This window comes from Klebsiella pneumoniae, assembly GCF_000742135.1.
Taxonomy (GTDB): Bacteria; Pseudomonadota; Gammaproteobacteria; order Enterobacterales; family Enterobacteriaceae; genus Klebsiella; species Klebsiella pneumoniae.
Map to the genome: position 1 here is coordinate 3,275,024 of NZ_KN046818.1, position 55,683 is coordinate 3,330,706.

56 protein-coding genes and 1 tRNA gene (2 of these 57 only partly in view) are annotated in these 55,683 nt (G+C 59.9%); 22 read left to right on the forward strand and 35 right to left on the reverse strand.

What is annotated here, in order from left to right; translation table 11 throughout:
• A protein-coding gene (locus DR88_RS10120; RefSeq protein ID WP_004144843.1) for a M48 metallopeptidase family protein crosses the window boundary here: on the reverse strand, positions 1–306 show its 5' portion. It extends 195 nt beyond the left edge of the window; 306 of the gene's 501 nt are visible here — the first part of the coding sequence; the start codon lies at positions 304–306; its stop codon lies beyond the left edge, outside the window.
• Between the two features lie 19 nt (positions 307–325).
• Complete coding sequence (locus tag DR88_RS10115; RefSeq protein WP_004210533.1) at positions 326–928, reverse strand: helix-turn-helix domain-containing protein; 603 nt, start codon at positions 926–928, stop codon at positions 326–328.
• Between the two features lie 43 nt (positions 929–971).
• Between DR88_RS10115 and DR88_RS10110 the strand changes: the two genes are divergently transcribed.
• The gene (locus tag DR88_RS10110) at positions 972–1,679 is read left to right on the forward strand and encodes a B3/B4 domain-containing protein (RefSeq protein WP_002917889.1); all 708 of its coding nucleotides are present in this window, start codon (positions 972–974) and stop codon (positions 1,677–1,679) included.
• Between the two features lie 85 nt (positions 1,680–1,764).
• On the forward strand, positions 1,765–2,895 hold the full coding sequence (rlmG, locus tag DR88_RS10105) for a 23S rRNA (guanine(1835)-N(2))-methyltransferase RlmG (RefSeq protein ID WP_002917887.1): 1,131 nt from the start codon (positions 1,765–1,767) through the stop codon (positions 2,893–2,895).
• A 108-nt stretch (positions 2,896–3,003) separates the two neighbouring features.
• Here the strand turns inward: rlmG and DR88_RS10100 are convergent, their stop codons facing one another.
• The 3 genes from DR88_RS10100 to lsrR all read right to left on the reverse strand — a co-directional run bounded on the left by DR88_RS10100 (position 3,004) and on the right by lsrR (position 7,816).
• Entirely contained in the window at positions 3,004–5,025 is a 2,022-nt protein-coding gene (locus tag DR88_RS10100) for an NADPH-dependent 2,4-dienoyl-CoA reductase (protein ID WP_004149901.1), read from the reverse strand.
• Positions 5,026–5,208: 183 nt separating this feature from the next.
• Positions 5,209–6,807, reverse strand: coding sequence for an autoinducer-2 kinase (gene lsrK, locus DR88_RS10095; protein WP_004149900.1), 1,599 nt, complete (start codon positions 6,805–6,807; stop codon positions 5,209–5,211).
• Between the two features lie 37 nt (positions 6,808–6,844).
• Positions 6,845–7,816, reverse strand: a complete 972-nt coding sequence (gene lsrR / locus DR88_RS10090) for a transcriptional regulator LsrR (RefSeq protein ID WP_004144837.1) — start codon at positions 7,814–7,816, stop codon at positions 6,845–6,847.
• Positions 7,817–8,034: 218 nt separating this feature from the next.
• Here lsrR and lsrA point away from each other — a divergent pair, with 218 nt between their 5' ends.
• From lsrA to lsrG, 6 genes are read left to right on the forward strand one after another with little or no spacing between them, the layout of a single operon-like run.
• Positions 8,035–9,522, forward strand: a complete 1,488-nt coding sequence (gene lsrA, locus DR88_RS10085) for an autoinducer 2 ABC transporter ATP-binding protein LsrA (RefSeq protein ID WP_004149899.1) — start codon at positions 8,035–8,037, stop codon at positions 9,520–9,522.
• The gene (lsrC, locus tag DR88_RS10080) at positions 9,519–10,553 is read left to right on the forward strand and encodes an autoinducer 2 ABC transporter permease LsrC (RefSeq protein WP_004149898.1); all 1,035 of its coding nucleotides are present in this window, start codon (positions 9,519–9,521) and stop codon (positions 10,551–10,553) included. The genes lsrA and lsrC overlap by 4 nt, the downstream gene beginning before the upstream one ends.
• Complete coding sequence (gene lsrD, locus DR88_RS10075) at positions 10,554–11,552, forward strand: autoinducer 2 ABC transporter permease LsrD (RefSeq protein ID WP_004149897.1); 999 nt, start codon at positions 10,554–10,556, stop codon at positions 11,550–11,552.
• 1 nt (position 11,553) lies between these two features.
• A complete protein-coding gene (gene lsrB, locus DR88_RS10070) occupies positions 11,554–12,555 on the forward strand; it encodes an autoinducer 2 ABC transporter substrate-binding protein LsrB (protein WP_004149896.1) in 1,002 nt (333 codons plus the stop codon).
• 11 nt (positions 12,556–12,566) lie between these two features.
• Positions 12,567–13,454 (forward strand): 3-hydroxy-5-phosphonooxypentane-2,4-dione thiolase, encoded by an 888-nt coding sequence (gene lsrF, locus DR88_RS10065; protein ID WP_004149895.1) that lies wholly within the window; start codon positions 12,567–12,569, stop codon positions 13,452–13,454.
• A complete protein-coding gene (lsrG, locus tag DR88_RS10060) occupies positions 13,451–13,747 on the forward strand; it encodes a (4S)-4-hydroxy-5-phosphonooxypentane-2,3-dione isomerase (protein ID WP_004181386.1) in 297 nt (98 codons plus the stop codon). The genes lsrF and lsrG overlap by 4 nt, the downstream gene beginning before the upstream one ends.
• A gap of 46 nt (positions 13,748–13,793) precedes the next feature.
• Here the strand turns inward: lsrG and ygjG are convergent, their stop codons facing one another.
• Positions 13,794–15,173: a putrescine aminotransferase gene (gene ygjG, locus DR88_RS10055; protein WP_023316052.1), complete on the reverse strand. Its 1,380-nt coding sequence runs from the start codon at positions 15,171–15,173 to the stop codon at positions 13,794–13,796.
• A 257-nt stretch (positions 15,174–15,430) separates the two neighbouring features.
• The gene (locus DR88_RS10050; protein ID WP_032443941.1) at positions 15,431–15,985 is read right to left on the reverse strand and encodes a PadR family transcriptional regulator; all 555 of its coding nucleotides are present in this window, start codon (positions 15,983–15,985) and stop codon (positions 15,431–15,433) included.
• A gap of 237 nt (positions 15,986–16,222) precedes the next feature.
• Here DR88_RS10050 and DR88_RS10045 point away from each other — a divergent pair, with 237 nt between their 5' ends.
• A complete protein-coding gene (locus DR88_RS10045) occupies positions 16,223–16,999 on the forward strand; it encodes a siderophore-interacting protein (RefSeq protein WP_025861554.1) in 777 nt (258 codons plus the stop codon).
• 155 nt (positions 17,000–17,154) lie between these two features.
• On the opposite strand, the gene DR88_RS10040 is transcribed toward DR88_RS10045, so the two are convergent.
• The 5 genes from DR88_RS10040 to DR88_RS0126235 form a co-directional block, all read right to left on the reverse strand.
• Entirely contained in the window at positions 17,155–18,804 is a 1,650-nt protein-coding gene (locus tag DR88_RS10040) for a glycerone kinase (protein ID WP_004149888.1), read from the reverse strand.
• 75 nt (positions 18,805–18,879) lie between these two features.
• Positions 18,880–20,301, reverse strand: a complete 1,422-nt coding sequence (gene dhaM / locus DR88_RS10035; protein ID WP_023317298.1) for a dihydroxyacetone kinase phosphoryl donor subunit DhaM — start codon at positions 20,299–20,301, stop codon at positions 18,880–18,882.
• A 10-nt stretch (positions 20,302–20,311) separates the two neighbouring features.
• On the reverse strand, positions 20,312–20,944 hold the full coding sequence (dhaL, locus tag DR88_RS10030; protein WP_025861724.1) for a dihydroxyacetone kinase subunit DhaL: 633 nt from the start codon (positions 20,942–20,944) through the stop codon (positions 20,312–20,314).
• Positions 20,945–20,954: 10 nt separating this feature from the next.
• On the reverse strand, positions 20,955–22,025 hold the full coding sequence (gene dhaK / locus DR88_RS10025; protein ID WP_004149886.1) for a dihydroxyacetone kinase subunit DhaK: 1,071 nt from the start codon (positions 22,023–22,025) through the stop codon (positions 20,955–20,957).
• A 155-nt stretch (positions 22,026–22,180) separates the two neighbouring features.
• On the reverse strand, positions 22,181–22,366 hold the full coding sequence (locus tag DR88_RS0126235; RefSeq protein ID WP_020324489.1) for a hypothetical protein: 186 nt from the start codon (positions 22,364–22,366) through the stop codon (positions 22,181–22,183).
• A 269-nt stretch (positions 22,367–22,635) separates the two neighbouring features.
• Between DR88_RS0126235 and DR88_RS10020 the strand changes: the two genes are divergently transcribed.
• Both DR88_RS10020 and dhaR read left to right on the forward strand, forming a co-directional pair.
• Complete coding sequence (locus DR88_RS10020; protein ID WP_002917681.1) at positions 22,636–23,733, forward strand: glycerol dehydrogenase; 1,098 nt, start codon at positions 22,636–22,638, stop codon at positions 23,731–23,733.
• A 101-nt stretch (positions 23,734–23,834) separates the two neighbouring features.
• Positions 23,835–25,760: a dihydroxyacetone kinase operon transcriptional regulator DhaR gene (gene dhaR / locus DR88_RS10015; RefSeq protein WP_002917680.1), complete on the forward strand. Its 1,926-nt coding sequence runs from the start codon at positions 23,835–23,837 to the stop codon at positions 25,758–25,760.
• Here the strand turns inward: dhaR and DR88_RS10010 are convergent.
• From DR88_RS10010 to DR88_RS09995, 4 genes are read right to left on the reverse strand one after another with little or no spacing between them, the layout of a single operon-like run.
• Complete coding sequence (locus DR88_RS10010) at positions 25,738–26,268, reverse strand: cob(I)yrinic acid a,c-diamide adenosyltransferase (RefSeq protein WP_002917679.1); 531 nt, start codon at positions 26,266–26,268, stop codon at positions 25,738–25,740. The two genes, dhaR and DR88_RS10010, sit on opposite strands and share 23 nt — an antisense overlap.
• On the reverse strand, positions 26,269–26,622 hold the full coding sequence (locus tag DR88_RS10005; RefSeq protein WP_002917678.1) for a glycerol dehydratase reactivase beta/small subunit family protein: 354 nt from the start codon (positions 26,620–26,622) through the stop codon (positions 26,269–26,271).
• Positions 26,623–26,642: 20 nt separating this feature from the next.
• Positions 26,643–27,806 (reverse strand): 1,3-propanediol dehydrogenase, encoded by a 1,164-nt coding sequence (gene dhaT, locus DR88_RS10000; protein ID WP_004150927.1) that lies wholly within the window; start codon positions 27,804–27,806, stop codon positions 26,643–26,645.
• A gap of 21 nt (positions 27,807–27,827) precedes the next feature.
• The gene (locus DR88_RS09995; protein ID WP_022631433.1) at positions 27,828–28,256 is read right to left on the reverse strand and encodes a GlcG/HbpS family heme-binding protein; all 429 of its coding nucleotides are present in this window, start codon (positions 28,254–28,256) and stop codon (positions 27,828–27,830) included.
• 413 nt (positions 28,257–28,669) lie between these two features.
• Between DR88_RS09995 and DR88_RS09990 the strand changes: the two genes are divergently transcribed.
• Genes DR88_RS09990 through DR88_RS09970 form a run of 5 tightly spaced genes read left to right on the forward strand, consistent with a single transcriptional unit; the run spans position 28,670 to position 34,055 of the window.
• Complete coding sequence (locus DR88_RS09990) at positions 28,670–30,337, forward strand: propanediol/glycerol family dehydratase large subunit (protein ID WP_002917676.1); 1,668 nt, start codon at positions 28,670–28,672, stop codon at positions 30,335–30,337.
• 12 nt (positions 30,338–30,349) lie between these two features.
• Positions 30,350–30,934, forward strand: a complete 585-nt coding sequence (locus DR88_RS09985; RefSeq protein ID WP_002917672.1) for a propanediol/glycerol family dehydratase medium subunit — start codon at positions 30,350–30,352, stop codon at positions 30,932–30,934.
• A gap of 2 nt (positions 30,935–30,936) precedes the next feature.
• On the forward strand, positions 30,937–31,362 hold the full coding sequence (locus tag DR88_RS09980) for a glycerol dehydratase small subunit DhaB3 (protein ID WP_002917670.1): 426 nt from the start codon (positions 30,937–30,939) through the stop codon (positions 31,360–31,362).
• A gap of 12 nt (positions 31,363–31,374) precedes the next feature.
• The gene (locus DR88_RS09975) at positions 31,375–33,198 is read left to right on the forward strand and encodes a diol dehydratase reactivase subunit alpha (RefSeq protein WP_002917661.1); all 1,824 of its coding nucleotides are present in this window, start codon (positions 31,375–31,377) and stop codon (positions 33,196–33,198) included.
• A 53-nt stretch (positions 33,199–33,251) separates the two neighbouring features.
• Complete coding sequence (locus DR88_RS09970; protein WP_002917658.1) at positions 33,252–34,055, forward strand: MIP/aquaporin family protein; 804 nt, start codon at positions 33,252–33,254, stop codon at positions 34,053–34,055.
• Between the two features lie 54 nt (positions 34,056–34,109).
• Here the strand turns inward: DR88_RS09970 and hdeB are convergent, their stop codons facing one another.
• Positions 34,110–34,415 (reverse strand): acid-activated periplasmic chaperone HdeB, encoded by a 306-nt coding sequence (gene hdeB, locus DR88_RS09965; RefSeq protein WP_002917655.1) that lies wholly within the window; start codon positions 34,413–34,415, stop codon positions 34,110–34,112.
• A gap of 26 nt (positions 34,416–34,441) precedes the next feature.
• The gene (locus DR88_RS09960; protein ID WP_002917651.1) at positions 34,442–35,017 is read right to left on the reverse strand and encodes an HdeD family acid-resistance protein; all 576 of its coding nucleotides are present in this window, start codon (positions 35,015–35,017) and stop codon (positions 34,442–34,444) included.
• A 240-nt stretch (positions 35,018–35,257) separates the two neighbouring features.
• Here DR88_RS09960 and DR88_RS09955 point away from each other — a divergent pair, with 240 nt between their 5' ends.
• Positions 35,258–35,920: a YfdX family protein gene (locus DR88_RS09955; RefSeq protein ID WP_004144810.1), complete on the forward strand. Its 663-nt coding sequence runs from the start codon at positions 35,258–35,260 to the stop codon at positions 35,918–35,920.
• A gap of 90 nt (positions 35,921–36,010) precedes the next feature.
• On the opposite strand, the gene DR88_RS09950 is transcribed toward DR88_RS09955, so the two are convergent.
• The gene (locus DR88_RS09950; protein ID WP_004149871.1) at positions 36,011–39,253 is read right to left on the reverse strand and encodes an ATP-binding protein; all 3,243 of its coding nucleotides are present in this window, start codon (positions 39,251–39,253) and stop codon (positions 36,011–36,013) included.
• A 4-nt stretch (positions 39,254–39,257) separates the two neighbouring features.
• Positions 39,258–39,872: an acid-sensing system DNA-binding response regulator EvgA gene (gene evgA, locus DR88_RS09945; protein ID WP_004185745.1), complete on the reverse strand. Its 615-nt coding sequence runs from the start codon at positions 39,870–39,872 to the stop codon at positions 39,258–39,260.
• Positions 39,873–40,173: 301 nt separating this feature from the next.
• Here evgA and DR88_RS09940 point away from each other — a divergent pair, with 301 nt between their 5' ends.
• Entirely contained in the window at positions 40,174–40,539 is a 366-nt protein-coding gene (locus DR88_RS09940) for an HdeA/HdeB family chaperone (protein WP_072198168.1), read from the forward strand.
• 68 nt (positions 40,540–40,607) lie between these two features.
• On the opposite strand, the gene DR88_RS0126240 is transcribed toward DR88_RS09940, so the two are convergent.
• Positions 40,608–40,835, reverse strand: coding sequence for a hypothetical protein (locus tag DR88_RS0126240; protein WP_009484811.1), 228 nt, complete (start codon positions 40,833–40,835; stop codon positions 40,608–40,610).
• A 585-nt stretch (positions 40,836–41,420) separates the two neighbouring features.
• Positions 41,421–41,496, reverse strand: a tRNA-Ile gene (locus DR88_RS09935).
• A 124-nt stretch (positions 41,497–41,620) separates the two neighbouring features.
• Between DR88_RS09935 and mug the strand changes: the two genes are divergently transcribed.
• Positions 41,621–42,127: a G/U mismatch-specific DNA glycosylase gene (gene mug, locus DR88_RS09930; RefSeq protein ID WP_002917636.1), complete on the forward strand. Its 507-nt coding sequence runs from the start codon at positions 41,621–41,623 to the stop codon at positions 42,125–42,127.
• Positions 42,128–42,226: 99 nt separating this feature from the next.
• On the opposite strand, the gene rpoD is transcribed toward mug, so the two are convergent.
• The 3 genes from rpoD to rpsU form a co-directional block, all read right to left on the reverse strand.
• Positions 42,227–44,068 (reverse strand): RNA polymerase sigma factor RpoD, encoded by a 1,842-nt coding sequence (gene rpoD, locus DR88_RS09925; protein WP_004174339.1) that lies wholly within the window; start codon positions 44,066–44,068, stop codon positions 42,227–42,229.
• A 218-nt stretch (positions 44,069–44,286) separates the two neighbouring features.
• Complete coding sequence (dnaG, locus tag DR88_RS09920) at positions 44,287–46,032, reverse strand: DNA primase (RefSeq protein ID WP_004149864.1); 1,746 nt, start codon at positions 46,030–46,032, stop codon at positions 44,287–44,289.
• A 111-nt stretch (positions 46,033–46,143) separates the two neighbouring features.
• Positions 46,144–46,359, reverse strand: coding sequence for a 30S ribosomal protein S21 (gene rpsU / locus DR88_RS09915; protein ID WP_001144069.1), 216 nt, complete (start codon positions 46,357–46,359; stop codon positions 46,144–46,146).
• 237 nt (positions 46,360–46,596) lie between these two features.
• Here rpsU and tsaD point away from each other — a divergent pair, with 237 nt between their 5' ends.
• Positions 46,597–47,610, forward strand: coding sequence for a tRNA (adenosine(37)-N6)-threonylcarbamoyltransferase complex transferase subunit TsaD (gene tsaD / locus DR88_RS09910; protein WP_002916879.1), 1,014 nt, complete (start codon positions 46,597–46,599; stop codon positions 47,608–47,610).
• Positions 47,611–47,654: 44 nt separating this feature from the next.
• Here tsaD and DR88_RS09905 read toward each other — a convergent pair whose 3' ends face one another.
• The 8 genes from DR88_RS09905 to DR88_RS09870 all read right to left on the reverse strand — a co-directional run bounded on the left by DR88_RS09905 (position 47,655) and on the right by DR88_RS09870 (position 54,366).
• Positions 47,655–49,262, reverse strand: coding sequence for a purine-cytosine permease family protein (locus DR88_RS09905; RefSeq protein WP_025861734.1), 1,608 nt, complete (start codon positions 49,260–49,262; stop codon positions 47,655–47,657).
• A gap of 153 nt (positions 49,263–49,415) precedes the next feature.
• Positions 49,416–50,033: an urease accessory protein UreG gene (gene ureG, locus DR88_RS09900; protein ID WP_002916877.1), complete on the reverse strand. Its 618-nt coding sequence runs from the start codon at positions 50,031–50,033 to the stop codon at positions 49,416–49,418.
• A gap of 8 nt (positions 50,034–50,041) precedes the next feature.
• Positions 50,042–50,716 carry an urease accessory protein UreF gene (locus DR88_RS09895; RefSeq protein WP_016532672.1) on the reverse strand — a complete coding sequence of 225 codons (675 nt, stop codon included), beginning with the start codon at positions 50,714–50,716 and terminating at the stop codon, positions 50,042–50,044.
• 1 nt (position 50,717) lies between these two features.
• Positions 50,718–51,194, reverse strand: coding sequence for an urease accessory protein UreE (gene ureE, locus DR88_RS09890; RefSeq protein ID WP_002916875.1), 477 nt, complete (start codon positions 51,192–51,194; stop codon positions 50,718–50,720).
• A gap of 9 nt (positions 51,195–51,203) precedes the next feature.
• A complete protein-coding gene (ureC, locus tag DR88_RS09885; protein WP_002916874.1) occupies positions 51,204–52,907 on the reverse strand; it encodes an urease subunit alpha in 1,704 nt (567 codons plus the stop codon).
• Positions 52,900–53,220, reverse strand: a complete 321-nt coding sequence (locus DR88_RS09880; RefSeq protein WP_002916872.1) for an urease subunit beta — start codon at positions 53,218–53,220, stop codon at positions 52,900–52,902. The genes ureC and DR88_RS09880 overlap by 8 nt, the downstream gene beginning before the upstream one ends.
• A gap of 9 nt (positions 53,221–53,229) precedes the next feature.
• The gene (locus DR88_RS09875; protein WP_002916871.1) at positions 53,230–53,532 is read right to left on the reverse strand and encodes an urease subunit gamma; all 303 of its coding nucleotides are present in this window, start codon (positions 53,530–53,532) and stop codon (positions 53,230–53,232) included.
• A gap of 9 nt (positions 53,533–53,541) precedes the next feature.
• Positions 53,542–54,366 (reverse strand): urease accessory protein UreD, encoded by an 825-nt coding sequence (locus DR88_RS09870; RefSeq protein WP_004174349.1) that lies wholly within the window; start codon positions 54,364–54,366, stop codon positions 53,542–53,544.
• Here DR88_RS09870 and DR88_RS0126245 point away from each other — a divergent pair.
• Positions 54,356–54,502, forward strand: coding sequence for a short-chain dehydrogenase (locus DR88_RS0126245; protein WP_004144529.1), 147 nt, complete (start codon positions 54,356–54,358; stop codon positions 54,500–54,502). The genes DR88_RS09870 and DR88_RS0126245 overlap by 11 nt on opposite strands.
• A gap of 10 nt (positions 54,503–54,512) precedes the next feature.
• On the opposite strand, the gene DR88_RS30925 is transcribed toward DR88_RS0126245, so the two are convergent.
• Together DR88_RS30925 and plsY are read right to left on the reverse strand one after the other, a co-directional pair.
• Positions 54,513–54,632: a hypothetical protein gene (locus DR88_RS30925; protein WP_020324810.1), complete on the reverse strand. Its 120-nt coding sequence runs from the start codon at positions 54,630–54,632 to the stop codon at positions 54,513–54,515.
• A 131-nt stretch (positions 54,633–54,763) separates the two neighbouring features.
• Positions 54,764–55,381: a glycerol-3-phosphate 1-O-acyltransferase PlsY gene (gene plsY, locus DR88_RS09865; protein WP_004144530.1), complete on the reverse strand. Its 618-nt coding sequence runs from the start codon at positions 55,379–55,381 to the stop codon at positions 54,764–54,766.
• A 107-nt stretch (positions 55,382–55,488) separates the two neighbouring features.
• Here plsY and folB point away from each other — a divergent pair, with 107 nt between their 5' ends.
• Positions 55,489–55,683: the 5' portion of a bifunctional dihydroneopterin aldolase/7,8-dihydroneopterin epimerase gene (folB, locus tag DR88_RS09860; protein WP_032428415.1), read on the forward strand. Its footprint extends 189 nt past the window's final position; only the first 195 of its 384 coding nucleotides appear in the window; its start codon is at positions 55,489–55,491; its stop codon lies off the right edge, out of view.

A 55,683-nucleotide genomic window follows, 5' to 3' on the forward strand; every position in this document is an offset into this window, starting at 1 on the left:
GCGAATTTCCGCTTTAGCTTTCAGCTTACCGCCCTGCACGCGGGAAATGGCGGTATGCAGGCCGAGCGCATTGTTCAGCACGTGGATCTTACTGTCATACATCACTTTGTTGATCGGCGCCGCGCCGCGCAGAAAGCGGTTTTTCAAGTCCTGGGTGTACTGATACAGCGCTTTATCGCTGTTAACGTCGTGCCCTTGCGGATAGCGCTTTTGCAGCACCTCGCCGAGGCGGCCTTGCTCGATTAACGTGGTCACCTGCGCCAGCAGCGATTCAGGATAGCCCTGTAAATAAATGAGTTTTGTCATCGTCTTATCATTATGTCTGTCAGGAGGGCAGTTCAGCCACGGTCATGGTAAAGACCAGCGGCGCGGTACCCTCATTGCGGTAACCGTGCTCTATTTCGGTGCGGGCCACCGCCGATTCCCCGGCCGCCACCGTGCGGCAGGTCTCGCCAAGCGTCAGCGTCAGCGCGCCAGCTTCCACGTGCAGCAGCTCGAAGGTTGTTGCCGGGTGGCCGGGCGAGGTAAAGGCTTCGCCGGGCTGCATCTCCCAGCGCCACAGCTCAATCATATTCGGCCCGGCGGTGCCGGCGAGGAGCCTGGCGCTGCCCCCCAGCGGGCCTTGCCAGAGGGTGGGGATCTGCTCGGCGGGAATAATATGCAACGCGGGTTCGCTTGCCACATTGACAATATCCGCTACCGATACGCCCAGCGCGGCGGCGAGTTTGCAGAGGATCGCAATGCTGGGATTGGCGGCCTCTTTTTCCATCTCGACCAGCATACCTTTGCTGATGCTGGCCCGGCGCGACAGCTCGTCCAGCGACATTTTTTTCGCTTTACGGTAGGCCTTCAGCCGCGTGGCGACGGCGCGACTTACCTGGTCGACATCAGATCCTGAATCGGTCGTTATATTGACTTTTACGTTCATTGGTCACTATGATGAAACAAATTGGTCATTACAGGATTATCGAATGCGTAGCGTAACGCCGTCAATCGAATCTGCGGTCAGCCGCCTGGCGCCGGGCTTTCGGGCATTAAGTATTGTGGTGGAGAGCGCGCCGGTGGCCGATCCCGCCGTCGCGGAGCAGGCGCTGGCCGAGGCCTGCCTGGCGGTGCAGCAGGATGATGTGCCCTGGGCGCAAGCGCACCTGGCGGCATGGGATGAAGCGTTCAGCGCCTTCGGCGCGAAGGCGAAACGTACCCCCTGTTCGGCGCAGGCGCTGCGCAAGCGGGTGCTGAAAGAGGGGAGCCTGCCGGCCATCGATCCGGTGGTGGATATCTACAACGCGATCAGCATTCGCTATGCCGTCCCGGTCGGTGGGGAAAATCTGGCCGCCTACCGTGGCGAACCGCGGCTGGCCATTGCCCGCGGCGATGAGCCATTCGATACGCTAAAATCGGCAGAGCCGGTAGTGGAATATCCGGAGCCGGGCGAAGTCATCTGGCGGGATGATATAGGCGTAACCTGCCGACGCTGGAACTGGCGACAGGGCGTGCGCACCCGGCTGGACAGCGGCGCGCAGACGATGTGGTTTATTCTCGAAAGCCTGCCGGCGATGCCGTTGTCGGCCCTGCATGAGGCGGGAGAGCGGCTGGTAGGTTATCTGCAGCAGCTGATGCCCGGCGCTCGCGCGTCGATAACGCTGCTGCGAGCCGATGACGAGGGCGATCTACGCTGAGCGGCGATGATCAGCGATCTCTCTTCAACTGGACAGGATTTGCGTATAAACTCGCGGGTTTTACTATTCCGGAGGCGGAGAGGCGATGAGCCAGGCAGAGTTAAACGGTGAGTTATTCACATTAGAGCGGTTCCCACCTAACGCTGAAGAAGAAGCGCTTCAGGCATGGGAAGCGGCGGATGAATATCTGCTGCAACAGGTGAATGACGTCGACGGCCTGACGCTCATCTTCAACGACGGCTTCGGCGCGCTCGCCTGCGCGCTGGCGGAGCGCAACCCGGTCAGCATCAACGACTCCTTTATTTCCGAGCTGGCGACCCGCCACAACCTGCGGATGAACGGTATCGATGAAGAGAGCGTGCGCTTTCAGGATAGCCTGAGCCCGCTACCGGCCGCGCCGGCGCTGGTGCTGATTAAGGTGCCAAAACAGCTGGCGCTGCTGGAACAGCAGCTGCGCGCCCTGCGCGAAGTAGTTACGCCGGAAACCCGCATCATCGCCGCGGCGAAAGCCCGTGATGTGCACAACTCGACGCTGGCGCTGTTTGAAAAAATCCTCGGCACCACCACCACCTCGCTGGCGTGGAAAAAAGCGCGTCTGATCCACTGCGTTTTCACCGCTCCTGAGCTTGCCGATGCGCCGCAAACCTACAGCTGGAAGCTGGACGGCACGCCGTGGACCATCCATAACCACGCCAACGTTTTTGCCCGCAGCGGGCTGGATATCGGCGCGCGTTTCTTCCTGCAGCATTTACCGTCTGATCTAGAAGGCGAGATCGCCGATCTCGGCTGCGGCAATGGGGTGATTGGCCTGCAGGCGCTGGCGCAGAACCCGAACGCGCGGGTCATGTTTACCGATGAGTCGCACATGGCGGTGGCTTCCAGCCGGTTGAACGTCGAGCGCAATCTGCCGGACGATATCGCACGCTGTGAATTCATGGTCAACAACTCGCTCTCCGGCATTGAGCCCGACCGCTTTACGGCGATCCTGTGTAATCCGCCGTTCCATCAGCAGCACGCCATTACCGACCATATCGCCTGGCAGATGTTTAACGATGCCCGCCGCAGCCTGAAATACGGCGGCGAGCTGTACGTCGTCGGCAACCGCCACCTCGATTACTTCCGTAAGCTGAAGCGCGCGTTTGGTAATTGCACGACGATTGCGACGAACAATAAGTTTGTCATTTTGAAAGCAACCAAGGTGCGTAAGCAGCGCTGATTCTTGTCGCGGTTTCCCCCGGCTCGCGGCTGTCGCCTTAGCCGGGCTAGCGTGCGGGATTATCGTGGTAGCCCGGGGAAGGCGCATCGCGCCGCCCCCGGGACAGGGCTAAATCGCCAGCGCCAGTTTAGTGCCCTGGGCAATCGCCCGACGCGCATCCAGCTCCGCCGCCACGTCGCAACCGCCGATGAGATGCACCGTTTTCCCCGCCGCGCGCAGCGGATCCGCCAGCTCGCGGCGCGGCTCCTGACCGGCGCAGATCACCACCTGATCGACCGCCAGCAGTTGGCGCTCGCCGCCGATAGTGACATGTAACCCTTCATCATCGATCTTTTCATAGCTGACCGCCGGGATCATTTTCACCCCGCGCGCCAGCAGCGTCGCGCGGTGGATCCAGCCGGTGGTTTTGCCGAGCCCTTCGCCCGGTTTGCTGGCTTTGCGCTGCAGCATCACAATCTGTCGCGGGCTTTTACTCAGTTGCGGGCCTTCAGCACTCAGCCCTCCCGCCGTTTGCAGGCTGGTATCGATACCCCATTCGCGGCAGAACTCGCCGATATCCTGGCTGGTGGCCACGCCCGACTGGCTTAAAAACATCGCGGTGTCGAAGCCGATGCCGCCGCAGCCGATAATCGCCACCTTCGCGCCAACCGGCGCTTTATCGCGCAAGACATCAAGGTAGCTCAGCACTTTTGGATGATCGATCCCGTCGATCGCCGGCAGGCGCGGGGCGATACCGGTGGCGAGGATCGTCTCATCGAACGCCAGCAGATCGTCTGTCGTGACGTGGGTGTTCAGGCGTAGATCGACACCATGGAGATCGAGCATGGTGCGGTAGTAACGCAGCGTCTCGTGAAACTCCTCTTTGCCGGGGATCTGTTTGGCGATATTAAACTGACCGCCGATCTCCGGGAGCGCATCAAACAACGTGACGTGATGACCGCGGGCGGCAGCGTTTACGGCGAAGGCCAGACCGGCAGGCCCGGCGCCGACCACCGCCAGCCGTTTAGGCGCGTTGGCCGGCAGGACCGGCATCAGGGTTTCATGACACGCGCGCGGGTTGACCAGACAGGAGGTGACTTTGCCGACGAAGATCCGATCGAGACACGCCTGATTGCAGCCGATGCAGGTGTTGATCTGATCGGCGCGATCGTCCTGCGCTTTTGATATAAATTCGGCGTCGGCAAGGAACGGGCGGGCCATCGATACCATATCGGCATCGCCGCGGGCGAGAATATCCTCCGCGACCTGCGGATCGTTAATGCGGTTGGTGGTGATCAACGGGATCGACACCGCGCCCTTCAGCTTGCGGGTGACCCAGCTGAAAGCTCCGCGCGGTACCGGCGTGGCGATGGTCGGAATGCGCGCTTCGTGCCAGCCAATCCCGGTGTTGATGATGGTCGCTCCCGCCGCTTCAATCGCTTTGGCCAGTTCAGTGACTTCCGCCAGCGTGCTGCCGTCGTTGACCAGATCGAGCATCGACAGACGGTAAATGATAATGAAATCGTGGCCGGCGCGCTGGCGCACCGCCTTAACCACCTCTACGGCGAAACGCATGCGCCTGGCATAATCGCCGCCCCATTGGTCGTCGCGCTGGTTGGTGCGCGCGGCGAGAAATTCGTTAATCAGATAGCCCTCAGAGCCCATCACCTCGACGCCGTCATAGCCCGCTTCGCGCGCCAGCTGGGCGCAGTGGGCAAAATCATCGATCAGCGTCAGGATCTCATCGTGGCTCAGTTCATGGGGGGTAAAACGGTTGATCGGCGCCTGTAGCGCCGAGGGGGCCACCAGCGCGGGCTGGTAGCTGTAACGGCCGGTGTGCAGGATCTGCAGAGCGATTTTGCCGCCTTCCTGATGTACCGCGTCGGTAATATGGCGATGGTGCGCCAGATGGCTGGCATCGTTGAGTACCGCGCCGCCGGCCATGGTGACGCCAGAGGGCGCCGGAGCGATGCCGCCGGTGACGATCAGCGCCACGCCGTGACGGGCGCGCTCGGCGTAAAAGGCCGCCAGCCGCTGCGCGCCGTCCGGCAGCTCTTCCAGCCCGGTGTGCATTGAGCCCATCAACACGCGGTTTTTGAGCGTTGTGAAGCCCAGCTTAAGCGGGGCGAAAAGCGACGGATAGCGGCTCATAGTGGCTTCCAATGTAAAATTATTGTTATGTGGTCGGATGAGTTACTAATTTAGCCGTCGCGGAGAAAAAGGGAAAAGGGGAGTGCGGTGATTGTGATGGGATTCAAAGAACGGCGAAGCGTTGCCCCACACCCCGGCCCTCTCCCAAAGGGAGAGGGGGGAAAGGCGGATCGGTACCGGTGGTTAGGGTGACGGGGAGGACGCTACGCGCTGGCGGCGCTCCAGGCCCGGCGCCTGCCACATCGACGTTGTCAGTCCGCTATCGACAAGGCCAAGCTGATCGGCGTACACCGTCTGCCACTTGCTCATCATCTCCTGATACAGCTCGCGATGCTGCGGATTTGGGGTGAACTCGCGGTGCCAGCTCACTAACCGCTCTCCGGTGCTGGCCATATCGTCATACAGCCCGGCGCCGGTTCCGGCGGCGATGGCGCAGCCCAGCGCGGTGGCTTCGCGGACCACCGGCACCCGCACCGGCAGGCCGGTGACGTCGCTGAGGATCTGGCTCCACAGCGCGCCTTTAGAGCCGCCGCCGGCAAACACCAGGCTGTCGAATGTCACTCCGGAGAACTGCGAGATCTGCGCGAGGTTGCAGGCGGAGACAATCGCCGCGTTCTCTTCCAGCGCGCGGAACAGGGTCGCTTTATTGCACTTCTCCGGATCGATGGAGAGGTTAATAAACGACGGCGCGGCGTGGTACCACTGCTTAAAGTGCATAGCGTCGGAAAAAATAGGCATCACGCCGTGGGAACCGGCGGGGACGCGGCTGGCCATCTCCTCCAGCAGCGAATAGGCATCGACGCCGAGCCGCTCGGCAATTAGTTTTTCTTCAGCGCAGAAGGCGTCGCGAAACCAGCGCATGGTCAGGCCGGTAAAGAAGCTGATCGATTCCGCCTGCGCCATGCCGGGAATGACATGAGGATTAACACGAATATTCATCTGCGGATCGGTGCGCACCTGCGGCAGGTTGACCACCTGCTGCCAGAAAGTGCCGCCGAGTACCGCGGTTTGCCCGGCGCGCACCACCCCAAGGCCCAGGCAGCCGAGCTGGACGTCGCCGCCGCCCATCACCACCGGCGTCCCGGCGCGCAGGCCGCTCTGCTGCGCCGCCGCTTCGGTGACGGCGCCCAGCAGGGTACCGGTCTCTTTGACCGGCGACAGCATATCGGCGCGCAGCCCGGCCATATCCAGCAGCGCCGGACGCCAGTCGCGGCTGAACAGATCGAGCATGCCGGTGGTGCCGGCGTTTGACGGGTCGACCGCCAGCTCGCCGGAAAGCTTCGCCGCCAGCCAGTCGCTGATCATGGTGATGGTTGCCGCTTTGCGGTAGATATCGGGGCGGTGGTGCGCCAGCCACAGCAGGCGCGGCATGGCGCTGAGCGCCAGGGTTTGTCCCGAGACCTCGTATACCTCGGATTCGAAGCGATAGTCGTGGATCTCCTTAAGCTCCGCCACTTCGCGGCTGGCGCGGGCATCGACGTTGGCGCAGGCCCAGATGGCCTCGCCGTTGCGGTCATAGAGAACGATGCCTTCGCGCATCGAACAGCAGGCGACGGACTGAATATCGGCGGCAGAGAGCCGGGCGGCGTCGAGCGCCTGGCGAATGCACTGGCAGGCCAGCTGCCAGTTGGTGGTAAGGTCGAACTCCATCGAGCCGGGGACGTTATCAACGCTCAGGTGTTTCCATTCGGCCTGGCCTACCGCCAGCTGGCGGCCATTAAGATCGAAAATAACCGCCCGAATGCTGCCGGTCCCGGCATCTAACGCTAACAGGTAACTCATGACATGCGCCTCGCTGTTGTCGCGCGGCGCCAGGCCGTCAGGAGGCCAGGGTAAGCACCGCGCGTGCTGTTGTCTCTTCCGTTACCAGGCCATTAATGCGCTTGCCAATCAGAGCGGCATAAATCGCCTGCGCTTTTTCTTCTCCCCCGGCGACGCCAACGATGGTCGGCAGCTGCGCTAGCTCATCAAGGGTCACGCCGAGCAGTTCCCGATGGATCTCCAGTCCTTCTACCGGCCTGCCGTCGGCCTGCAGGAAATAACCTAAAATGTCGCCGACCGCGCCTTTGCGGGCGTACATCAGCTGTTCGCCCTCGCTGATATAGCCGGAGCGTAAAATGGTGGCGTCGCGCCGCTGATCGATGGCGCCGATGCCAACCACCGCCGCGTCCGCCGCCGTCGCCGCGAGGATCACGTCGCGCACGCTCGACTCACGGCGCAGGATCTCGGCGACCTCCGCCGAAGAAACCCGCAGCGGCGCCGGGATAATGCTGACGCTGCAGGCGGCATCCAGCTGGCCGATACCGGTCATATACGGGCCGACGCCGCCGGAGAGGGTCACCAGCCGCACCTGCTGCGAGCCGATAAAGCCGCTGAGATGCTGCAGGCAGCTCATGGTGGCTTCGCCGAAGCCGACCGCCAGCAGCTGTCCCGGCTGCAGAATGCCCATCAGCGACTGCGCCGCGCCGATACCCAGCCGGGTATTCATCGGCGGGGTGTTGAGCGCCGGCAGTACGCGGGCAATCTTGAGGCCAAAGCGCTGCTGGAGTTCACTTTCCAGCGCCAGACAGCCCTCATAGCGCGAGTTGATCTGCACGCGGATCACCCCGGACTGACGGCCTTTCTCCAGCAGGCGGGAAATCTTCAGCCGCGGCAGCCCCAAACGCTCGCCGATGTCATTTTGCGTCAGGCCGTCGTGGTAGTAGCACCACGCCACCCGCGCCACCAGCTCTTCCTCGGCTAACGCCAGCCCGGCGTAGCGGTTCTCTTCCGTAATGCGTTTTTCGCTCATAAATTGAACTCTTATAAAAATTTAGATCATATGTTCGCTATTGCGCGGCCGGAAAGTGTGAGCCGACTGGCAAAACGGATCTTTCATCGCTGGCCCATTTTTTCCTGAGGATCTAAAGCGCCAAACTGTGATCTTCGCACGGTTGTAAATATAGTTCACCGTCTACGCTTTTGAACATTATTAAATTTAAAAATCATTTGTTCAAACGAGGCGCGACGATGAAGCCACTGCTTGAAGCTCGCCAGATCCGCAAACAGTTCTCCGGCGTTGCCGTGCTGAAGGGCATCGACTTTACGCTATGCGCGGGCCAGGTGCATGCCCTGATGGGAGGCAATGGCGCGGGTAAATCGACGCTGATGAAGATCATCGCCGGCGTCGAAACCCCGGATAGCGGTGAACTGACGATCGGCGACCGCGCGGTTGCGCTCCTCAGCCCGGCGCTGGCCCACCAGCTGGGCATCTATCTGGTGCCGCAGGAGCCGATGCTGTTTCCCAACCTCAGCGTGCGCGAGAACATTCTCTTTCGTTTGCCGAAGCGGGCGGATACCACCGCGCGACTGCAGGAAAAACTGCAGCAGCTGAACTGCCAGATCAACCTCGATGCCAGCGCCAGCACGCTCGAGGTAGCCGATCAACAGATGGTCGAGATCCTGCGCGGCCTGATGCGCGAAGCGCGGATCCTGATCCTTGATGAACCCACCGCCTCTTTAACCCCGGGGGTAACGGAGAGGTTGTTTAGCCAGATCCGCGCGTTACAGGCGCTGGACGTGGGGATCGTGTTTATCTCGCACAAACTGCCCGAAATCCGCCAGCTTGCCAGCCATATTTCGGTGATGCGCGACGGGGCGGTAGTGCTGAGCGGCGAGACCGCAACTTACCGCGATGAGCAACTGATTAGCGCTATGACGCCGGCCAGCCGCGACCATACGCTGAGCGACACGCAAAAGCTGTGGCTGGCGCTGCCGGGCAACCGCCGCACCCAGGCGCAGGATTTTCCCGTGCTGCGGGTGGAGGATCTTACCGGAGAAGGCTTTATCGATCTCAATCTGGAGATCCGCGCCGGGGAGATCGTCGGCCTCGCCGGGCTGGTGGGATCCGGGCGCACCGAATTTGCTGAAACCTTATACGGCCTGCGTCCACCACGCGCCGGGCGGATCTGGCTGGAGAATCGCGAGATTAGTAATGACAGCACCCGAGCCCGGCTGGCCAGCGGGCTGGTCTATCTGCCGGAAGACCGCCAGGTCTCGGGGCTGTTTCTTGATGCGCCGGTGCGCTGGAACACGGTGATGTTCAATCAGCCGTCGTGGTGGCAGCAGGGGAAACGGGAGGCGGCGGTGGTTGAGCGCTATCACCGGGCGCTGGGGATCAAGCTGGCCGATGGCGATCAGCCGGTGCGCACTCTCTCTGGCGGTAACCAGCAGAAGGTGCTGCTGGCGCGCTGTCTGGAGGCCAACCCGCTGCTGCTAATTGTCGATGAGCCGACGCGCGGCGTGGATGTCTCCGCCCGCGCCGATATCTATCAGCTGCTGAAAAGCGTCGCCGCGCAAAATGTGGCAGTGCTGATGATCTCCTCCGATCTGGATGAGTTCATCGGCCTGGCCGACCGGGTGCTGGTGATGCATCAGGGCCGCTACAGCGGCGAGCTGGCGCGGCAGGCGGTCACCGTCGATCGCATGATGACCCTGGCCTTTGGAGGGCAGGCATGAAAACGTTACTCAAGAATCGCGAACTGAGCGCCTTCTTTGCCATCGTGGCGCTCTTTGTTGTGCTGGTGGCGCTCAATCCGGCCTATTTCAGCCTGCAGACCCTGGCGATGATTTTCGCCAGCTCGCAAATCCTCTGCCTGCTGGCATTGGGCGCGACCCTGGTGATGCTGACCCGCAATATTGACGTGTCGGTAGGCTCCACCGTTGGGCTATGCGCCATCGCCGTCGGCGTGGCGCTGAACAACGGCTACGGGTTGGCGACGGCCATCGCCTTCGCGCTGGCTATTGGCGCGCTGGCCGGGGCGTTTAACGGCCTGCTGGTGGTGGGGCTGCGCATTCCGGCGATCGTCGCGACGCTCGGCACGCTGGGGTTGTATCGCGGGGTGATGTTGCTGTGGACCGGCGGGAAATGGATCGAAGGCTTGCCCGACAGCCTGAAATCGCTCTCGGAGCCTGCGTTTATCGGCGTGTCGCCGCTGGGCTGGCTGGTGCTGGCGCTGCTGCTGGCGGGCGGCTGGCTGCTGTCGCGCACCGCCTTTGGTCGTGATTTTTACGCCGTTGGCGATAACCTCGCCGCCGCGCGCCAGCTGGGCGTGGCGGTCAACCGCACGCGGATGCTGGCCTTTACCCTCAACGGTATGCTGGCGGCCTGCGCCGGGATCGTCTTCGCCGCGCAGATTGGCTTTGTGCCTAATCAGACCGGCAGCGGCCTGGAGATGAAAGCCATCGCCGCCTGCGTACTGGGCGGGATCTCGCTGCTTGGCGGTACCGGTACGCAGCTCGGCGCGTTTCTCGGCGCCTTTTTCCTTACCCAAATCGACACCGTACTGGTGCTGTTCCGCCTTCCCGCCTGGTGGAATGACTTTATCGCCGGTCTGGTGCTGCTCGGCGTGCTGGTGCTCGATGGCCGCCTGCGCCAGGCGCTGGCCCGCCATCAGCGGGCGCTACAGTACAGCCGTTTCCAGCCCGGTAACAAAGGGGGGAAACAGGTTGCCCGCTTTCCCGAACGCAAAAGCAAAGAGGTGGCTTAAATGAAGCTGAAGCTTAACTGGGAAAGCGCGCTGCTGGCGTTGCTGATCGTGGAGATCCTGCTGTTCGGCGCGCTGAATACGCGCATGCTGGATCTCAATATGCTGCTCTTTAGCACCAGCGACTTTATCTGCATCGGCATCGTCGCGCTGCCGCTGACGCTGGTGATCATCAGCGGCGGGATCGATATTTCGCTGGGCTCGACCATCGGCCTGTGCGCCATCGCCCTCGGGGTGATGACCCAGGCGGGCTGGCCGCTGTGGCTCGCGGTATCGCTGACGTTGCTCTTGGGACTGCTGTGCGGGTTATTCAACGCCGCGCTGATCCACTACACCGGCATCAGCCCGCTGGTGATCACGCTTGGTACGCTGTATCTGTACGGCGGCGGCGCGCTGCTGCTTTCCGGGATGGCCGGCGCGACCGGTTACGAGGGGATTGGCGGTTTTCCCGATAGCTTCACCGCCTTCGCCAATTTAACCCTCGCCGGACTGCCGCTGCCGCTGGTGCTGTTCGCGATTATCACCTTTTTCTTCTGGCTGCTGACCCATCGCGGGCGCTTTGGCCGCCACCTCTTTTTACTCGGGCAAAACCCGCGCGCCGCGCGCTATGCCGCGCTGTCGGTGAACGGCATCCCGTACGTGCTGTATGGCCTGGTGGGCGTCGCCTCGGCGGTCGCGGCGCTGGTGATGGTCTCCTATTTCGGCTCGGCACGTTCGGATTTAGGCCGCGACCTGCTGATGCCGGCGCTGACCGCGGCGGTGCTCGGCGGGGCCAATATTTACGGCGGCTCGGGATCGATACTGGGTACCGCGCTGGCGGCATTGCTGGTGGGGTATCTGCAACAGGGTTTACAGATGGTCGGCATCCCCAACCAGGTGTCGAGCGCGCTGTCAGGGGCGCTGTTGGTTGTGGTGGTGATGGGGCGTTCGCTGAGCCTGCACCGTGAATGGGTGCGCGCGACCTGGCGGCGTCTTTTCTCGCATAAAACAATCGGAGCATAAAATGAAATTAAAACTGATCGTGCTGGCGCTGGCGATGAGCGTAGTCATCGCGCAGGCGGCGGACCGCATCGCCTTTATTCCTAAGCTGGTCGGCGTCGGCTTCTTTACCAGCGGCGGCAACGGCGCGAAAGAGGCGGGGAAAGCGCTGGGCGTGGATGTCACCTATGACGGCCCAACCGAGCCCAGCGTCTCCGGCCAGGTGCAGCTTATCAACAACTTCGTCAACCAGGGCTACAACGCGATTATCGTTTCCGCTGTCTCGCCGGACGGCCTGTGTCCGGCGTTGAAGCGGGCGATGCAGCGCGGGGTGAAAGTCCTGACCTGGGATTCCGATACCAGGCCGGAGTGCCGCAGCATCTATATCAATCAGGGCACGCCGCAGCAGCTTGGCGGCCTGCTGGTCGAGATGGCGGAAAAGCAGGTGACGAAGCCTACTGCCAAGGTAGCGTTTTTCTACTCCAGCCCGACGGTGACCGACCAGAACCAATGGGTGAAGGAAGCCAAAGCCAAAATCGAAAAAGAGCATCCGCAGTGGCAAATCGTCACCACTCAGTTCGGCTATAACGATGCCACCAAATCGCTACAAACCGCCGAGGGGATCTTAAAAGCCTATCCGGATCTCGACGCCATTATCGCGCCGGATGCCAATGCGCTGCCGGCGGCGGCGCAGGCGGCGGAGAACCTCAAGCGTCAGGGCGTGGCGATTGTCGGCTTTAGTACGCCGAACGTGATGCGTCCGTACGTTGAGCGCGGCACGGTGAAAGCCTTTGGCCTGTGGGATGTGGTTCAGCAGGGCAAAATTGCGGTTAACGTCGCCGATCGATTGCTGAAAAAGGGCGATCTTAACGTGGGCGACAGCGTTGAGGTGAAAGATATCGGCTCGCTGAAGGTCGAACCGAACAGCGTGCAGGGCTACCAGTATGAGGCGAAGGGCAACGGTATCGTGCTGCTGCCGGAGCGCGTGGTGTTCAGCAAAGAGAACATCAACAACTACGACTTCTGACGGAGGATGAGATGGCAGATTTAGACGATATCAAAGAGGGGAAGGACTTCGGTATTGACCGCCCGCAGCAGAATACGCTGTATACCCTGAAAGGCTGCGGCTCGCTGGACTGGGGCATGCAGTCGCGGCTGGCGCGCATTTTTAATCCGCACAGCAACCGCACGGTGATGCTGGCCTTCGATCACGGTTACTTCCAGGGGCCAACCACCGGGCTGGAGCGTATCGACCTGTCGATTGCGCCGCTGTTTGCCGACACCGACGTGCTGATGTGTACCCGCGGCGTACTGCGCAGCCAGGTACCGGCGGCCACCAATAAGCCGGTGGTGCTCCGCGCCTCCGGCGGCAATTCGATTTTGAGCGAACTCTCTAACGAATGCGTGGCGGTGGCGATGGAAGACGCGCTGCGGCTCAACGTATGCGCGGTGGCGGCGCAGGTCTATATCGGCAGCGAATACGAACATCAGTCGATCAATAACATCATCAAACTGGTGGACGCCGGCAATCGCTACGGTATGCCGGTCCTGGCGGTTACCGGCGTCGGCAAAGAGATGACCCGCGATGCGCGCTACTTCTCGCTGGCCAGCCGGATTGCCGCCGAAATGGGGGCGCAGTTTGTGAAGACCTATTTCGTTGAGGAAGGCTTTGAAAAAGTGACCGCCAGCTGTCCGGTGCCGATCGTTATCGCCGGCGGTAAAAAACTGCCGGAGCATGAGGCGCTGGAGATGTGCTGGCGGGCGATCGACCAGGGGGCTTCCGGGGTGGATGTGGGGCGCAATATCTTCCAGTCCAGCGCCCCGCGCGCGATGCTGAAGGCGGTGAAAAAGGTGGTGCATGAGAATCTGAACGCGCGCGAAGCGTATCAGTTCTGGCAGGAAGAAAAACAGGGAGAGCTGAAATGAACGTCACGCTGGTGGAGATCAATATTAAACCCGAGCGGGTGGATGAGTTTCTCGAGGTGTTTCGCGCCAACCACGAGGGCGCGCTGCGGGAGCCAGGCAACCTGCGCTTTGATGTCCTGCAGGATCCCGAGGTGAAAACCCGCTTTTTTATCTACGAAGCCTATAAAGACGATGAGGCGGTGCTGGCGCATAAGAAGACGCCGCACTATTTAGCCTGCGTCGAAAAGCTGGAGGAGATGATGTCGCAGCCGCGGCAGAAGCGCAGCTTTATCGGCCTGTTACCGCAGGTGTGAGGGTTATCCTTCCCCCTCTCAGAGGGAGAGGGTGAAGGACACTTTATTACGCTTCTTCGACCGAAACGCGCAGGGCCGCCAGCGCCTTGCGCGCCGCCTTCAGCACCTGTTCGCACTGCTCAAGGGTGAGGGTCAGCGGCGGTTCAATGCGGATCGTCTTGGCGTTGTTTAACGTCCCGGCGACCAGCACCCGCTGTCTGAACATCTCGCTGGCAAAGTCGTAGCCAATCTCGTTATCAACAAACTCGATAGCCATCAGCATGCCTTTCCCGCGCACTTCATTCACCAGGTCCGGATACTCCTGCGCCAGCAGGCGGAAACCGTCCAGCAGCATATCGCCTTTCTGCGCCGCCTGCGCCGGCAGGTTTTGCGTCAGCAGCACGTTGATCGTCGCCAGCGCCGCCGCACAGGCCAACGGGTTGCCGCCGAAGGTGGTGGTGTGCAGGAACGGGTTATCGAAGAGCACCGAGAAGACCTCTTCCGTCGCCACCGTCGCGCCGATCGGCATCACACCGCCGCCGAGCGCTTTCGCCAGACACAGAATGTCCGGCTGGACGTTCTCATGCTCACAGGCGAACATCTTGCCGGTGCGGCCCATGCCGGTCTGCACTTCGTCGAGGATCAGCAATGCGCCAAACTCGTCGCACAGTTGACGCACCGCCGGCAAATACCCCGTTGGCGGGAGGATCACGCCCCCTTCGCCCTGAATCGGCTCGAGGATCACCGCCGCGACGTCGTCGCCGGTTTTCTTGCACTCGCTCAGCATGGTGCGCATGGCGTTGATATCGCCGAACGGCACGTGGCGGAAGCCCGGCAGCAGCGGCATAAACGGCTTGCGGAAGGTCGACTTGGCGGTGGCCGACAGCGCGCCCAGCGATTTACCGTGGAAGGCGCCGCTGGTGGCGATGAAAGTAAATTTACCGCGCGGCGACTGATAGGCTTTCGCCAGCTTGATGGCCGCCTCTACCGATTCGGTACCGCTGTTGCAGAAGAAACTGTACTTTAGTTTCCCGGGCGTTAAGGCTGCCAGGGTTTTCGCCAGCATCGCGCGTAGCGGGTCCAGCAGCTCCTGACTGTGAAGCGGTTGTTTCGCGAGTTGATTCTCGACGGCGGATACCACAACTGGATTACGGTGCCCTACATTGAAGATGCCAAACCCACCAAGGCAGTCGATAAACTCCTGTCCCTGGGTGTCGACAAGCGTATTTAACCCTCCCGCTTGCCACTCTACGGCTCCGTAATCCCCGCCGGCTGTGACCGATTTTCGATACTCTAAAAACCCCGGATTCACATGCTCTTTAAAGTATTCCCTGACCTCCTGGTTAAGTGCTTTCATTTCCTCATGATCAAGCGTGCGCTTTTCAATGAGATTCAGTGCGTGTGCGCTGCAGGCCAGAGCCGATGCGCTGGAAGGTAACCTGTTCAAAATGTGCTCCTGGGGCGGACGTATCACACGATACTGGATTAAGTATTGCAGGGATTACGCCAGTTCGGCAGAAGCGGTGAAAATCGGGATAAATGCAAAGCAAAAGACGAATTGTGTAAAATTTAATCTCATTGCGCCACTATTGGCACGTTTTATTCCTGAGCTAACGAGATTTTCTGCCTGGCGGCAATAGACGGGGCGATCCGCCGTGGTGCGGGCTGCCCCAGAGCGGGGCAGCCGGTGGTGAAAAAAGAGGCTTAGTCGAGCTGAGAGATCTCCATCGCCGCCCGGTCAATAATGCCGATGATCTGCTTGAGCTGGGCGGCACTGCTGGCCTGCTGGTTCACTTTCAGGTCGAGGACCGCTTTGAAGTTTTCCAGCGCGCGCTTCATCTGCGGATCGCGGCGCAGCTCGCAGCCGACCATCCGCGCCTGCAGGCGCTCCTGGATATGGGCCAGGTGCTCCTGGTTTTCGGCGTGCAGCTGTTTTCCTTCCTCGCTGATAAGGATTTTCTTGCGTCCGTTGTCGTATTCCACGCTGATAAGGCCCTGGTCCTGGAGCAGATCCAGCGTCGGATAGATCACCCCCGGGCTGGGGCTGTAGTTCCCCTGGGTAAGCGTTTCGATCTCTTTGATCAGCTCATAGCCATGGCTGGCGCTGCGGCTGAGGATATCCAGAATGATCAGCCGCAGTTCGCCGTGGCCAAAGAAACGCTGGCGACGTCCGCCGCCGCGGCGGCCATGGTCGCCGTGTTCGCTGGGATCACCGTGGCGCCCGCGTGGCCCACGCCCTTCTTCATGATGATGTCGCATGGTTACCTCCTGCTGTTTTTGATATATCTAATTTATATCTAAAAAATGAATGTTCGCAATGCTGGTTGCTATTTATTTTTTAAGATATTGATATATATGTGATTGTTTTCTGGATGTGGATTTTGATGCGGTTTGTTTTGACTATATCAAAAAAAGACTTGCATTCTTTTTAGTTGGCAATCATTATCATTTGCATCAATTTTAGATATATCTATTTACCGTTCACGAAGGCAATCGATGATGACAAAAACCAAAGCAGACAAGTACCCGCAGCGTGTCCGCAATGAGCTGCGTTTCCGTGAGCTGACGGTGCTGCGCGTGGAGCGCGCAGGCGCGGCGTTCCAGCGTATCGTGCTGGGAGGCGAGGCGCTGGAAGGCTTCGCCTCTCACGGCTTTGACGACCATACCAAGCTTTTTTTCCCCGAGCCGGGCGCGGCATTTACCCCGCCGCAGGTGACCGAGGAGGGGATTGACTGGGGGGAAGGCGTGCGGCCTGCCACCCGCGACTATACGCCGCTGTACGATGCCGAACGTCACGAGCTGGCTTACGATTTCTATATCCACGATGGCGGTATCGCCAGCCGTTGGGCGCTGGAAGCAAAAGTGGGCGATAAGCTGGTGATCGGCGGCCCGCGTGGCTCGCTGGTGGTGCCGGAAGATTATGCCTGGCAGCTGTATGTTTGCGATGAGTCCGGCATGCCGGCGCTGCGCCGTCGTCTGCTGGGATTACGCCAGCTGCCGGCGAGGCCGCAGGTGGCGGCCATCGTTACTATCGCCGATGCGTCGTATAAAGATTATCTGGCGGATCTCGACGGCTTTAACATCGAGTGGGTGGTGGGCCACAATCCGGCCTTCGTCGCCGAGCGTCTGGCGCAGGTGAAGGTACCGGCGGAGGATTATTTTATCTGGCTGACCGGCGAAGGCGCGGTGGTGAAATCGCTGCTGGCGCGCTTTGAAGACGAGAGCATCGATCAGCAGCTGGTGCGTTCCCAGGCGTACTGGCACAGCAAGTAAAAAGCCATCGTGGTAAAACCCGGATAGCGGCGCGTCGCGCCTTATCCGGGCTACCGGCGGTGCCGTTTTTTGTCGGGTGGCGGCTTACGCCTTACCCGACCTGCTATTCGGCGGTGTTACGTCGCCCCGGTAAGCGTAGCGCCACCGGGGAAGGCTTAGCGTTCCGCCAGCGCCTTAAACACCATCGCCACCGCGTGGGCGCCGGGGTCCATGTTGCCGAGCAGGCTATCGCTGTTGAGATAGGACGCGCGTCCGGCGCCGGCTTTGCTTGACTGGCAGGTGCGATCCGCCCCGGCCTGCGCCGCGGCGAAAGCGGCCTGCAGATTCTCCGGTTCGGCCAGCAGCGCCGCCAGGGCCGGCTGCAGAGCGTCGATCATCGTCCTGTCTCCCTCATCGGCGCCGCCGTAAAACTTCATCTGTTCCAGACCGGCGTTCAGCGCCTCGGCCACGCTGGCGCCTTGCCCCAGCTTCTGCCCGGCAGCGGTGAAGAAGATAGACATCAATACCCCGCTGGAGCCGCCCATCACCACCGTCAGGCGTTCGCCGATCAGCGCGAAGAGCGTTGGCAGATCGTTCAGCGGCAGCTGCTGACGCTCGAGCCGCTCGGCAATCTCGCGCGCCCCGGCGGCGAAGGTGGAGCCGGTATCGCCGTCGCCTACTTTGGCATCCAGCGCGTTGAGATGTTCTTCAAGATCGATGAGGGCGCCGGTCACCTGCGCCACGTAATCGCCCACCTGTGGGTTGGCCGAGGGCGTAAAATCCACCCGGGCGCTGTCGAGGGTGGACGGCACGACGTTGATAGTCCGCGGCTGCACCGGCTTCTGCCAGCTGGCGGTTTCCACATCCGAAAGCAGCGCTTTCTCAATACTCTCCTCCAGCACGATGGCGGTCAGCGAGAAGCCTTTCATATCCAGCGCCGTCACCAGCGAGGCCGGGCCTATTAACCAGTCAATGCGCGCCTGCAGCGGGGTGTTGGCCAGCTCGCGGGTCAGAATCGCCATCTCAGCCACCGACACGCCGCCGAGGTTATTGAGCATCACCGCCAGGCGGCCGGTTTCCGGTAGGGCGGCGGTCAGTTTTTCCACCATCAGGTTAACGATTTCCGCACTGTTTTGCGTGGCGATCGTCGAGGCGCCCGGCTCTCCGTGGATGCCCATTCCCAGCTCGGCGTGACCGGCCTGATGGCGCGGCGCGCTGTCGGCTTCCTGCGGCAGGTGGCAGCTGGCCAGCGCCACCCCGATGCTGGCGGTATGGCTGGCGGCGTATTGCGCTTCACGCAGGACGGTGGCGAGGTTGAAGCCGCGCTCGGCGAAATAGCCAGCCACTTTATGCACCAGAATGGTCCCGGCGATGCCGCGCGGCTGTTTGTTATCCGGCAGCGAAATATCGTCGCCGACGATCAGCATCTCCACGTTGTAGCCGAGTCGGCGCGCTTTCTCCGCCGCCAGACCGAAGTTAAGCCGATCGCCGGTGTAGTTTTTGACGATCAGCAGGCAGCCCGCCTCGCCGGTCACTGCCTGAATGGTGGTGAGCACCGCGTCGACGCTCGGCGAGGCGAACAGATCGCCGCAGACCGCGGCGGTCAGCATGCCTTTACCAATAAAGCCGACGTGCGCCGGTTCATGGCCGGCGCCGCCGCCGGAGATCACCGCCACGTTGTTTTTATTCAGATCGCGACGGACCACCACCCGGATCGCCGGGTCGCTCTCCAGACGGGCGAGGTTATTCCACGGGCTGGCGATAATGGTACCCTCAATCACATCGTTGACGAGGCTGGCGCGCTGGTTAAAAAAGAATTGAGACATAGTGGTTCCTGAAGAGTAAGCGAAAACTCACCCTCCGGAGGCAGGCCCCCGGAGCGGTAACGGTCAACGTGAATTTTAGTCACGGATAAGGCGCTGGTGGCGCATATCGAGCACGATAGTCTCGCCGGGCTGCACGCTGTTCAGCGCCTCGCCCTGCTGGCTCAGCCAGGCGATCCCCGCCGCGCGGGCGATAATCGCGCCGTGAGCCTGTTCGCTGCCATCGCGCAGGCACAGGCCTTTAACGAAGCTGGCATCCAGCTGTAAGACGGTTGAGGGATAAATGTTGTCGGCAATAATAATTGTTGGCTCGCCGGGCGTCGGCACTCTCTCCTGAACGCCCTGCAGATGGCGCAGGGTGCGCTGCAAAATATCTTCGATATCGATATAGCGCGCCTGCAGGTAGGGGTCATCCAGCTGGCGATACTGCTGGCTGAGCTCCATCAACACCTGATGCCATGCCCATTCCGCCGTGCATTGTTCGGTGAGCAGACGATCGTTGGCGGCATCAAACAGATCGTCATCGTCGAGCAGGGTGTGGTGCCCGGCGAAGATCGCCGCGATATCGGCGTTAAATTTATTTTCCGCCAGCTCGGTCAGGGCGATAAGATCCGCCAGCGTCTGGTCAATGGCCTGGCGCAGGCGCTGCTGCTCGCGGGCGGCATCGGCGGCAGCCGGGCGGAGCGGCTGGATCAGGGCCAGCGGATAGCGCAGGGCAGCGCCTTCGACGCGCTCGGGCGTTGCCGGAGCCGCTGCCGGTTGCGCCGCAGGCGATTCACCGAAGTTATCGGCGGCCAGCGCCTGAAACGCCTCCAGCGCCGCGTCGGCATCCGGACCGCGGGCCAGCAGGCGCAGCTTATCGTTGCGGCGGACCTGCAATAGCGCGATTTGGTTGAGGCTGTCCGGTTTGACGCACTTCCCGTTTTTCTCCAGCAGCAGATCGGCGTTAAAGCCCGCCAGCGCGGCGACCAGCTTCGACGCCGGACGCACGTGCAGGCCGTTATGATTGTTAATAATGACTGACACCGATTTTGTGTCGCCGTCGTCGGCAAGCATCGGCGCCGGCGCGGCGTCAGAAGTTGGCGAAGGTAAACCCAGCTGAACCCGCTTGGCCTCCAGGGCGCTCATGGCGTCGGCGATCACCTTGTCGATCCCGGCGCCGGAGGCAGCGCTGACGGTGGCCGCCAGCGTCCCTTCCACCAGCGGCGCGGCGCACAGTCGCACCTTCGCGGCAATCGCCGGATCGAGCAGATCGAGGGCGGTTTCGGCGCTGAGCAACGCGCTGCCGATATCCATCATCACCAGCACGTGATCGGTATCGGCCACGGATTCGATCGCCTCCATGACTTTAAGCGGATCGGTGCCGATCGGGCTGTCGGGATCGTCGATCCCGGCGGCGATCGCCAGTTTGCAGCCATCGTTGATTAACATCTGCCGGGCCAGTTCTCCGACACCTTCGCCCAGCCGGGCGCTATGAGAAACAATAACCAGGTTTACCATCGCAATTTCCTTACTCTTTGGCGGCGGCGGCCAGCATCTGAACCATAAACAGCACCGAGGTCGCGCCGGGATCCTGATGTCCGATGCTGCGCTCGCCGAGATAGCTGGCGCGGCCTTTACGCGCCTGCATAGTGATGGTGGCGTGGGCCGCACGCTCGGCCACTTCGCAGGCGGTATCCAGCGCGGCGGCGATCGACAGGTGCTGCTCGCTGGACTGGCGCAGGGAGTCCACCACCGGCAGCCAGACGTCGCACATGGTTTTATCCCCTGGCTCCGCTTTGCCGCGGTTGACGACACCGTCCGCACCTTCGCGGATCATCAGGTACAGCTCGTCGAGCGTCAGGCTCTGGTGGGCCTGGGTCACCTGCGCGGCGCGAATGAAGAAGGTGCCGAACAGCGGGCCGCTGGCGCCGCCGACGTTGGAGAGCAGCGTCATGCCGGTGTTTTTGAGGATAAAGCCAATATCTTTATCGGCAATCGACGGCAGCTTTTCGACCACTTTACTGAAACCGCGGTGCATATTGAGACCGTGGTCGGCGTCGCCAATCTCTTTATCGAGGCCGGTGAGAAAATCGCTCTCTTTGGTGAAAATATCGCCGCAGCGGTACAGCCAGTCGACGATTTGCGTTCTGTTCAGTGACATGTCGTGCTCCTTAGTTTCCCCAGTTCAGCGCCGGGGTGTGAACCGGGGCGTCCCATAGCGTCAGCGTCTCGTCATCCACTTTCAGCAGAGTGATGGAGAAGCCCGCCATATCCAGCGAAGTACAGTAGCTGCCGATGAGGTTGCGTTCGATGATGATGCCGGACGCTTCGCAGCGCTGGGCGAGGCGGTTATACACGCCATACAGTTCGGAAAGCGGAGTGGCGCCGAGGTTATTAACCAGCGCGATAACCCGGTCGCCGTTTTGCAGCGCGGTTTTGCTCTGCTGCACTTCCTGCCACGTGCCCTTGACGGTATCCCACTGGCGCAGCGTGCGGCTGTAAGCGCCGTTTTCCAGCAGGGTATCGAACATCTCATCGACGGTTTGGTCCAGCGAGCTGAAGCGGCGGCGGTCGATGCCCGGCTCGCCGTGAATGCCGACGCCGAACTCCATCTCGTCATCTTTCAGCGTAAAGGATGGCTGCCCGGCAGCCGGTACGGTGCAGGCGCCGAGGGCGATACCAATCGAGTGGCCGAGATTGTTCAGGCGGCGGCCCAGTTCAGCGCAGGCTTCCAGCGAGTCGCCGCGCTCGGCGGCGGCGCCGACCAGTTTTTCGATCAGTACGGTGTTGGCAACGCCGCGACGACCGGCGGTATAGAGGCTGTCTTTCACCGCCACGTCGTCGTCGACCACCACGGTGGTGACTTTAATGCCGCTCTCATGCAGCAGCTCGGTGGCGGTCTCAAAATTCAGGATGTCGCCGGTATAGTTTTTGATAATTAGCAAGACGCCTTCGCCGCCGTCAATTTGCATCGCGCATTCAAACATTTTGTCCGGCGTCGGCGAGGTGAAGATTTCCCCCGGACAGGCGCCGGAGAGCATGCCCTGGCCGATATAGCCGCAGTGCATCGGTTCATGTCCGCTGCCGCCGCCGGAGAGCAGGGCCACCTTGCCAGCCACCGGCGCGTCGGTGCGGGTCACATACAGCGGGTCCTGATGCAGGGTCAGCTGCGGATGGGCTTTAGCCAGCCCCTGTAATTGTTCATTCAGTACATCTTCAACACGGTTAATCAGCTTTTTCATTATTCAGTGCTCCGTTGGAGAAGGTTCGATGCCGCCTCTCTGCTGGCGGAGGCGGTCATCGCGTAGGGGTATCGTCTGACGGTGGAGCGTGCCTGGCGATATGATGATTCTGGCTGAGCGGACGAAAAAAAGAATGCCCCGACGATCGGGTTTCATTACGAAACATTGCTTCCTGATTTTGTTTCTTTATGGAACGTTTTTGCTGAGGATATGGTGAAAATGCGAGCTGGCGCGCTTTTTTTCTTCTGCCATAAGCGGCGGTCAGGATAGCCGGCGAAGCGGGTGGGAAAAAATTTTTTGCTGATTTTCTGCCGACTGCGGGAGAAAAGGCGGTCAAACACGGAGGATTGCAAGGGCATTATGCGGCAAAGGAGCGGATCGGGATCGCAATCCTGACAGAGACTAGGTTTTTTTGTTCCAATATGGAACGTAAAAAATTAACCTGTGTTTCATATCAGAACAAAAAGGCGAAAGATTTTTTTGTTCCCTGCCGGCCCTACAGTGATCGCACTGCTCCGGTACGCTCCGTTCAGGCCGCGCTTCACTGGCCGGCGCGGATAACGCCAGGGCTCATCATGTCTACATGCGCACTTATTTGAGGGTGAAAGGAATGCTAAAAGTTATTCAATCTCCAGCCAAATATCTTCAGGGTCCTGATGCTGCTGTTCTGTTCGGTCAATATGCCAAAAACCTGGCGGAGAGCTTCTTCGTCATCGCCGACGATTTCGTAATGAAGCTGGCGGGAGAGAAAGTGGTGAATGGCCTGCAGAGCCACGATATTCGCTGCCATGCGGAACGGTTTAATGGCGAATGCAGCCATGCGGAAATCAACCGTCTGATGGCGATTTTGCAAAAACAGGGCTGCCGCGGCGTGGTCGGGATCGGCGGTGGTAAAACCCTCGATACCGCGAAGGCGATCGGTTACTACCAGAAGCTGCCGGTGGTGGTGATCCCGACCATCGCCTCGACCGATGCGCCGACCAGCGCGCTGTCGGTGATCTACACCGAAGCGGGCGAGTTTGAAGAGTATCTGATCTATCCGAAAAACCCGGATATGGTGGTGATGGACACGGCGATTATCGCCAAAGCGCCGGTACGCCTGCTGGTCTCCGGCATGGGCGATGCGCTCTCCACCTGGTTCGAGGCCAAAGCTTGCTACGATGCGCGCGCCACCAGCATGGCCGGAGGACAGTCCACCGAGGCGGCGCTGAGCCTCGCCCGCCTGTGCTATGATACGCTGCTGGCGGAGGGCGAAAAGGCCCGTCTGGCGGCGCAGGCCGGGGTAGTGACCGAAGCGCTGGAGCGCATCATCGAGGCGAACACTTACCTCAGCGGCATTGGCTTTGAAAGCAGTGGCCTGGCCGCCGCCCATGCAATCCACAACGGTTTCACCATTCTTGAAGAGTGCCATCACCTGTATCACGGTGAGAAAGTGGCCTTCGGTACCCTGGCGCAGCTTGTGCTGCAGAACAGCCCGATGGACGAGATTGAAACGGTGCTGGGCTTCTGCCAGCGCGTCGGCCTGCCGGTGACGCTCGCGCAGATGGGCGTCAAAGAGGGGATCGACGAGAAAATCGCCGCGGTGGCGAAAGCTACCTGCGCGGAAGGGGAAACCATCCACAATATGCCGTTTGCGGTGACCCCGGAGAGCGTCCATGCCGCTATCCTCACCGCCGATCTGTTAGGCCAGCAGTGGCTGGCGCGTTAATTCGCGGTGGCTAAACCGCTGGCGCAAGTTGGCGGTTTTTCTTTCTCCCCTCCGGCAGTCGCTGCCGGAGGGGTTCTCTATGGTACAACGCGGAAAAGGATATGACTGTTCAGACTCAGGATACCGGGAAGGCGGTCTCTTCCGTCATCGCCCAGTCATGGCACCGCTGCAGCAAGTTTATGCAGCGCGAAACCTGGCAAACGCCGCACCAGGCCCAGGGCCTGACCTTCGACTCCATCTGTCGGCGTAAAACCGCGCTGCTCACCATCGGCCAGGCGGCGCTGGAAGACGCCTGGGAGTTTATGGACGGCCGCCCCTGCGCGCTGTTTATTCTTGATGAGTCCGCCTGCATCCTGAGCCGTTGCGGCGAGCCGCAAACCCTGGCCCAGCTGGCTGCCCTGGGATTTCGCGACGGCAGCTACTGCGCGGAGAGCATTATCGGCACCTGCGCGCTGTCGCTGGCCGCGATGCAGGGCCAGCCGATCAACACCGCCGGCGATCGGCATTTTAAGCAGGCGCTACAGCCATGGAGTTTTTGCTCGACGCCGGTTTTTGATAACCACGGGCGGCTGTTCGGCTCTATCTCGCTTTGCTGTCTGGTCGAGCACCAGTCCAGCGCCGACCTCTCCCTGACGCTGGCCATCGCCCGCGAGGTGGGTAACTCCCTGCTTACCGACAGCCTGCTGGCGGAATCCAACCGTCACCTTAATCAGATGTACGGCCTGCTGGAGAGCATGGACGATGGGGTGATGGCGTGGAACGAACAGGGCGTGCTGCAGTTTCTCAATGTTCAGGCGGCGAGACTGTTGCATCTTGATGCTCAGGCCAGCCAGGGGAAAAATATCGCCGATCTGGTGACCCTCCCGGCGCTGCTGCGCCGCGCCATCAAACACGCCCGCGGCCTGAATCACGTCGAAGTCACCTTTGAAAGTCAGCATCAGTTTGTCGATGCGGTGATCACCTTAAAACCGATTGTCGAGGCGCAAGGCAACAGTTTTATTCTGCTGCTGCACCCGGTGGAGCAGATGCGGCAGCTGATGACCAGCCAGCTCGGTAAAGTGAGTCACACCTTTGAGCAGATGTCTGCCGACGATCCGGAAACCCGACGCCTGATCCACTTTGGCCGCCAGGCGGCGCGCGGTGGCTTCCCGGTGCTGCTGTGCGGCGAAGAGGGGGTTGGGAAAGAGCTGCTGAGCCAGGCTATCCACAATGAAAGCGAACGGGCGGGCGGCCCCTATATCGCCGTCAACTGCCAGCTATATGCCGACAGCGTGCTGGGCCAGGATTTTATGGGCAGCGCCCCTACCGACGATGAAAATGGCCGCCTGAGCCGCCTTGAGCTAGCCAACGGCGGCACCCTGTTTCTGGAAAAGATCGAGTATCTGGCGCCGGAGCTGCAGTCGGCCCTGCTGCAGGTAATTAAGCAGGGCGTGCTCACCCGCCTCGACGCCCGGCGCCTGATCCCGGTGGATGTGAAGGTGATTGCCACCACCACCGTCGATCTGGCCAATCTGGTGGAACAGAACCGCTTTAGCCGCCAGCTGTACTATGCGCTGCACTCCTTTGAGATCGTCATCCCGCCGCTGCGCGCCCGACGCAACAGTATTCCGTCGCTGGTGCATAACCGGTTGAAGAGCCTGGAGAAGCGTTTCTCTTCGCGACTGAAAGTGGACGATGACGCGCTGGCGCAGCTGGTGGCCTACTCGTGGCCGGGGAATGATTTTGAGCTCAATAGCGTCATTGAGAATATCGCCATCAGCAGCGACAACGGCCACATTCGCCTGAGTAATCTGCCGGAATATCTCTTTTCCGAGCGGCCGGGCGGGGATAGCGCGTCATCGCTGCTGCCGGCCAGCCTGACCTTTAGCGCCATCGAAAAGGAAGCTATTATTCACGCCGCCCGGGTGACCAGCGGGCGGGTGCAGGAGATGTCGCAGCTGCTCAATATCGGCCGCACCACCCTGTGGCGCAAAATGAAGCAGTACGATATTGACGCCAGCCAGTTCAAGCGCAAGCATCAGGCCTAGTCTCTTCGATTCGCGCCATGGAGAACAGGGCATCCGACAGGCGATTGCTGTAGCGTTTGAGCGCGTCGCGCAGCGGATGCGCGCGGTCCATGGCCGTCAGCAGGCGTTCGAGCCGACGGGACTGGGTGCGCGCCACGTGCAGCTGGGCAGAGGCGAGATTCCTCCCCGGGATCACGAACTGTTTTAACGGGCCGCTCTCGGCCATATTGCGGTCGATAAGCCGCTCCAGGGCGGTGATCTCCTCTTCGCCGATCGTCTGGCTCAGGCGGGTCAGGCCCCGCGCATCGCTGGCCAGTTCAGCCCCCAGCACGAACAGCGTCTGCTGAATATGGTGCAGGCTTTCCCGCAGCCCGGCGTCGCGGGTCGTGGCGTAGCAGACGCCCAGCTGGGATATCAGTTCATCGACGGTGCCGTAGGCCTCGACGCGAATATGGTCTTTCTCGATGCGGCTGCCGCCGTACAGGGCGGTGGTGCCTTTATCCCCGGTGCGGGTATAGATACGATACATTCAGTTTCTCTCACTTAACGGCAGGACTTTAACCAGCTGCCCGGCGTTGGCGCCGAGCGTACGCAGATGATCGTCGCTATCGGTGACGTGTCCGGTAGCCAGCGGCGCGTCCGCCGGCAGCTGGGCATGAGTGAGGGCTATCTCGCCGGACGCGCTGAGCCCGATACCCACCCGCAGGGGCGAGCTTCTGGCCGCCAGGGCGCCCAGCGCAGCGGCGTCACCGCCTCCGTCATAGGTTATGGTCTGGCAGGGGACCCCCTGCTCCTCCAGCCCCCAGCACAGCTCATTGATGGCGCCGGCATGGTGCCCGCGCGGATCGTAAAACAGGCGTACGCCTGGCGGTGAAAGCGACATGACGGTCCCCTCGTTATCACTCAGAATGCCTGGCGGAAAATCGCGGCAATCTCCTGCTCGTTGCCTTTACGCGGGTTCGAGAACGCATTGCCGTCTTTCAGAGCCATCTCCGCCATGTAGGGGAAGTCGGCCTCTTTTACTCCCAGATCGCGCAGATGCTGCGGAATACCGATATCCATCGACAGACGCGTGATAGCGGCGATGGCTTTTTCCGCCGCGTCGAGAGTGGACAGTCCGGTGATATTTTCGCCCATCAGTTCAGCAATATCGGCGAATTTCTCCGGGTTGGCGATCAGGTTGTAGCGCGCCACATGCGGCAGCAGGACAGCGTTGGCCACGCCGTGCGGCATGTCGTACAGGCCGCCCAGCTGGTGCGCCATGGCGTGCACGTAGCCGAGGTTGGCGTTATTGAAAGCCATCCCGGCCAGCAGAGAGGCATAGGCCATGTTTTCCCGCGCCTGCAGATTGCTGCCGAGGGCCACGGCCTGGCGCAGGTTGCGGGCGATGAGGCGGATCGCCTGCATGGCGGCGGCGTCCGTCACCGGGTTAGCGTCTTTGGAGATATAGGCCTCTACGGCGTGGGTCAGGGCATCCATCCCGGTCGCCGCGGTCAGGGCGGCCGGTTTACCGATCATCAGCAGTGGATCGTTGATAGAGACCGACGGCAGGTTGCGCCAGCTGACGATCACAAACTTCACTTTGGTTTCGGTGTTGGTCAGGACGCAGTGGCGGGTGACCTCGCTGGCGGTGCCGGCGGTGGTATTGACCGCGACGATAGGCGGCAGCGGGTTGGTCAGGGTCTCGATTCCGGCATACTGGTACAGATCGCCCTCATGGGTGGCGGCGATGCCGATGCCTTTGCCGCAATCGTGCGGGCTGCCGCCGCCCACGGTGACGATGATGTCGCACTGTTCGCGGCGAAACACAGCGAGGCCGTCGCGCACGTTGGTGTCTTTCGGGTTCGGCTCGACGCCGTCAAAGATCGCCACCTCGATCCCGGCCTCCCGCAGATAATGCAGGGTTTTGTCCACCGCGCCATCTTTAATTGCCCGCAGGCCTTTGTCGGTGACCAGCAGGGCTTTTTTCCCCCCCAGCAGCTGGCAGCGTTCGCCGACTACGGAAATGGCGTTGGGGCCAAAAAAGTTAACGTTTGGCACCAGATAATCGAACATACGATAGCTCATAATATACCTTCTCGCTTCAGGTTATAATGCGGAAAAACAATCCAGGGCGCACTGTGCTAATAATTGATCCTGCTCGACCGTACCGCCGCTAACGCCGACGGCGCCAATTACCTGCTCATTAAAAATAACTGGCAGGCCGCCGCCAAAAATAATAATTCGCTGTTGGTTGGTTAGCTGCAGACCGTACAGAGATTGTCCTGGCTGGACCGCTGGCGTAATTTCATGGGTACCTTGCTTCAGGCTGCAGGCGCTCCAGGCTTTATTCAGGGAAATATCGCAGCTGGAGACGAAGGCCTCGTCCATCCGCTGAATAAGCAGCGTGTTGCCTCCGTGGTCAACCACGGAAAACACCACCGCCACCTTGATCTCAGTGGCTTTTTTTTGCACCGCCGCCGCCATTTGCTGGGCGGCGGCCAGGGTGATTGTCTGAACTTGTTGGCTCTTGTTCATCATTCTCTCCCGCACCAGGATAACGCTGGCGCGAATAGTCAGTAGGGGGCGATAGTAAAAAACTATTACCATTCGGTTGGCTTGCTTTATTTTTGTCAGCGTTATTTTGTCGCCCGCCATGATTTAGTCAATAGGATTAAAATAGCGTCGGCAAAACGTAATTAAGGGCGTTTTTTATTAATTGATTGATATCATTGCGGGCGATCACATTTTTTATTTTTGCCGCCGGAGTAAAGTTTCATAGTGAAACTGTCGGTAGATTTCGTGTGCCAAATTGAAACGAAATTAAATTTATTTTTTTCACCACTGGCTCATTTAAAGTTCCGCTATTGCCGGTAATGGCCGGGCGGCAACGACGCTGGCCCGGCGTATTCGCTACCGTCTGCGGATTTCACCTTTTGAGCCGATGAACAATGAAAAGATCAAAACGATTTGCAGTACTGGCCCAGCGCCCCGTCAATCAGGACGGGCTGATTGGCGAGTGGCCTGAAGAGGGGCTGATCGCCATGGACAGCCCCTTTGACCCGGTCTCTTCAGTAAAAGTGGACAACGGTCTGATCGTCGAACTGGACGGCAAACGCCGGGACCAGTTTGACATGATCGACCGGTTTATCGCCGATTACGCGATCAACGTTGAGCGCACAGAGCAGGCAATGCGCCTGGAGGCGGTGGAAATAGCCCGCATGCTGGTGGATATTCACGTCAGTCGGGAGGAGATCATTGCCATCACTACCGCCATCACGCCGGCCAAAGCGGTCGAGGTGATGGCGCAGATGAACGTGGTGGAGATGATGATGGCGCTGCAGAAGATGCGTGCCCGCCGGACCCCCTCCAACCAGTGCCACGTCACCAATCTCAAAGATAATCCGGTGCAGATTGCTGCTGACGCCGCCGAGGCTGGGATCCGCGGCTTCTCAGAACAGGAGACCACGGTCGGTATCGCGCGCTATGCGCCGTTTAACGCCCTGGCGCTGTTGGTCGGTTCGCAGTGCGGCCGCCCCGGCGTGTTGACGCAGTGCTCGGTGGAAGAGGCCACCGAGCTGGAGCTGGGTATGCGTGGCTTAACCAGCTACGCCGAGACGGTGTCGGTCTACGGCACGGAAGCGGTATTTACCGACGGCGATGATACTCCGTGGTCAAAGGCGTTCCTCGCCTCGGCCTACGCCTCCCGCGGGTTGAAAATGCGCTACACCTCCGGCACCGGATCCGAAGCGCTGATGGGCTATTCGGAGAGCAAGTCGATGCTCTACCTCGAATCGCGCTGCATCTTCATTACTAAAGGCGCCGGGGTTCAGGGACTGCAAAACGGCGCGGTGAGCTGTATCGGCATGACCGGCGCTGTGCCGTCGGGCATTCGGGCGGTGCTGGCGGAAAACCTGATCGCCTCTATGCTCGACCTCGAAGTGGCGTCCGCCAACGACCAGACTTTCTCCCACTCGGATATTCGCCGCACCGCGCGCACCCTGATGCAGATGCTGCCGGGCACCGACTTTATTTTCTCCGGCTACAGCGCGGTGCCGAACTACGACAACATGTTCGCCGGCTCGAACTTCGATGCGGAAGATTTTGATGATTACAACATCCTGCAGCGTGACCTGATGGTTGACGGCGGCCTGCGTCCGGTGACCGAGGCGGAAACCATTGCCATTCGCCAGAAAGCGGCGCGGGCGATCCAGGCGGTTTTCCGCGAGCTGGGGCTGCCGCCAATCGCCGACGAGGAGGTGGAGGCCGCCACCTACGCGCACGGCAGCAACGAGATGCCGCCGCGTAACGTGGTGGAGGATCTGAGTGCGGTGGAAGAGATGATGAAGCGCAACATCACCGGCCTCGATATTGTCGGCGCGCTGAGCCGCAGCGGCTTTGAGGATATCGCCAGCAATATTCTCAATATGCTGCGCCAGCGGGTCACCGGCGATTACCTGCAGACCTCGGCCATTCTCGATCGGCAGTTCGAGGTGGTGAGCGCGGTCAACGACATCAATGACTATCAGGGGCCGGGCACCGGCTATCGCATCTCTGCCGAACGCTGGGCGGAGATCAAAAATATTCCGGGCGTGGTTCAGCCTGACACCATTGAATAAGGCGGTATTCCTGTGCAACAGACAACTCAAATTCAGCCCTCTTTTACCCTGAAAACCCGCGAGGGCGGGGTAGCTTCTGCCGATGAACGCGCCGATGAAGTGGTGATCGGCGTCGGCCCTGCCTTCGATAAACACCAGCATCACACTCTGATCGATATGCCCCATGGCGCGATCCTCAAAGAGCTGATTGCCGGGGTGGAAGAAGAGGGGCTTCACGCCCGGGTGGTGCGCATTCTGCGCACGTCCGACGTCTCCTTTATGGCCTGGGATGCTGCCAACCTGAGCGGCTCGGGGATCGGCATCGGTATCCAGTCGAAGGGGACCACGGTCATCCATCAGCGCGATCTGCTGCCGCTCAGCAACCTGGAGCTGTTCTCCCAGGCGCCGCTGCTGACGCTGGAGACCTACCGGCAGATTGGCAAAAACGCCGCGCGCTATGCGCGCAAAGAGTCACCTTCGCCGGTGCCGGTGGTGAACGATCAGATGGTGCGGCCGAAATTTATGGCCAAAGCCGCGCTATTTCATATCAAAGAGACCAAGCATGTGGTGCAGGACGCCGAGCCCGTCACCCTGCACGTCGACTTAGTAAGGGAGTGACCATGAGCGAGAAAACCATGCGCGTGCAGGATTATCCGTTAGCCACCCGCTGCCCGGAGCATATCCTGACGCCTACCGGCAAACCATTGACCGATATTACCCTCGAGAAGGTGCTCTCTGGCGAGGTGGGCCCGCAGGATGTGCGGATCTCCCGCCAGACCCTTGAGTACCAAGCGCAGATTGCCGAGCAGATGCAGCGCCATGCGGTGGCGCGCAATTTCCGCCGCGCGGCGGAGCTTATCGCCATTCCTGACGAGCGCATTCTGGCTATCTATAACGCGCTGCGCCCGTTCCGCTCCTCGCAGGCGGAGCTGCTGGCGATCGCCGACGAGCTGGAGCACACCTGGCATGCGACAGTGAATGCCGCCTTTGTCCGGGAGTCGGCGGAAGTGTATCAGCAGCGGCATAAGCTGCGTAAAGGAAGCTAAGCGGAGGTCAGCATGCCGTTAATAGCCGGGATTGATATCGGCAACGCCACCACCGAGGTGGCGCTGGCGTCCGACGACCCGCAGGCGAGGGCGTTTGTTGCCAGCGGGATCGTCGCGACGACGGGCATGAAAGGGACGCGGGACAATATCGCCGGGACCCTCGCCGCGCTGGAGCAGGCCCTGGCGAAAACACCGTGGTCGATGAGCGATGTCTCTCGCATCTATCTTAACGAAGCCGCGCCGGTGATTGGCGATGTGGCGATGGAGACCATCACCGAGACCATTATCACCGAATCGACCATGATCGGTCATAACCCGCAGACGCCGGGCGGGGTGGGCGTTGGCGTGGGGACGACTATCGCCCTCGGGCGGCTGGCGACGCTGCCGGCGGCGCAGTATGCCGAGGGGTGGATCGTACTGATTGACGACGCCGTCGATTTCCTTGACGCCGTTTGGTGGCTCAATGAGGCGCTCGACCGGGGGATCAACGTGGTGGCGGCGATCCTCAAAAAGGACGACGGCGTGCTGGTGAACAACCGCCTGCGTAAAACCCTGCCGGTGGTAGATGAAGTGACGCTGCTGGAGCAGGTCCCCGAGGGGGTGATGGCGGCGGTGGAAGTGGCCGCGCCGGGCCAGGTGGTGCGGATCCTGTCGAATCCCTACGGGATCGCCACCTTCTTCGGGCTAAGCCCGGAAGAGACCCAGGCCATCGTCCCCATCGCCCGCGCCCTGATTGGCAACCGTTCAGCGGTGGTGCTCAAGACCCCGCAGGGGGACGTGCAGTCGCGGGTGATCCCGGCGGGCAACCTCTACATTAGCGGCGAAAAGCGCCGCGGAGAGGCCGATGTCGCCGAGGGCGCGGAAGCCATCATGCAGGCGATGAGCGCCTGCGCTCCGGTACGCGACATCCGCGGCGAACCGGGCACTCACGCCGGCGGCATGCTTGAGCGGGTGCGCAAGGTAATGGCGTCCCTGACCGGCCATGAGATGAGCGCGATATACATCCAGGATCTGCTGGCGGTGGATACGTTTATTCCGCGCAAGGTGCAGGGCGGGATGGCCGGCGAGTGCGCCATGGAAAATGCCGTCGGGATGGCGGCGATGGTGAAAGCGGATCGTCTGCAAATGCAGGTTATCGCCCGCGAACTGAGCGCCCGACTGCAGACCGAGGTGGTGGTGGGCGGCGTGGAGGCCAACATGGCCATCGCCGGGGCGTTAACCACTCCCGGCTGTGCGGCGCCGCTGGCGATCCTCGATCTCGGCGCCGGCTCGACGGATGCGGCGATCGTCAACGCGGAGGGGCAGATAACGGCGGTCCATCTCGCCGGGGCGGGGAATATGGTCAGCCTGTTGATTAAAACCGAGCTGGGCCTCGAGGATCTTTCGCTGGCGGAAGCGATAAAAAAATACCCGCTGGCCAAAGTGGAAAGCCTGTTCAGTATTCGTCACGAGAATGGCGCGGTGGAGTTCTTTCGGGAAGCCCTCAGCCCGGCGGTGTTCGCCAAAGTGGTGTACATCAAGGAGGGCGAACTGGTGCCGATCGATAACGCCAGCCCGCTGGAAAAAATTCGTCTCGTACGCCGGCAGGCGAAAGAGAAAGTGTTTGTCACCAACTGCCTGCGCGCGCTGCGCCAGGTCTCACCCGGCGGTTCCATTCGCGATATCGCCTTTGTGGTGCTGGTGGGCGGCTCATCGCTGGACTTTGAGATCCCGCAGCTTATCACGGAAGCCTTGTCGCACTATGGCGTGGTCGCCGGGCAGGGCAATATTCGGGGAACAGAAGGGCCGCGCAATGCGGTCGCCACCGGGCTGCTACTGGCCGGTCAGGCGAATTAAACGGGCGCTCGCGCCAGCCTCTCTCTTTAACGTGCTATTTCAGGATGCCGATAATGAACCAGACTTCTACCTTAACCGGGCAGTGCGTGGCCGAGTTTCTTGGCACCGGATTGCTCATTTTCTTCGGCGCGGGCTGCGTCGCTGCGCTGCGGGTCGCCGGGGCCAGCTTTGGTCAGTGGGAGATCAGTATTATCTGGGGCCTTGGCGTCGCCATGGCCATCTACCTGACGGCCGGTGTCTCCGGCGCGCACCTTAATCCGGCGGTGACTATTGCCCTGTGGCTGTTCGCCTGTTTTGAACGCCGCAAGGTGCTGCCGTTTATTGTTGCCCAGACGGCCGGGGCCTTCTGCGCCGCCGCGCTGGTGTATGGGCTCTATCGCCAGCTGTTTCTCGATCTTGAACAGAGTCAGCATATCGTGCGCGGCACTGCCGCCAGTCTTAACCTGGCCGGGGTCTTTTCCACGTACCCGCATCCACATATCACTTTTATACAGGCGTTTGCCGTGGAGACCACCATCACGGCAATCCTGATGGCGATGATCATGGCCCTGACCGACGACGGCAACGGAATTCCGCGCGGGCCGCTGGCGCCGTTGCTGATTGGCTTGCTGATCGCCGTGATCGGCGCGTCGATGGGGCCGCTAACCGGCTTTGCGCTGAATCCGGCGCGCGACTTCGGCCCAAAACTGTTTACCAGTCTGGCCGGGTGGGGCTCGATCGCCTTTACCGGTGGGCTGGCGATCCCTTACTTTCTGGTGCCGCTGCTGGCGCCGGTGGTGGGGGCGATTATCGGGGCGTTTTTGTATCGCAAGCTTATCGGCCGCCATCTGCCGTGCGAATGCGGTATCGATGAGTAAAGCGGGACCCGCCGCAGCGCGGCGGGTTTCCCCGGCCTGATGCCAGGGGGGGGGTTATTTTTTGATGACCGCGCTGAGATCGCCAAGTTTAGCGGCGGGGTTCTTGTGGCACTCCTGCAGCATTTTCGGTACCGAAACGGTCTCGACTTCATGCCAGTCAACATAGTCGCCGCCGCTAAAGTCGGTGTTGCGATTCACTACCCAGAAGGCCACCGGGGTCATGCTTTTTGGGTTCATATCCATAAATTCCTGACAGGTCATATTCTGCGGCGTGGTTTCCTCAACCGCGAACGCCGGGCTGGTCATCAGACAGAATGTGGTAGCCGCCACGGTCAATACGAGTGCTTTAGGTAAATTCATTTTCTTCTCCAGTGACAAAATAGGGCTTAAGCCTGAGCGTGCTTCATTTTATTGCGCAGGACCAACAAGCCGATGGCGCTAAATATCATTTCAACGCCGATAAAGGCGGTAATAAATAACCAGCTTTGCTGCGGGTTCATGGCCAGCCACAGGCAGGCGATAAGTAAATCCAACAGGCCGATAAAAATATTCCAGCCAGCGCCGCTTTGTTTGCGGGTTTGACATCCGTTAACGATGCGGGAAATACCGCCGAGAACAAATAAAAAGCCAAATAAAATGGCCAGACTGCTCATACCGTTGAGAGGATTGACGACAAAGCTCAGGCCGAGCACGATCCAGGCGATGGCGAAGATCAGCGCCACCAGGCGTGATTTCCAGTGCTGCTGGCGGAAGACAATCAGGCTGTACAGCGAATAGAAGCCGCAGATCATCAATAACATGCCGGTTACTGTGGCGAGATACCAGCCGGCGACCAACGGCCAGGCCAGACAACAGGCTCCGCAGATAAACAGCAATACCGCCATCAGGCAGGCATGCCGTTTATATCGAATGAAGACGCGTGGGCTAAACGCATTTAAGGTGTAATGGCTAAACATAAACATAATTGCTCCGCAGATCCCGGTTGGCGGCCTGACGCTGAATAAAAAGCGTGAGGGTTTATTCAGCGGGCCAAAAGAAAGGTCTGAGGAAAATAGTAGGCCGCGCGATCGGCAGGCGTAAATAAGAGCGCCGAGGTCACTTTATACGCCTGGTCTGACAGCTGTCAGACCAGGCCCGCAATATTACTTCCGGGCTCTGATTCTCAATGCCCGCGATATTTTTTAAGCTGGCTGCGTTTGGTGATGCTTACCGATTTTAATCAGGAGTCAACGATGAAAAAAGTCATTCTGGCGAGCCTGCTGGCAACCATGATGAGTACCTCTCCGGTATGGGCAACAGATAGCGCGACGGCAGCGCCAGCCGCGGCAGCCACGACGCAGGTACAGAAAGAAGCCGCCGATGTGCTGCAGGTGGCGGTGCAGGGCGCGAATGCGATGCGCGACATCCAGTTCGCCCGTCTGGCGCTGTTCCATGGCCAGCCGGATAGCGCCAAAAAACTGACAGACGACGCCGCCGCGCTGCTGGCCGCCGATGATGCCAGCTGGGCGAAGTTTGTGAAAACTGATGCTAAAGCCAAAATGATCGCCGATCGCTATGTGATCATTAACGCCTCTATCGCCCTGTCTGAAGACTATGTGGCCACGCCGGAAAAAGAGAGCGCTATCCAATCCGCCAACGAAAAGCTGGCGAAAGGCGATCAGAAAGGGGCTATCGATACCCTGCGTCTGGCCGGTATTGGCGTGATTGAGAACCAGTATCTGATGCCGCTTAACCAGACCCGTAAGGCGGTAGCGCAGGCGCAAGAACTGCTGAAAGCCGGTAAATATTACGAAGCGAATCTGGTGCTGAAGGGCGCTGAAGAGGGCATTGTGGTGGATAGCGAGATGCTGGTGGCAGGCAACTGATACTTGTTCCACCCTGAGAGAGCGCAGAGGAAAAAACTGACAAGGATGTCCCCTTAACGCTCGGGCAGGCGGACTGCCCGAGCGGAACGGCTAACGGCCGATCAGGGCGTCGATTTCGCCATCGATCTCGCGCATGACGCCGGTGATGCGCTGTACCACCTCCAGACAGCTTGCCGGCGTCAGCGAATCAGGCCGCTTTGCCTCAAAAGGGGCGCACAGTTGTTGTAGCGCAGTAATCCCCAGAATTTGTGCTGAACCGTGCAGACGGTGCAGCGCCCGCAGAAAAATCTGCGGCTCATGCCGGGCGATTGCCTGTCCGGCAGCCTGTAAATCCGCGGCCGACGCATCGCGGAACGTCTCCAGCATCTCATTCATCAGCGCCTGGTCTCCCCCCGTATTCTCGCTCAGCACGCTGAGCTTCAGGTGCCGGGTAGCGTGAGGTGATGCGCGGCCCACCGCTAAACGGCTGAGCTCATGACTCAGCGTCTGGACCGACACCGGCTTAAACAGACACATATTCATGCCGCTGGCCAGACACGCCTCCCGCGACTGCGGCAGCGCGCTGGCAGTCACGCCCCAAATTACCAGGCCCGGATAGCGACGGCGTAGCGAGGCCGCCAGCGCCAGGCCATCTTTCTTCGGCATATTGAGGTCCGTTATCAGCAGATCGTAATGTTTGCTGGCGAGCTTATTCTCTGCCTCTTCACCGTCGCAGGCTTCATCGACGCTATAGCCGATAGTGCTGAGCTGGCGCTTGAGCAGTAGCCGGTTGGTGGGGTGATCGTCCGCTATCAGTATCGCCAGCCCGGGTAGAGCCTGCGGTCTGGCGGGCGACGCCTGCGGCGCGTGGATCGCGCAGCGGCTCGCCTTGACCGGCAGCGTGATGGTGAAAGTGGTCCCCACGCCCGGACGGCTGACCATCTCCAGGCGACCCTGCATCAGCGCAACCAGCTCTTTGCAAATGACCAGCCCCAGTCCGGAGCCGGTCTGCTGGCGTCCCTGGCGCGCCTGGGCATAGCGGTGGAAGAGGGTGGCCTGCTCTGCTTCACTGATCCCGCAGCCGCTGTCGCTAACCATGAGGGCCAGCTCTCCCTGTGTCTCATTCGCCGGCGTCAGCCGGCAGGAGACCTGAATTGCGCCTTCGACGGTAAACTTCAGCGCATTGCCGATGAGATTATTGAGGATTTGCCGTAGCGCCTGCGGGTCGACCCACAGCATGGTCCCTTCCTGCAGCGCGTTATGGTAGTGCAGATCGATGCCCTTTTGCTGCGCCAGCGCGTCGAAGGTATGACACTGCTGCGACACTAACTGTGCGACATCGCTCCACTGCGGAGTAACCTGGTATTTTCCCGATTCAATCTTGTCGATATCAAGAATATTGCCAATAAGTCCCAGCAGGGTTTGCGCCGTCGACCCCGCCAGCTCGATCGCCTCTTTACGCTGGCCGACGTTCAGCTCAGGTTTCGCCAGCAGCTCCAGAAAGCCGACGATGGCGCTCACCGGCGTGCGCAGCTCGTGGCTCATGCTGGCCAGAAAGCGGCTCTTGGCTTTTGTCGCCTGAATCGCTTTGTCTTTTTCGCGCTCCAGCGCACAGGAGAGGGCCTCCTTCTGCGCCAGCTCCTCCTCGAGCCGCTGCTGGGAGTCTTTACGTTTGCGCACTTCCCGACACAGGGAGAGTCCCCAGCCGAGGCTGATGGCGATCAGCACCAGCGCAAAGGCGATCAGCTGGTAAAACTGGCGGCTGTACTGGCTCCAGTTCTCTATTTGCTGACTGGAGATTTTCGACCACTTCTCGGTCATCTGCAGAATATCCCGTGGCGGAATAACCTGCAGCGCTTTGTTAAGAATGGCGGCCAGCACCGGTTCATCGCGCGGGATGGCCAGCCGAATGGCCGCGACGGGGAGTCCATCAATGCGGGTGTAGTGCAGACCCTGTGGATAGTAGTGGTCGATCATATAGCGGGCGGAAAGCTCCGAGGCTACGGCGGCATCCACTTCGCCTTCCTCTACCATCTTCATGGCGACGCCAACGTTATCCGTTTCCACCCAGTTAATCAGCGGAAAACGCGCTTTCAGATCATGGGCGGCGATAGGCCCGACCGGCAGGGCGATCCGCGCCGAGCGCGTCAGCAGATGCTGATCGGGGGCGCTGCCGCGGGCGACCAGCACAAAGGCCACGTTAATGAGCGGATCGCTGAGGGTGACGTAGGCCTGCGGCTGTGGGGTCAGGGTGGTGGCGGGCATGATCGCCCAGTCCTCTTTTTCCATGCGCTTTGCCAGAGCCTGACGGTTGCGCACCAGAATAGGGTCAAACTGCAGGCCGGTCTGGAGTGAGACAATATTCAGCATATCGGCCATGATGCCGCGCAGTTCATCCTCGTTATCCACCAGGGTAAATGGCGGAAAATAGGGGTTCACCAGCAGGCGGACGCGACGATGCTTCTGCAGCCAGCGCTGCTCTTCGGGGCTAAAGGTAAGCGGGGTATTGAGAAACGACAGATCGCCACGGTTGAGCCAGTTTTGCATGATCCGCATCGCGGTGTCGCTGTCGACGGCATGGATAAAACGGTCGAAGAGTTGATGCAACTCTGGCCGATCGTCACGGGTGACAAAGCGGTTGTGTTGCTCCTGCTGACGAAAATAGTGCGCGATAACCAGCGATTGCGAGAAATATTTCGAGATGCAGTGGCCAGTGGTGATGTTGTTGCCGATAAAATACTGATTCTCGCCGCTGACCACCGAGGCGAGAGCCTGATAGTCGCTATCATAAAGGGTGATTTTGGCGTTGGGAAACGCCTGCTGAATAATATCGAAAAAAGCGCAATCGCGGGTGCAGGCCAGCGTGACGCGGCGGTCAGTGGTCAGCGGCGGCAGAGGGGATTTCAGCGAGGTGACCAGCGTCGGCCAGGTTTTAAGCAGCGGCGCGGATTGATCCAGGCCCGGGGCGAGCGCATCCCGGTGCGCCACCTGAGTTAGCAGGGTATCCACCTGGCGGTCGGCCAGGGCGGTGAGCGCCTGCTGCTCGGTGTCATACTGGCGGATAATCACCTTCAGTCCGAGGCTGTGCGCCATCAGCGCCAGATAGTCGGCGTTAATGCCCTGATAACTTTTCTCGTCGCCGTCATAGACGATGGGCGTCCTCTCGGGAAGCCAGGTCCCGACGGTCAGCGTAGGCTGCGCCGCCAGCCATGCTTTCTCCTTACCGCTAAGCGGGATATCGATCGCCGCGATATGAGAATGGCTCTTCAGCTCCAGCTGTTTCATGGCATACGCGGCAGGCGAGAGGCTCAGCGCCAGCCCGACAACGACGGATAAAATAAGACGAACCGCCATGCCATCACCCTATTTTATTGCGTTGCGCAAAGTCATATAGCTCAAGCAGGGTGCTGCAGCCTAATTTATCCATCAGACGGACCTTATAGGTACTTACCGTTTTATTGCTGATATTCATTTTGCTGCCGATGGTGGTGTAGTCGACGCCGCTGAGAATATAGCGGAACACCTTCATCTCCTGCGTTGACAGCGTATCCAGCCGGTCCTGATCGGTGATGCCGTGGGTGCAGAAGCGTTCCAGTGAAAAGGGGAAATAGCTGTAGCCATTATTGGCTGCGTCGATGGCGGCGAGGATATTATTCATTCCCTCTTTTTTACTCACAAAACCATTTGCTCCGCAGTCGGCGCTGCGTTTGCCGTAGAACAGTTCATTCTTAGCGGAAATGATGATGATTGTTCTCTGGTAGCGGCGTTTGCGCAGCTGCTCCAGCACCTCGATACCGCTGAGCTCCGGAATATCGACGTCGACGATGAGCAGGTCAGGCTGCATGCTTTCCGCGGTCTGCACGGCATGAGCGCCGCTGTCGAGCTCTGCCGCGACGGTAATACCGTTGCTGTCGAGAAGGTTGCGAATGGCGATACGTGCCAATGGATGATCGTCAATGATTATCGCATTCATGGGGGCGTAAATCCTGATATGAAAAAAGAAGGGCGATGCCTGGTGCAGGTGCGGCGGGGGTTATTTTTATCGATGCCGTTATAAGGCGTAATTGTAACACAAATCGTTTTGGGCCAGGGAAATATTGTGGAGCTGAGCCAGACGAATATATTTGCATAGCTGGATGACAGCTGTAGGAACGGGCGTTCACTTGCTTCAGCGCGGTCTGCTGTTAAAAAAAATGCAAACGATTAATCTGCTCTTATTAAGGTGAGTTCTCGGGAATATCGTCCGGCGACAACTGGCAGGTAAAATAATAACAATGGCGAAAGAAAAACGCGCCTTCTGGCGAAAATGGGTTTGGAAACATCTGATGGCAGGAATAACAATACTGGCAATGAGTAGCGCCGCGGTGGGAAAGGATGTCGTCCCCGATGAGGCGCGGACCCGAGATATGATGCGCTGTCAGGATTATCTGCAACTGGATCCGCGCGCCTGGACGCCGATGGTGATTTGGCTGATGAACGATCCTTTTTCACTGGAGCCGCCGGAGTGGACCGACTTCCATGAAGCCGAGCTGGTGCTGACGCCGATCCTCACCGAAATCTGCCGTCAGGAGCCGGATGTCTGGCTCACCTCGCTGCGGGAACGGCTCAATTCTTATCAGCAGGTGCGGTCACTGAACTAAGCGACCGCGGTAAAACGGCAGAAAAAGTGACTAAATGCGCAGTTAGCGGCCTTCTTCTGCGCAAAGGCTCAGCAGCGGCCCGCTTTTTGCGACAGGGCGTCGCAGGTTTTGCTCGCTAGCGTCGGGTTGGCGCCGGCGCAGATGGCATCCGAGACGGTGCTACCGCCGCCCAGCGGGATCAGCCCGTAAAGCTTCGGCTCGGCGGCCTTCGTCACATAGCAGCGATGGCTGGTTTTGCCGATGGTGACCACAAAGTTGGTTTTCACATCCTGCTGCCTCGCATCGGAAATTGTCACCTGCGAAGCATCGACATTAAAAGCAAACGCGGCGGCCTATTTCATTTCATTTTCCGTCGCCATGGGTGGTTTAGCTACGCAACCCATTAATAACAGTGCCAGACAGGTACTGATTGATATATCCCGTATTTTCATCATTTCATCCTTTTTGTAAGTCAGCGGGTTATATATAAGAGCGGGGGGAGGAACGCGTTGATTTCGATCAGCTGGCGCAGGCTATGGTTATTTTTCGGAAATTGACCTGTGTTGTTACATTTATCGTGAGTAGTATGAATTCCAGCATTGCAGGAATGAAAGATATTTCAAGACTACGTTGCGTAGTTAGACAGAAGTCAACAGGAGTGCGGCGGTTATGGGCTGCCCGAGATGCTCTGAGCAATATTTTGCTAAGGCAGAATGCTATCTGTTTTAGCGTAAGCGCAAATTTTCCCTGCGTTATAACGGACTTTTTATCCTCTTAATGGGATAGCGACAACACGCTAAGCCATGCGCGCTGCTCAGCGGTTTGTGGTGCCATTTTAAAATTCAGGAACAAAAAAGCCACTCTTTCGAGTGGCTTAATTATATGATTTTAAATCTAAAATTTGGTGGCCCCTGTTGGGTTTGAACCAACGACCAAGCGATTATGAGTCGCCTGCTCTAACCACTGAGCTAAGGGGCCGTGGCGAGGGATTATAAAGTAACTGGCGATTGCAATCCAGCGTAAAGCGCGCAGCTGCTGTTTTTATAAACAATGCATTTTCAATCCTTTATAATCATGTTTTAGCCATACAGCCGGAGAAAACATGATTAGCGATATCCTTGCGCCGGGCCTGCGCGTTGTCTTTTGCGGTATCAACCCGGGGAAGTCCTCCGCCCATACCGGCTTTCATTTTGCCCATCCTGGCAATCGCTTCTGGAAGGTCATCCATCAGGCCGGGTTCACCGATCGGCAGCTCAGGCCGGAAGAGGAGCTGCAGCTGCTGGATACGCGCTGCGGCATCACCATGCTGGTAGAGCGTCCGACGGTGCAGGCCAGCGAGGTCGCCTTGCAGGAGCTGCGCAGCGGCGGCCGTGAGCTGGTGCGGAAAATTGAAGAGTATCAGCCGCAGGCGCTGGCGGTGCTCGGCAAGCAGGCCTTCGAGCTGGCCTTTAACCAGCGCGGCGCGAAGTGGGGGAAACAGGCCATGACCATCGGGACGACCCAGGTGTGGGTGCTGCCTAATCCCAGCGGCTTAAACCGGGCGACGCTCGATAAGCTGGTGGCGGCCTATCGTGAACTGGACGATGCCCTGGCAACCCGCGGCCAGTAGCGGAGAGAGGCGACTTTCCCGGGATGGCCACCTGAACGCCATAAAAAAAGCTCCCCGCAGGGAGCTTTTTAACAGGCTGTAGACGATGCCCCGCGACGATTAATCGTCGAGGAAGCTACGCAGCACTTCAGAACGGCTCGGGTGGCGCAGTTTACGCAGCGCCTTCGCTTCGATCTGACGGATACGTTCGCGGGTAACGTCGAACTGTTTACCCACTTCTTCCAGCGTGTGGTCGGTGTTCATGTCGATACCGAAACGCATACGCAGCACTTTCGCTTCACGAGCGGTGAGGCCGGCCAGCACGTCATGCGTTGCCGCGCGCAGGCTCTCGGTGGTCGCAGAATCCAGCGGCAGCTCGAGGGTGGTATCCTCGATGAAATCCCCCAGATGCGAATCTTCATCGTCGCCGATCGGCGTTTCCATGGAGATAGGCTCTTTGGCGATCTTCAGCACTTTACGGATTTTGTCTTCCGGCATCAGCATACGCTCAGCCAGCTCTTCCGGGGTCGGTTCACGGCCCATCTCCTGCAGCATCTGACGGGAGATACGGTTGAGCTTGTTGATAGTCTCAATCATATGCACCGGAATACGGATGGTGCGCGCCTGATCCGCGATAGAGCGGGTGATGGCCTGACGGATCCACCAGGTGGCGTAGGTCGAGAACTTGTAGCCGCGACGGTATTCGAACTTATCGACCGCTTTCATCAGACCGATGTTGCCTTCCTGAATCAGGTCGAGGAACTGCAGACCGCGGTTGGTGTATTTCTTGGCGATAGAGATAACCAGACGCAGGTTCGCTTCAACCATCTCTTTCTTCGCACGACGGGCTTTCGCTTCGCCGATGGACATGCGACGGTTGATATCTTTAACCTGCTCGATGGTCAGGCCGGTCTCTTCTTCAATCTGCTGCAGCTTCTGCAGGCCGCGCTGCACATCTTCTTTCACTTCCAGCAGCTTCTCAGACCACGGCTTGTTCATTGCCACCGCGGCGTTGAACCAGGTTTCGCTGGTTTCGTTGCCGGTGAACAGGGTGATGAAGTTTTTCTTCGGCATTTTGCACTGCTCAACGCACAGCTTCATGATGATACGTTCCTGAGTACGAACGCGATCCATCATGCTGCGCATGCTGTTGACCAGGTAATCGAACTGCTTCGGCACCAGGCGGAACTGCTTGAAGACTTCAGACAGCTTCAGGATCTCCTCCTGGGCGGCGGCATGGCTACGACCTTTGGCTTTGATGGTGTCGCGCGTCAGCTCGTACTGGGTACGCAGCTCGGCGAATTTCTCACGGGCCAGCTCTGGGTCGATGCTGTTGTCGTCATCGCTGTTGTCGTCTGCGTCTTCATCTTCGTCTTCGTCTTCGTCGTCATCCATCTCTTCCTGAGACAGCTCGGAGCCAACGTGGGTGGCGGTTGGCGCCATATCTTCTTCGGCGTTCGGATCGACGAAACCGGTGATCAGATCGGACAGACGGGCTTCTTCCGCTTCAACGCGGTCGTACTGCTCAAGCAGGTAGGTGATCGCTTCCGGATATTCGGCAACGGAGCACTGCACCTGATTGATGCCGTCTTCGATGCGTTTGGCGATGTCAATTTCGCCTTCACGGGTCAGCAGCTCTACGGTACCCATTTCACGCATGTACATACGCACCGGGTCGGTCGTGCGCCCGATTTCGGATTCCACGCTGGAGAGCACCTGCGCGGCGGCTTCGGCAGCATCTTCATCCGCGGTGTTTTCGGCAAGCATCAGATCATCGGCATCCGGTGCTTCTTCCATCACCTGAATACCCATGTCGTTGATCATTTGGATGATGTCTTCGATCTGATCGGAATCGACGATATCTTCCGGCAGATGGTCATTGACCTCGGCATAGGTCAGATAGCCTTGCTCCTTACCACGTTGGACAAGAAGCTTCAGCTGTGACTGCGGGTTTTGCTCCATAAGACGGTATCCACACTTAATTCGTTTGATTGGTGTCGGCAGACGGGCTGTCGACATTTAAAGCGAGGGCGTACTTATATTATTGCCGCTGCGCCTCTGCGCGGCTGTCGGGGGCTTCCCGATCGATACTCGGCACCTAAGCCGTTAAATACTTTTCCTTCACGTTGTTCTGCGTTTTCTTACTGCTTTGATACAACGTGAAGGATATTGTCTGTCATTTATTTTTTCGCCAGCTCCTGGCTGATGGTCCAGAGCTCCCGGCGTTCTTCACTGCTTAAACCGTGTGTGCGATCGCGAGCTATCAACTCTTCCTGTCGCAGTTCCAGCAGTGAATCAAACATATGGTTGAGCGAGTCGGTGAAGGTTTGTTCAGCGATGTCTTTATCTGCTATATCGTCCCACATCGACAGTTTTTCAAGGGTTGCCGCCTCTTTTGTGCCGCGATATTGCTCTAAAAGTTGCCCGGTTGTCAGACCAGGCTGCGCCAGACAGCTCTTCACCAGTTCGCTGAACAGGCTCAGTCCCGGCATTTTGCGCGAGTCCAGTCCCTCCAGCGGCGGGACTAACGGCGCCAGATCCGGGTTTTGCACCAGCAGTCCTATCAGTATACGCATGGTCGTGCGTTTTAGCTGCGGTGCGGGACGCGGCGCGCCATTTTCCGCCTGTTTTGGCATTAATCGTTCAAGCTGCGCGTCATCTAAAATGCCCAGCTTATTGCCCAACTCCTGACGCAAATAGATGCGCAGCGTTTCGCCCGGGACCTGGGTTATCAGCGGCAGCGCCAGCGTGCTCAGCTGCGCGCGCCCGTCCGGAGTACTCAGATCGACCTGCGGCAGCAGGCTGTTAAACAAGAACGTGGAGAGCGGCTGAGCCTGCTCCATCCGCGCCTCGAACGCCGCTTTGCCCTCTTTACGCACCAGCGTATCCGGGTCTTCGCCGTCAGGCAGAAACATAAAGCGTAGCTGGCGACCATCGGTCATGTACGGCAGCGCCGTCTCCAGCGCGCGCCAGGCGGCATCGCGGCCGGCCCGGTCGCCGTCGTAGCAGCAGATGACGTTATTCGTCACCCGGAACAGCAGCTGGATATGGTCGGCCGTGGTCGAGGTACCCAGCGAGGCCACGGCATAATTAATGTCGTACTGCGCCAGCGCCACGACGTCCATATACCCTTCGACAACCAGCAAACGCGGTGGTTCGGGGTTATCCTGCTGCGCTTCATACAGGCCATACAGCTGGCGGCCTTTATGGAATATGTCGGTTTCCGGGGAGTTCAGATACTTCGGCAGGGCATCGCCCAGCACCCGTCCGCCAAACCCAATCACCCGGCCTCGCTTATCGCGGATGGGGAACATCACCCGTTCGCGGAAGCGGTCGTAACTGCGTCCCTGATCGTTGGTGACCAGCATGCCGGCATCAATAAGCGACTGGCGGTTTTCCTGATTGCCGCCAAACCGTTTTAAAACGTTATCCCAACCTGGGGGAGCATAGCCGATGGCAAAGCGCGTAATCACCTCGCTGCTTAACCCCCGTTTCGCCAGGTACTGGCGCGCAGGATCGGCGGCGGGCTGCATCAGAGACTGTTGATAAAACGCATTCAGACCATCCAGTAACTGGTAGAGGTTCTGCCGTTGATGGCGCTCTATCTGGCTGGGTCCGTTGCCTGCTTCATAAGGCACTTCGAGGTTGTGCATGGCGGCCAGCTCTTCGACCGTTTCCACGAACTCGAGCTTGTCGTAGTTCATCAGGAAGTCGATAGCATTGCCGTGCGCCCCGCAGCCGAAGCAGTGGTAAAACTGTTTTTCACCGTTGACGGTGAAAGAGGGGGTTTTTTCGTTATGGAACGGACAGCACGCGTGAAAATTTTTGCCCTGCTTTTTCAGCTTTACCCGCGCATCGATCAGATCGACGATGTCGGTTCTGGCAAGCAGATCGCTAATAAATACACGTGGAATTCGTCCAGCCATAAGCCCCGTTATTTCTGATGACTATAAACGAAAATAAGCCGCGCATTCCTTTCGGAAGCACGGCCTTACAACTACAACTCGGTCTGAATTGAGAGCGTCGCTCTCAACAGATTAGTACAGACGAGTACGGCGTGCGTTTTCGCGAGCCAGTTTCTTCGCGTGACGTTTCACTGCAGAAGCTTTAGCGCGCTTACGTTCGGTAGTCGGTTTTTCATAGAACTCACGACGACGAACTTCCGCCAGAACACCTGCTTTTTCGCAGGAACGCTTGAAGCGACGCAGAGCTACGTCGAACGGCTCGTTTTCACGTACTTTAATTACCGGCATGTGCCTCTCACCTTTGATTAATTCGGTTTGCCGCTGGCCGCAATGCCAGCTTATTTCAAAATGGTGCGGAATTTTACTGCAACTACTGCTGCTTTGTAAAGCACCGGCGCCTTTTTTGAAAGGGACTTTTATAAGGGTGAGGAGTATACACGAAGAGAGCACCAGGGGTGAGCAAAGTTTTACATCGCCGGTCATTGGACCTACACTGCGCGGTATTGAAGCGAGGTAAAACAACTCATGCGTGTACTGGGCATTGAAACATCCTGCGATGAAACCGGCATCGCGATTTATGACGACCAGCAAGGTCTGTTAGCCAACCAATTGTATAGTCAGGTGAAACTGCATGCGGATTACGGCGGCGTGGTGCCGGAGCTGGCATCGCGCGACCACGTGCGCAAAACGGTGCCGCTGATCCAGGCGGCGCTGAAAGAAGCCGGTCTGACGGCGAAAGATATCGACGCCGTCGCCTATACGGCGGGTCCAGGCTTGGTCGGCGCGCTGCTGGTCGGGGCGACCGTTGGCCGGTCGCTAGCCTTCGCCTGGAACGTGCCGGCGATCCCGGTACACCATATGGAAGGGCATCTGCTGGCGCCGATGCTGGAAGATAATCCGCCGGCGTTCCCGTTCGTCGCGCTGCTGGTTTCCGGCGGCCACACCCAGTTGATTAGCGTCACCGGTATTGGTCAGTATGAACTGTTGGGCGAGTCGATTGACGATGCGGCGGGCGAAGCCTTTGATAAGACGGCGAAGCTGCTGGGACTGGATTATCCCGGCGGGCCGATGCTGTCGAAAATGGCGTCCCAGGGCACCGAAGGCCGCTTTGTCTTCCCGCGGCCGATGACCGACCGTCCGGGGCTGGACTTCAGCTTCTCCGGCCTGAAGACCTTCGCCGCCAACACCATTCGCAGCAACGGCGACGATGAGCAAACCCGCGCCGACATCGCCCGGGCGTTTGAGGATGCGGTCGTCGATACGCTGATGATTAAATGTCGCCGCGCGCTGGAGCAAACCGGCTTTAAGCGTCTGGTGATGGCGGGAGGCGTGAGCGCCAACCGTACCCTGCGGGCGAAGCTGGCGGAGATGATGCAAAAACGCGGCGGCGAGGTGTTCTACGCCCGCCCTGAGTTCTGTACTGACAACGGCGCGATGATCGCCTACGCCGGCATGGTGCGTCTGCAAACCGGCGCCAAAGCCGAGCTCGGCGTGACGGTTCGCCCGCGCTGGCCGCTGGCCGAGCTGCCTGCCGCCTAACGCATCCTGAAACAGGCCGACGTCACGTCGGCCTGCCTTCCTGACTACTCCATACTTTTACACAGCGAGCAGATGGCTCCCTGATGCTTGTGCGAGTGCATCACGTCCGGGCGCTCGTACTCTTCCTCACAGCTAACGCATTGATACACGGTGGTGGAGGCGTTCCCCGCCGCGTCATAGCGCGGCTCGGCGATGCCGTCATCCATCTGCTTAATATAGTAGCGCCCGCGGGTAAGGAGCCCCATCAGCGGGGTCATGACAAAGGCAACGACCAGCGCAATCAGCGGCGAGAACGGCGCCAGCGTCGCCCCCAGCAGACCGAAGAAGGCGCAGATCGACAGCCCGGCGGCCAGACCAAAGGAGACCACGCCCACCGGGTTAACGTTGTAGATCATGCCGCGGCGATACTCCGGCTGCGCCGGCGCCAGCTTGAGCAAGCCTTTATTAAAGGTGATGTCGGTCGCCACCACCACGACCCAGGCGATGGCGAAGTTGGAGTAAAAGCCGAGGATCCACGACAAGGCGCTGAACATATCGCCTTCCATCAGCGCCAGGGCAATCGCCAGGTTGACCACCACAAAAATAATCCGTCCCGGATAGCGTTTGGTGGTGCGGGTCCAGGCGCTGGTCCACGCCAGCGAGCCGGAGTAGGCATTGGTGACGTTAATTTTGATCTGCGAGATCACCACCAGCACCACCGCCAGCGTCAGGGCCAGCCAGCCGGGCACCAGGTTATCGAAGACGCTAACGAACTGCTGCACCGGTTCGGTATTGTGCACCGCCGGGAAACGGGTCAACAGATAGAAGCCGAGGAAGGCGCCGATGATCTGTTTGATCGCGCCTAACACCACCCAGCCCGGGCCGGCGGAAAAGACCGCCAGCCACCAGCTTTTACGGTTCTCCGCGGTCTTAGGCGGCATAAAGCGCAGGTAATCAATTTGCTCGCCAATCTGCATGATCAGCGACAGGCATACCCCGGCGCCGAGCATGATGGCGGTAATATCCACCGTCGACGCGCTGTTTTTACCGGCGAAATGCAGGAAGCCGTCCACCAGCTGCGGATCTTTGACAATCAGCCACACCACCGGCACCACCATCAGCACCAGCCACAGCGGCGTGGTCCACACCTGCAGGCGGGTCAGGGCTTTCATGCCATAGACCACCAGCGGGAGCACTATCAGGGTGGCGATCAGATATCCCATCCACAGCGGGATCCCGAGGCCCACCAGCAGGCCCTGGGCCATGATCGAGCCTTCGAGGGCGAAGAAGATAAAGGTGAAGCCGGCAAAAATAATGCTGGTGATCACCGAGCCGAAATAGCCGAAGCCGGCGCTGCGGGTGATCAGGTCAAGGTCAATGTTGTAGCGCGCGGCAGTGATCGCCAGCGGAATGCCGGTGAGGAAGATCACCAGCGCCGCCACCAGGATCGAATAGATGGCGTTGCTGGTGCCCCAGGCCATACCGATGCTGGCGCCGATGGAAAAGTCGGCCAGATAGGCGATGCCGCCCAGCGCGGTGACCGCGACGACGCCCGGACCCCAGCGGCGAAAGCTCAGCGGGGCGTAACGTAAGGTGTAATCTTCTAAGGTTTCCCGGGAGCCGGAAGTCCGCGTTGTCGCGGGTAATTCAGAGTTAAGATCCAGTGATGACATAGTCATTCCTTAATGGTTAGGCATGACTTGAATTAGCAAACCTTATGCCATATTGCAGGGCAGGCGTGGCGCGGAGGTGGAGGCAGGATGATATAAAGAGAGAGCAGAGGCTGCACCATCCGGACGCGCTTGCGCCCGGCTGGTGCAACAGGCCTATTTGCCAAGCATGCCTTTGTCTTCGAGGAAGGCGATAATGGTGCTCAGGCCGTCGCCCTGCTTCAGATTGGTGAAGGTCCATGGGCGATCGCCGCGCATACGCTGGGTATCGCTCGCCATCACCTCCAGCGACGCGCCCACATAGGGGGCAAGGTCGGTTTTATTGATCACCAGGAAATCGGATTTGGTGATCCCCGGTCCGCCTTTGCGCGGGATCTTCTCCCCTTCGGCCACATCGATGACGTAGATGGTCAGATCCGCCAGCTCCGGGCTGAAGGTGGCGCTCAGGTTATCGCCGCCGCTTTCCACGAAGATAAGGTCGAGGTTACCGAACTTTTCACTCAGCGCTTCCACGGCGGCGAGGTTCATTGAGGCATCTTCGCGGATCGCCGTATGCGGGCAGCCGCCGGTTTCCACACCGACGATGCGTTCAGGCGCCAGCGCGCCCGCTTCGGTGAGGATGCGCTGATCTTCTTTGGTATAGATGTCGTTAGTGACCACCGCCAGCTGCCAGGTATCGCGCATCGCTTTACACAGTGCTTCCAGCAGAGCGGTTTTACCGGAGCCGACCGGGCCGCCGACGCCGACGCGCAGCGGGTGTTTATAAGAGTTCATGGCTTCTCCTAGGAACGGAATAATCGAGAGTATTGGGTTTCATGCCGGGCAGAGGCGATGGCGGCGAGCGGGGTGGCCGATCCGATATCGCCGTCCGGCGCGGCCAGCGCGCGGGGCATCTCGGCCGCGTAGTGGTCACAAAGACGTAAAATCAGCTGCTGGGCGGCCTGCTGGCCGAAGGGGACCAGCTTGACGCCGGCCATCACGGCGCTCTCAATCCAGCTGTAGCCCAGGCTGAGGGCCATCTCGGGCAGGGCGATACGCCAGCGCACGCCGAGCCAGGCCATCCCGGCGAGCTGGCTTTGCTGGCACAGGGAGCGCCACGGCGGCGGACAGTCCGGCTGCCAGTCGCTCAGCAGACGGGCAAACGCCGCGCCGCGGTTGCGCTCTTCCTCCCGCAGTTCACGAGTTTCCCGGCAGGCCAGCAGATAGGCGGTCCAGCGCTGGGCCGCAGCGATATCGCCTTGTTCGCAGGCGCGGTACAGGCGGGCGAACAGCGGCAGGTCAACGGTAAAAAAGCCTTCCGTCATCTGGCGTCGCTGCCAGCGCTCGAAGGCCGCGACGTCCGGCACCCAGCCGGCTTCCACAGCCCACTCCAGCCCCTGGGACCAGCTGTAACCCCCTACCGGCAGGTTGCTGCTGGCCAGCTGCATCAGCCGCAGGCGTTGTTCCGCTGTCGACATGCTAGTGGCTGTGAGCGTGGTGGTCATGATGAGCATGATGATGACCGTGGCTCTCGCTGGCGTAAGCGCCGGCTTCCGGCTCGAACGGCAGCTGGCCAAAGGTCACCGTCAGGCCGAACTGGCGCAGCATATCGTCCAGCACGTGATCGTGATGGTAGCGCAGCTCGCCCGGCATGATCTGCAGCGGCACGTGACGGTTGCCGAGGTGGTAGCAGGCCTTCGCCAGCATAAACGGATCGTCGCAGCGCACTACCGACACCCCTTCATCAGCGGCAATCACCTGCACAAACTCGGTGCCTTCTTCGTTGCTGAGCACATCGCCGCCGCGCAGCAGCAGGCCGCGGGGCAGCAGCAGGCCGGCTTCCCGGCCATCGTTGAGGGTGACCTTAACCCGGCTTTTGACGCGAACATCAATCGGCAGCGTAACGCTGGCGGTCGCGGCGGCGGGGATCTCCAGACGTTGAGTTAAATAAAGCATCCGCTCTCCTTAAAACAGAAAATATCGTTGCGCCATCGGCAGAACGTCTGCCGGCTCGCTGGTGATAAGTTCGCCATCCACCCGCACCTCATAGGTCTGGGCGTCGACGGTGATGTTAGGCTGCAGGCTGTTGTGCACCATGTCGGCTTTCTGCACCGTACGGCAGCCTTTCACCACGGCGATCGCGCTGCGCAGGTTCAGCCGCTCGGCAACGCCATTGGCTGCCGCCGCCTGCGACAGGAAGGTGAGGCGGCAGTGATGGCGGGCGCTGCCCAGCGCGCCAAACATCGGGCGGTAGTGCACCGGCTGCGGGGTCGGAATAGAGGCATTGATATCGCCCATCGGCGCGATGGCGATCATGCCGCCTTTGATCACGGTGGCCGGTTTCACGCCGAAGAAGGCTGGCGACCAGACCACGAGGTCAGCCAGCTTACCCACCTCAATGGATCCGACTTCGTGTGCGATGCCGTGGGTCAGCGCCGGGTTGATGGTGTATTTGGCGATGTAGCGCTTCACGCGGAAGTTGTCGTTATCCCCGGTCTCCTCCGCCAGCGCTCCGCGCTGCACCTTCATGCGATGCGCCACCTGCCAGGTGCGGAGAATCACTTCTCCGACGCGGCCCATGGCCTGCGAATCGGAGGAGGTGAGCGAGAAGGCGCCGAGATCGTGCAGCACGTCTTCCGCAGCGATGGTTTCCCGGCGAATGCGCGACTCGGCAAAGGCCACGTCCTCAGCGATGTCCGGGTCCAGATGGTGGCAGACCATCAGCATATCGAGATGTTCATCGATGGTGTTGAGGGTGTAGGGCAGCGTTGGGTTGGTAGACGACGGCAAAATGTTCGGGTGGGCGCAGGCGGTGATGATGTCCGGCGCATGGCCGCCGCCGGCCCCTTCGGTATGGAAGGTGTGGATGGTGCGCCCGCCGATGGCGGCGAGGGTGTCTTCCACAAATCCGGATTCATTCAGGGTGTCGCTGTGCAGGGCGACCTGGATGTCCATTTCATCGGCGACGGTTAACGCACAGTCGATCGCCGCCGGGGTGGCGCCCCAGTCCTCATGGATCTTCAGGCCAATAACGCCCGCCGCCACCTGCTCGCGCAGGGCATCCGGCTGAGAAACGTTTCCCTTGCCCAGCAGGCCGATATTGACCGGCAGGCTGTCGGCCGCCTGCAGCATGCGTGAGATATACCACGGGCCCGGGGTGCAGGTGGTGGCATGGGTGCCCGCGGCCGGGCCGGTGCCGCCGCCGACCATGGTGGTCACGCCGGAGACCAGCGCCTCTTCCGCCTGCTGCGGACAGATCCAGTGAATATGGGTATCGATCCCGCCGGCGGTGACAATTTTTCCTTCGGCGGCAATCACTTCCGTCGAGGCACCGATGGGGATGGTGACGTTGGGCTGGATATCGGGGTTACCGGCTTTGCCGATGGCGAAGATCCGGCCGTCCTTCACGCCGATATCGGCCTTAACGATCCCCCAGTGATCGACGATCAACGCGTTGGTGAGCACCAGGTCGACACAGTCGGCGGCCAGCATCTGCCCCTGGCCCATGCCGTCGCGGATCACTTTGCCGCCGCCGAATTTGACCTCTTCCCCGTAGGTGGTCAGATCGTCCTCCACCTCGATCCACAGCTCGGTATCCGCCAGGCGCACCTTGTCGCCGACGGTGGGGCCGAACATATCGGCATAGGCCTGGCGTGAAATATTACTCATCGTTTACCTCCAGAGGGCCCATGACCTCGCCGCGGAAGCCGAAGACGGCGCGGTGACCGGCGAAGGCCACCAGCTCGACCTCGCGTTTCTGGCCGGGTTCAAAGCGTACCGCCGTGCCCGCCGGGATATTCAGGCGATAGCCGGCGGCCTGCTGACGGTCGAACTTCAGCGCCGGGTTAACCTCGGCGAAATGGTAGTGCGAACCGACCTGAATCGGCCGATCGCCGTGGTTCTCAACGACCACGCGACAGGTTGCCCGGCCGGTATTCAGGGCTATCTGACCGGGCTTAACGTGATATTCACCGGGGATCATGGCGCTACCTCAGATAATCGGGTTGTGAACGGTGACCAGCTTCGAGCCGTCCGGGAAGGTGGCTTCGACCTGGATATCCGGGATCATTTCCGGGACGCCCTCCATCACCTGCTCGCGGGTCAGGACGTGACGGCCTTCCTCCATCAGCGAGGCCACGCTTTTGCCGTCCCGAGCGCCTTCCATAATAAAGGCGCTGATGAGGGCCACGGACTCCGGATAGTTGAGCTTCAGGCCGCGGGCCAGGCGACGCTCCGCCACCAGCGCGGCGGTAAACAGCAACAGCTTGTCTTTTTCTCGGGGGGTCAGTTCCATAACGTTCTCTTAAGTCAGCCAGATTCGGGGAAGTACGGGAGATTTACCGGTGAGATGAGGGCGCAGAAACTGCCATACGTCGCGCATCACCCGCTGGCAAATCAGATTATCGTCACTGAGGAAACGCACCGTCAGCAGGCGGTCGGTCAGGCTGGCGCCGGCGTAGAGACCGAGCGGCGCCAGCGCGTCGCGCACCCCGTCGAGCAGGGCATCGGTAGCCGGATAGCACAGCAAAGTGCCGACCCAGGGACGTTCGGCGACGCTGGAGAGCTCTCCCTCCTGCAGCTGCAGGCGCTCGACCAGCAGCGGCTCATCGTCCACCCATACCTCCAGCCGGTTGCTGAGGGTGCCGTGGCTGAAGGTTTCGCCAATCACCGGGCGGCCAAGGCAGAGCAGATCCCAGGCCAGCAGCCTGCTGGAGGCGCAAAGATGAAAGGTAGTGAACAGCCGGGCATTCGCCCCGGGAAAGAAGATGGCATCCTGCGGGAGCCACTCCAGGGTCGCCTGCGGGGCAAGGGTCAACTGCTGGCGAACTAGCGCTTGCGCGCCGCTGCTGCGGTAAAACTTGCTGGCGCCAGGCATGGTTATCAGCGTATGGCAGCCGGGGGCAAGGTGCGCGCTAATTGTCAGCTCATCACCGCCGACGATGCCGCCGGGCGGGTGAAGCAGATAGAGGTGACAGGTCTCTTCTTCCGGGTAAAACGGGCGCTGGACGGTCAGCGGGCCGACGTGTTGGGCGCTGGCGAGAACGGTCTTGCCGCCGGCCTGCTGAAAGCGGAGATCCAGCGTGGCCTGCCAGCCTTTTTTGAGTGGTGGTAACACGGTGCCGTGCAATGTTGCGCCCCTGCAAAATCAAGATAAAACAGCAGCAATGAGTATTGATCGGCGGGAGTTTATCCCGGTCATACGAAACGCTTATGTCATCCGTAACCCGGAGCGTCGCGACGGGCGCGAGGGGAAAGCGGCATAACCGCTCCGGATTATTCACCCGGATAATCTTTGCCGTCAATATCCTGATCCGCAGCCTGGGCGCGGCGGAAAAGGCGGCGGATCGGGTTGCGCCGCGCCGCCAGCCGCCAGCGCAACTTTTGCCTTTCCATGCTGCTAACGTATTGTTACAAAAGGAGGATGTGGCGATGATCGCCTTTGATGGCGAGGAAGCGTAAAAGGGCGGGTGAAAGGCGCGATTAGCGCAGGGGAGTTCCCCGGCTGGCGGAGCCGGGAGGGGTGATTACTTCTGCTCTGGCGTTTTTTTCTTCTTCACGCGGGTCCAGATTTTGCTCTCCTGGCGGCGCCACAGACGCTGAATGTTGTCGTGATGGCGCAGGAGGATCAGGCAGGAGAGCATCGACACCGGAAAGGTGTACTGCGGTTTGAACCACCAGACGTAGAACGGGGCGATCAGCGCGCTGACGATAGCGCCCAGGGAAGAGTAGCCGCTGAGCAGGATGGTCAGCAGCCAGGTCCCGGCCATCACCCCGGTGAGATCGAGCCCGATGGGGGCGATAGCGCCGAAGGCCGTGGCGACGCCTTTACCGCCGCGGAAATGAAAGAAGACTGGCCAGATATGGCCCACGCAGGCGGCAATCGCCACTAACCCCAGCCAGAACGGCGTAAGGCCCAGCGCCCAGGCGCCCCACACCGGGAGCATGCCCTTCAGCACATCAAAAATAAGTACCGCTACGGCCGCCCCTTTTCCGCCAATTCGTAGTACGTTAGTGGCCCCGGGGTTGCCTGAGCCGCTGTCGCGTGGGTCGGGCAGGCCAGCAAGGCGACATACCAGAATGGCGCTGGAAATGGAGCCGCAGAGGTAGGCGAGGAGTACCAGTCCAGGCGCGATTGCACTCATAACGCTGTTCCGTTTTGAAAATGTCGTTGTATTCTCTGCATCTGTGGATAATACGCATAATTCGCCGGAAGTGATATCCGGTTTAGCTAAAAAGCAGGCAGGGCGTGATGGATATTGTATTTATAGAGCAACTTTCGGTAATCACCACCATTGGTGTTTATGACTGGGAACAAACCATTGAGCAGAAGCTGGTGTTCGATATCGAAATTGCATGGGATAACCGCAAGGCGGCCGCCAGCGATGATGTCAGCGATTGCCTCAGCTATGCTGATATCAGCGAGCGCGTGATCGCGCATGTGGAG

Coding starts and splice junctions, on each gene's coding strand:
- lsrC (WP_004149898.1), top strand. CDS start 9,519: ATGAAAACGTTACTCAAGAATCGCGAACTGAGCGCCTTCTTTGCCATC.
- dhaR (WP_002917680.1), top strand. CDS start 23,835: ATGACTGTTCAGACTCAGGATACCGGGAAGGCGGTCTCTTCCGTCATC.
- hdeB (WP_002917655.1), bottom strand. CDS start 34,415: ATGAATTTACCTAAAGCACTCGTATTGACCGTGGCGGCTACCACATTC.
- ureG (WP_002916877.1), bottom strand. CDS start 50,033: ATGAACTCTTATAAACACCCGCTGCGCGTCGGCGTCGGCGGCCCGGTC.
- DR88_RS10115 (WP_004210533.1), bottom strand. CDS start 928: ATGAACGTAAAAGTCAATATAACGACCGATTCAGGATCTGATGTCGAC.
- lsrD (WP_004149897.1), top strand. CDS start 10,554: ATGAAGCTGAAGCTTAACTGGGAAAGCGCGCTGCTGGCGTTGCTGATC.
- DR88_RS10020 (WP_002917681.1), top strand. CDS start 22,636: ATGCTAAAAGTTATTCAATCTCCAGCCAAATATCTTCAGGGTCCTGAT.
- dnaG (WP_004149864.1), bottom strand. CDS start 46,032: ATGGCTGGACGAATTCCACGTGTATTTATTAGCGATCTGCTTGCCAGA.
- lsrA (WP_004149899.1), top strand. CDS start 8,035: ATGAAGCCACTGCTTGAAGCTCGCCAGATCCGCAAACAGTTCTCCGGC.
- DR88_RS10045 (WP_025861554.1), top strand. CDS start 16,223: ATGATGACAAAAACCAAAGCAGACAAGTACCCGCAGCGTGTCCGCAAT.
- DR88_RS09990 (WP_002917676.1), top strand. CDS start 28,670: ATGAAAAGATCAAAACGATTTGCAGTACTGGCCCAGCGCCCCGTCAAT.
- dhaT (WP_004150927.1), bottom strand. CDS start 27,806: ATGAGCTATCGTATGTTCGATTATCTGGTGCCAAACGTTAACTTTTTT.
- rpsU (WP_001144069.1), bottom strand. CDS start 46,359: ATGCCGGTAATTAAAGTACGTGAAAACGAGCCGTTCGACGTAGCTCTG.
- dhaK (WP_004149886.1), bottom strand. CDS start 22,025: ATGAAAAAGCTGATTAACCGTGTTGAAGATGTACTGAATGAACAATTA.
- rlmG (WP_002917887.1), top strand. CDS start 1,765: ATGAGCCAGGCAGAGTTAAACGGTGAGTTATTCACATTAGAGCGGTTC.
- ureC (WP_002916874.1), bottom strand. CDS start 52,907: ATGAGTAATATTTCACGCCAGGCCTATGCCGATATGTTCGGCCCCACC.
- ureE (WP_002916875.1), bottom strand. CDS start 51,194: ATGCTTTATTTAACTCAACGTCTGGAGATCCCCGCCGCCGCGACCGCC.
- DR88_RS09880 (WP_002916872.1), bottom strand. CDS start 53,220: ATGATCCCCGGTGAATATCACGTTAAGCCCGGTCAGATAGCCCTGAAT.
- DR88_RS09970 (WP_002917658.1), top strand. CDS start 33,252: ATGAACCAGACTTCTACCTTAACCGGGCAGTGCGTGGCCGAGTTTCTT.
- dhaM (WP_023317298.1), bottom strand. CDS start 20,301: ATGGTAAACCTGGTTATTGTTTCTCATAGCGCCCGGCTGGGCGAAGGT.
- evgA (WP_004185745.1), bottom strand. CDS start 39,872: ATGAATGCGATAATCATTGACGATCATCCATTGGCACGTATCGCCATT.
- DR88_RS09980 (WP_002917670.1), top strand. CDS start 30,937: ATGAGCGAGAAAACCATGCGCGTGCAGGATTATCCGTTAGCCACCCGC.
- DR88_RS09875 (WP_002916871.1), bottom strand. CDS start 53,532: ATGGAACTGACCCCCCGAGAAAAAGACAAGCTGTTGCTGTTTACCGCC.
- lsrG (WP_004181386.1), top strand. CDS start 13,451: ATGAACGTCACGCTGGTGGAGATCAATATTAAACCCGAGCGGGTGGAT.
- DR88_RS10010 (WP_002917679.1), bottom strand. CDS start 26,268: ATGTATCGTATCTATACCCGCACCGGGGATAAAGGCACCACCGCCCTG.
- DR88_RS10110 (WP_002917889.1), top strand. CDS start 972: ATGCGTAGCGTAACGCCGTCAATCGAATCTGCGGTCAGCCGCCTGGCG.
- DR88_RS09950 (WP_004149871.1), bottom strand. CDS start 39,253: ATGGCGGTTCGTCTTATTTTATCCGTCGTTGTCGGGCTGGCGCTGAGC.
- lsrK (WP_004149900.1), bottom strand. CDS start 6,807: ATGAGTTACCTGTTAGCGTTAGATGCCGGGACCGGCAGCATTCGGGCG.
- DR88_RS09905 (WP_025861734.1), bottom strand. CDS start 49,262: ATGTCATCACTGGATCTTAACTCTGAATTACCCGCGACAACGCGGACT.
- DR88_RS09960 (WP_002917651.1), bottom strand. CDS start 35,017: ATGTTTATGTTTAGCCATTACACCTTAAATGCGTTTAGCCCACGCGTC.
- DR88_RS09955 (WP_004144810.1), top strand. CDS start 35,258: ATGCTTACCGATTTTAATCAGGAGTCAACGATGAAAAAAGTCATTCTG.
- lsrF (WP_004149895.1), top strand. CDS start 12,567: ATGGCAGATTTAGACGATATCAAAGAGGGGAAGGACTTCGGTATTGAC.
- mug (WP_002917636.1), top strand. CDS start 41,621: ATGATTAGCGATATCCTTGCGCCGGGCCTGCGCGTTGTCTTTTGCGGT.
- lsrB (WP_004149896.1), top strand. CDS start 11,554: ATGAAATTAAAACTGATCGTGCTGGCGCTGGCGATGAGCGTAGTCATC.
- DR88_RS30925 (WP_020324810.1), bottom strand. CDS start 54,632: ATGGAAAGGCAAAAGTTGCGCTGGCGGCTGGCGGCGCGGCGCAACCCG.
- lsrR (WP_004144837.1), bottom strand. CDS start 7,816: ATGAGCGAAAAACGCATTACGGAAGAGAACCGCTACGCCGGGCTGGCG.
- plsY (WP_004144530.1), bottom strand. CDS start 55,381: ATGAGTGCAATCGCGCCTGGACTGGTACTCCTCGCCTACCTCTGCGGC.
- DR88_RS09975 (WP_002917661.1), top strand. CDS start 31,375: ATGCCGTTAATAGCCGGGATTGATATCGGCAACGCCACCACCGAGGTG.
- rpoD (WP_004174339.1), bottom strand. CDS start 44,068: ATGGAGCAAAACCCGCAGTCACAGCTGAAGCTTCTTGTCCAACGTGGT.
- DR88_RS09895 (WP_016532672.1), bottom strand. CDS start 50,716: ATGTCGACAGCGGAACAACGCCTGCGGCTGATGCAGCTGGCCAGCAGC.
- DR88_RS10100 (WP_004149901.1), bottom strand. CDS start 5,025: ATGAGCCGCTATCCGTCGCTTTTCGCCCCGCTTAAGCTGGGCTTCACA.
- dhaL (WP_025861724.1), bottom strand. CDS start 20,944: ATGTCACTGAACAGAACGCAAATCGTCGACTGGCTGTACCGCTGCGGC.
- DR88_RS10040 (WP_004149888.1), bottom strand. CDS start 18,804: ATGTCTCAATTCTTTTTTAACCAGCGCGCCAGCCTCGTCAACGATGTG.
- tsaD (WP_002916879.1), top strand. CDS start 46,597: ATGCGTGTACTGGGCATTGAAACATCCTGCGATGAAACCGGCATCGCG.
- DR88_RS10050 (WP_032443941.1), bottom strand. CDS start 15,985: ATGCGACATCATCATGAAGAAGGGCGTGGGCCACGCGGGCGCCACGGT.
- DR88_RS09995 (WP_022631433.1), bottom strand. CDS start 28,256: ATGAACAAGAGCCAACAAGTTCAGACAATCACCCTGGCCGCCGCCCAG.
- DR88_RS10005 (WP_002917678.1), bottom strand. CDS start 26,622: ATGTCGCTTTCACCGCCAGGCGTACGCCTGTTTTACGATCCGCGCGGG.
- DR88_RS09940 (WP_072198168.1), top strand. CDS start 40,174: ATGGCGAAAGAAAAACGCGCCTTCTGGCGAAAATGGGTTTGGAAACAT.